The organism is Nonomuraea sp. NPDC049269 (genome assembly GCF_043197155.1).
In the GTDB taxonomy this organism is placed as follows: Bacteria; Actinomycetota; Actinomycetes; order Streptosporangiales; family Streptosporangiaceae; genus Nonomuraea.
The window spans coordinates 852,203-908,886 of sequence record NZ_JBICSO010000005.1 but is presented as its reverse complement, the minus strand read 5'-3'; the positions used below and the strand labels follow the sequence as shown (position 1 = coordinate 908,886).

52 protein-coding genes and 1 pseudogene (1 of these 53 cut by a window edge) are annotated in these 56,684 nt (G+C 69.9%); 13 read left to right on the top strand and 40 right to left on the bottom strand.

The features are described from left to right. Positions 1 to 5: 5 nt before the first annotated feature. Positions 6 to 623 (bottom strand): translation initiation factor IF-3, encoded by a 618-nt coding sequence (infC, locus tag ACGFNP_RS31655; protein ID WP_393325105.1) that lies wholly within the window; start codon positions 621 to 623, stop codon positions 6 to 8. A 330-nt stretch (positions 624 to 953) separates the two neighbouring features. On the opposite strand from infC, the gene ACGFNP_RS31650 reads away from it, so the two are divergent. After that, positions 954 to 1,235, top strand: a complete 282-nt coding sequence (locus ACGFNP_RS31650) for a type II toxin-antitoxin system Phd/YefM family antitoxin (RefSeq protein WP_358325910.1) — start codon at positions 954 to 956, stop codon at positions 1,233 to 1,235. Further along, entirely contained in the window at positions 1,232 to 1,651 is a 420-nt protein-coding gene (locus ACGFNP_RS31645; RefSeq protein ID WP_393325038.1) for a type II toxin-antitoxin system VapC family toxin, read from the top strand. The genes ACGFNP_RS31650 and ACGFNP_RS31645 overlap by 4 nt, the downstream gene beginning before the upstream one ends. Here ACGFNP_RS31645 and ACGFNP_RS31640 read toward each other — a convergent pair. The 10 genes from ACGFNP_RS31640 to ACGFNP_RS31595 form a co-directional block, all read right to left on the bottom strand. Continuing rightward, complete coding sequence (locus tag ACGFNP_RS31640; RefSeq protein ID WP_358325905.1) at positions 1,623 to 2,480, bottom strand: shikimate dehydrogenase; 858 nt, start codon at positions 2,478 to 2,480, stop codon at positions 1,623 to 1,625. The two genes, ACGFNP_RS31645 and ACGFNP_RS31640, sit on opposite strands and share 29 nt — an antisense overlap. A gap of 184 nt (positions 2,481 to 2,664) precedes the next feature. Beyond that, the gene (gene mltG, locus ACGFNP_RS31635) at positions 2,665 to 3,819 is read right to left on the bottom strand and encodes an endolytic transglycosylase MltG (protein WP_358325903.1); all 1,155 of its coding nucleotides are present in this window, start codon (positions 3,817 to 3,819) and stop codon (positions 2,665 to 2,667) included. 226 nt (positions 3,820 to 4,045) lie between these two features. Next, positions 4,046 to 5,830, bottom strand: coding sequence for an endolytic transglycosylase MltG (gene mltG, locus ACGFNP_RS31630; RefSeq protein WP_358325900.1), 1,785 nt, complete (start codon positions 5,828 to 5,830; stop codon positions 4,046 to 4,048). Between the two features lie 46 nt (positions 5,831 to 5,876). Then, positions 5,877 to 6,359, bottom strand: a complete 483-nt coding sequence (ruvX, locus tag ACGFNP_RS31625; RefSeq protein WP_358325898.1) for a Holliday junction resolvase RuvX — start codon at positions 6,357 to 6,359, stop codon at positions 5,877 to 5,879. 1 nt (position 6,360) lies between these two features. Continuing rightward, positions 6,361 to 9,033 (bottom strand): alanine--tRNA ligase, encoded by a 2,673-nt coding sequence (gene alaS / locus ACGFNP_RS31620; protein ID WP_393325034.1) that lies wholly within the window; start codon positions 9,031 to 9,033, stop codon positions 6,361 to 6,363. A gap of 17 nt (positions 9,034 to 9,050) precedes the next feature. Next, positions 9,051 to 9,281 carry a hypothetical protein gene (locus ACGFNP_RS31615; RefSeq protein ID WP_358325892.1) on the bottom strand — a complete coding sequence of 77 codons (231 nt, stop codon included), beginning with the start codon at positions 9,279 to 9,281 and terminating at the stop codon, positions 9,051 to 9,053. Next, a complete protein-coding gene (locus tag ACGFNP_RS31610; RefSeq protein WP_358325889.1) occupies positions 9,278 to 9,652 on the bottom strand; it encodes a DUF948 domain-containing protein in 375 nt (124 codons plus the stop codon). The genes ACGFNP_RS31615 and ACGFNP_RS31610 overlap by 4 nt, the downstream gene beginning before the upstream one ends. A gap of 86 nt (positions 9,653 to 9,738) precedes the next feature. Then, a complete protein-coding gene (locus tag ACGFNP_RS31605) occupies positions 9,739 to 9,897 on the bottom strand; it encodes a hypothetical protein (RefSeq protein ID WP_393325031.1) in 159 nt (52 codons plus the stop codon). 145 nt (positions 9,898 to 10,042) lie between these two features. Next, positions 10,043 to 11,284, bottom strand: coding sequence for a replication-associated recombination protein A (locus tag ACGFNP_RS31600; protein WP_393325103.1), 1,242 nt, complete (start codon positions 11,282 to 11,284; stop codon positions 10,043 to 10,045). 100 nt (positions 11,285 to 11,384) lie between these two features. Then, positions 11,385 to 11,864: a DUF2231 domain-containing protein gene (locus ACGFNP_RS31595; RefSeq protein ID WP_358325881.1), complete on the bottom strand. Its 480-nt coding sequence runs from the start codon at positions 11,862 to 11,864 to the stop codon at positions 11,385 to 11,387. A gap of 167 nt (positions 11,865 to 12,031) precedes the next feature. Here ACGFNP_RS31595 and ACGFNP_RS31590 point away from each other — a divergent pair, with 167 nt between their 5' ends. After that, positions 12,032 to 12,925: a peptidylprolyl isomerase gene (locus ACGFNP_RS31590; protein WP_393325028.1), complete on the top strand. Its 894-nt coding sequence runs from the start codon at positions 12,032 to 12,034 to the stop codon at positions 12,923 to 12,925. Positions 12,926 to 12,981: 56 nt separating this feature from the next. On the opposite strand, the gene aspS is transcribed toward ACGFNP_RS31590, so the two are convergent. The 3 genes from aspS to ACGFNP_RS31575 are packed head-to-tail and all read right to left on the bottom strand — an operon-like array spanning position 12,982 to position 16,665. Then, a complete protein-coding gene (aspS, locus tag ACGFNP_RS31585; RefSeq protein WP_358325875.1) occupies positions 12,982 to 14,718 on the bottom strand; it encodes an aspartate--tRNA ligase in 1,737 nt (578 codons plus the stop codon). Continuing rightward, on the bottom strand, positions 14,715 to 15,974 hold the full coding sequence (gene hisS, locus ACGFNP_RS31580; protein ID WP_358325872.1) for a histidine--tRNA ligase: 1,260 nt from the start codon (positions 15,972 to 15,974) through the stop codon (positions 14,715 to 14,717). Before hisS ends, aspS begins: the two co-directional genes overlap by 4 nt. A 10-nt stretch (positions 15,975 to 15,984) precedes the next feature. Next, positions 15,985 to 16,665: an MBL fold metallo-hydrolase gene (locus ACGFNP_RS31575; RefSeq protein WP_219538477.1), complete on the bottom strand. Its 681-nt coding sequence runs from the start codon at positions 16,663 to 16,665 to the stop codon at positions 15,985 to 15,987. Between the two features lie 139 nt (positions 16,666 to 16,804). On the opposite strand from ACGFNP_RS31575, the gene ACGFNP_RS31570 reads away from it, so the two are divergent. The 3 genes from ACGFNP_RS31570 to ACGFNP_RS31560 all read left to right on the top strand — a co-directional run bounded on the left by ACGFNP_RS31570 (position 16,805) and on the right by ACGFNP_RS31560 (position 20,178). Beyond that, on the top strand, positions 16,805 to 17,689 hold the full coding sequence (locus ACGFNP_RS31570) for a peptidylprolyl isomerase (protein ID WP_358325869.1): 885 nt from the start codon (positions 16,805 to 16,807) through the stop codon (positions 17,687 to 17,689). Positions 17,690 to 17,749: 60 nt separating this feature from the next. Then, positions 17,750 to 18,979, top strand: a complete 1,230-nt coding sequence (locus tag ACGFNP_RS31565) for a DUF349 domain-containing protein (RefSeq protein ID WP_393325024.1) — start codon at positions 17,750 to 17,752, stop codon at positions 18,977 to 18,979. A 95-nt stretch (positions 18,980 to 19,074) separates the two neighbouring features. Beyond that, entirely contained in the window at positions 19,075 to 20,178 is a 1,104-nt protein-coding gene (locus tag ACGFNP_RS31560; RefSeq protein ID WP_393325022.1) for a cupin domain-containing protein, read from the top strand. On the opposite strand, the gene ACGFNP_RS31555 is transcribed toward ACGFNP_RS31560, so the two are convergent. The 21 genes from ACGFNP_RS31555 to pgsA all read right to left on the bottom strand — a co-directional run bounded on the left by ACGFNP_RS31555 (position 20,159) and on the right by pgsA (position 42,955). Next, on the bottom strand, positions 20,159 to 22,351 hold the full coding sequence (locus ACGFNP_RS31555; protein WP_358325860.1) for a bifunctional (p)ppGpp synthetase/guanosine-3',5'-bis(diphosphate) 3'-pyrophosphohydrolase: 2,193 nt from the start codon (positions 22,349 to 22,351) through the stop codon (positions 20,159 to 20,161). The genes ACGFNP_RS31560 and ACGFNP_RS31555 overlap by 20 nt on opposite strands. Positions 22,352 to 22,526: 175 nt before the next feature. Beyond that, on the bottom strand, positions 22,527 to 23,045 hold the full coding sequence (locus ACGFNP_RS31550; RefSeq protein WP_393325020.1) for an adenine phosphoribosyltransferase: 519 nt from the start codon (positions 23,043 to 23,045) through the stop codon (positions 22,527 to 22,529). A 217-nt stretch (positions 23,046 to 23,262) separates the two neighbouring features. Continuing rightward, complete coding sequence (secF, locus tag ACGFNP_RS31545) at positions 23,263 to 24,255, bottom strand: protein translocase subunit SecF (protein ID WP_393325018.1); 993 nt, start codon at positions 24,253 to 24,255, stop codon at positions 23,263 to 23,265. A 1-nt stretch (position 24,256) separates the two neighbouring features. Continuing rightward, positions 24,257 to 26,062, bottom strand: coding sequence for a protein translocase subunit SecD (gene secD / locus ACGFNP_RS31540; RefSeq protein WP_393325016.1), 1,806 nt, complete (start codon positions 26,060 to 26,062; stop codon positions 24,257 to 24,259). 42 nt (positions 26,063 to 26,104) lie between these two features. Then, the gene (yajC, locus tag ACGFNP_RS31535; RefSeq protein ID WP_358325849.1) at positions 26,105 to 26,536 is read right to left on the bottom strand and encodes a preprotein translocase subunit YajC; all 432 of its coding nucleotides are present in this window, start codon (positions 26,534 to 26,536) and stop codon (positions 26,105 to 26,107) included. 218 nt (positions 26,537 to 26,754) lie between these two features. Beyond that, a complete protein-coding gene (gene ruvB, locus ACGFNP_RS31530; protein WP_358325846.1) occupies positions 26,755 to 27,786 on the bottom strand; it encodes a Holliday junction branch migration DNA helicase RuvB in 1,032 nt (343 codons plus the stop codon). Between the two features lie 37 nt (positions 27,787 to 27,823). Beyond that, positions 27,824 to 28,429, bottom strand: a complete 606-nt coding sequence (ruvA, locus tag ACGFNP_RS31525; RefSeq protein ID WP_214638633.1) for a Holliday junction branch migration protein RuvA — start codon at positions 28,427 to 28,429, stop codon at positions 27,824 to 27,826. Continuing rightward, complete coding sequence (gene ruvC, locus ACGFNP_RS31520; protein WP_358325842.1) at positions 28,426 to 28,989, bottom strand: crossover junction endodeoxyribonuclease RuvC; 564 nt, start codon at positions 28,987 to 28,989, stop codon at positions 28,426 to 28,428. Before ruvC ends, ruvA begins: the two co-directional genes overlap by 4 nt. 165 nt (positions 28,990 to 29,154) lie before the next feature. Beyond that, a complete protein-coding gene (eis, locus tag ACGFNP_RS31515; protein WP_393325012.1) occupies positions 29,155 to 30,312 on the bottom strand; it encodes an enhanced intracellular survival protein Eis in 1,158 nt (385 codons plus the stop codon). A gap of 11 nt (positions 30,313 to 30,323) precedes the next feature. Continuing rightward, a complete protein-coding gene (locus ACGFNP_RS31510) occupies positions 30,324 to 31,958 on the bottom strand; it encodes a hypothetical protein (protein ID WP_358325836.1) in 1,635 nt (544 codons plus the stop codon). Between the two features lie 41 nt (positions 31,959 to 31,999). Further along, complete coding sequence (locus tag ACGFNP_RS31505) at positions 32,000 to 32,752, bottom strand: YebC/PmpR family DNA-binding transcriptional regulator (protein WP_358325834.1); 753 nt, start codon at positions 32,750 to 32,752, stop codon at positions 32,000 to 32,002. Between the two features lie 3 nt (positions 32,753 to 32,755). Next, on the bottom strand, positions 32,756 to 33,334 hold the full coding sequence (gene pdxT / locus ACGFNP_RS31500; protein WP_358325831.1) for a pyridoxal 5'-phosphate synthase glutaminase subunit PdxT: 579 nt from the start codon (positions 33,332 to 33,334) through the stop codon (positions 32,756 to 32,758). Positions 33,335 to 33,411: 77 nt separating this feature from the next. Then, positions 33,412 to 34,578 (bottom strand): MFS transporter, encoded by a 1,167-nt coding sequence (locus ACGFNP_RS31495; RefSeq protein WP_393325009.1) that lies wholly within the window; start codon positions 34,576 to 34,578, stop codon positions 33,412 to 33,414. 43 nt (positions 34,579 to 34,621) lie between these two features. After that, positions 34,622 to 35,044, bottom strand: coding sequence for a MarR family winged helix-turn-helix transcriptional regulator (locus ACGFNP_RS31490; protein ID WP_393325007.1), 423 nt, complete (start codon positions 35,042 to 35,044; stop codon positions 34,622 to 34,624). A 99-nt stretch (positions 35,045 to 35,143) separates the two neighbouring features. Next, positions 35,144 to 36,826 (bottom strand): alkaline phosphatase D family protein, encoded by a 1,683-nt coding sequence (locus tag ACGFNP_RS31485; RefSeq protein ID WP_358325822.1) that lies wholly within the window; start codon positions 36,824 to 36,826, stop codon positions 35,144 to 35,146. 832 nt (positions 36,827 to 37,658) lie between these two features. Continuing rightward, positions 37,659 to 38,579 carry a pyridoxal 5'-phosphate synthase lyase subunit PdxS gene (pdxS, locus tag ACGFNP_RS31480; protein ID WP_358325819.1) on the bottom strand — a complete coding sequence of 307 codons (921 nt, stop codon included), beginning with the start codon at positions 38,577 to 38,579 and terminating at the stop codon, positions 37,659 to 37,661. Positions 38,580 to 38,687: 108 nt separating this feature from the next. Then, positions 38,688 to 39,695 carry a DUF3048 domain-containing protein gene (locus ACGFNP_RS31475; RefSeq protein ID WP_358325816.1) on the bottom strand — a complete coding sequence of 336 codons (1,008 nt, stop codon included), beginning with the start codon at positions 39,693 to 39,695 and terminating at the stop codon, positions 38,688 to 38,690. Positions 39,696 to 39,772: 77 nt separating this feature from the next. Further along, on the bottom strand, positions 39,773 to 40,303 hold the full coding sequence (locus tag ACGFNP_RS31470) for a hypothetical protein (protein WP_393325101.1): 531 nt from the start codon (positions 40,301 to 40,303) through the stop codon (positions 39,773 to 39,775). Between the two features lie 8 nt (positions 40,304 to 40,311). Beyond that, complete coding sequence (locus tag ACGFNP_RS31465; RefSeq protein WP_358325810.1) at positions 40,312 to 41,442, bottom strand: glycosyltransferase family 4 protein; 1,131 nt, start codon at positions 41,440 to 41,442, stop codon at positions 40,312 to 40,314. Next, complete coding sequence (locus tag ACGFNP_RS31460) at positions 41,439 to 42,347, bottom strand: phosphatidylinositol mannoside acyltransferase (protein WP_358325807.1); 909 nt, start codon at positions 42,345 to 42,347, stop codon at positions 41,439 to 41,441. Before ACGFNP_RS31460 ends, ACGFNP_RS31465 begins: the two co-directional genes overlap by 4 nt. After that, entirely contained in the window at positions 42,344 to 42,955 is a 612-nt protein-coding gene (gene pgsA, locus ACGFNP_RS31455; protein ID WP_393325004.1) for a phosphatidylinositol phosphate synthase, read from the bottom strand. The genes ACGFNP_RS31460 and pgsA overlap by 4 nt, the downstream gene beginning before the upstream one ends. Positions 42,956 to 43,121: 166 nt before the next feature. Here pgsA and ACGFNP_RS31450 point away from each other — a divergent pair, with 166 nt between their 5' ends. The 3 genes from ACGFNP_RS31450 to ACGFNP_RS31440 all read left to right on the top strand — a co-directional run bounded on the left by ACGFNP_RS31450 (position 43,122) and on the right by ACGFNP_RS31440 (position 49,116). Further along, positions 43,122 to 45,260, top strand: a complete 2,139-nt coding sequence (locus ACGFNP_RS31450) for an elongation factor G-like protein EF-G2 (protein ID WP_358325801.1) — start codon at positions 43,122 to 43,124, stop codon at positions 45,258 to 45,260. A gap of 128 nt (positions 45,261 to 45,388) precedes the next feature. Further along, on the top strand, positions 45,389 to 46,975 hold the full coding sequence (locus ACGFNP_RS31445; RefSeq protein WP_358325798.1) for a family 10 glycosylhydrolase: 1,587 nt from the start codon (positions 45,389 to 45,391) through the stop codon (positions 46,973 to 46,975). A 95-nt stretch (positions 46,976 to 47,070) separates the two neighbouring features. After that, positions 47,071 to 49,116: a hypothetical protein gene (locus ACGFNP_RS31440; RefSeq protein WP_393325002.1), complete on the top strand. Its 2,046-nt coding sequence runs from the start codon at positions 47,071 to 47,073 to the stop codon at positions 49,114 to 49,116. Here the strand turns inward: ACGFNP_RS31440 and ACGFNP_RS31435 are convergent. Continuing rightward, on the bottom strand, positions 49,072 to 49,602 hold the full coding sequence (locus ACGFNP_RS31435; RefSeq protein WP_358325792.1) for an HIT domain-containing protein: 531 nt from the start codon (positions 49,600 to 49,602) through the stop codon (positions 49,072 to 49,074). The two genes, ACGFNP_RS31440 and ACGFNP_RS31435, sit on opposite strands and share 45 nt — an antisense overlap. Positions 49,603 to 49,814: 212 nt before the next feature. Between ACGFNP_RS31435 and ACGFNP_RS31430 the strand changes: the two are divergent. Continuing rightward, positions 49,815 to 50,033: pseudogene (locus ACGFNP_RS31430) on the top strand (helix-turn-helix domain-containing protein); the annotation flags it as partial. 83 nt (positions 50,034 to 50,116) lie between these two features. Here ACGFNP_RS31430 and ACGFNP_RS31425 read toward each other — a convergent pair. After that, on the bottom strand, positions 50,117 to 50,548 hold the full coding sequence (locus ACGFNP_RS31425) for a MarR family winged helix-turn-helix transcriptional regulator (protein WP_393324999.1): 432 nt from the start codon (positions 50,546 to 50,548) through the stop codon (positions 50,117 to 50,119). Between the two features lie 79 nt (positions 50,549 to 50,627). On the opposite strand from ACGFNP_RS31425, the gene ACGFNP_RS31420 reads away from it, so the two are divergent. Together ACGFNP_RS31420 and ACGFNP_RS31415 are read left to right on the top strand one after the other, a co-directional pair. After that, a complete protein-coding gene (locus ACGFNP_RS31420; RefSeq protein WP_393324997.1) occupies positions 50,628 to 51,425 on the top strand; it encodes an SDR family NAD(P)-dependent oxidoreductase in 798 nt (265 codons plus the stop codon). Between the two features lie 1,056 nt (positions 51,426 to 52,481). After that, positions 52,482 to 52,871, top strand: a complete 390-nt coding sequence (locus tag ACGFNP_RS31415) for an Asp23/Gls24 family envelope stress response protein (RefSeq protein ID WP_358325783.1) — start codon at positions 52,482 to 52,484, stop codon at positions 52,869 to 52,871. A gap of 202 nt (positions 52,872 to 53,073) precedes the next feature. On the opposite strand, the gene ACGFNP_RS31410 is transcribed toward ACGFNP_RS31415, so the two are convergent. After that, on the bottom strand, positions 53,074 to 53,970 hold the full coding sequence (locus ACGFNP_RS31410; RefSeq protein WP_393324995.1) for an LLM class flavin-dependent oxidoreductase: 897 nt from the start codon (positions 53,968 to 53,970) through the stop codon (positions 53,074 to 53,076). 369 nt (positions 53,971 to 54,339) lie between these two features. Here ACGFNP_RS31410 and ACGFNP_RS31405 point away from each other — a divergent pair, with 369 nt between their 5' ends. Continuing rightward, positions 54,340 to 54,543, top strand: a complete 204-nt coding sequence (locus ACGFNP_RS31405; protein ID WP_138664761.1) for a TM2 domain-containing protein — start codon at positions 54,340 to 54,342, stop codon at positions 54,541 to 54,543. 54 nt (positions 54,544 to 54,597) lie between these two features. On the opposite strand, the gene thrS is transcribed toward ACGFNP_RS31405, so the two are convergent. Both thrS and ACGFNP_RS31395 read right to left on the bottom strand, forming a co-directional pair. Next, positions 54,598 to 56,568, bottom strand: coding sequence for a threonine--tRNA ligase (thrS, locus tag ACGFNP_RS31400; RefSeq protein ID WP_393324992.1), 1,971 nt, complete (start codon positions 56,566 to 56,568; stop codon positions 54,598 to 54,600). 41 nt (positions 56,569 to 56,609) lie between these two features. Next, positions 56,610 to 56,684, bottom strand: partial view of a glycoside hydrolase family 25 protein gene (locus ACGFNP_RS31395; RefSeq protein WP_358325776.1) — the 3' portion only. The gene runs 531 nt beyond the window's last position; 75 of the gene's 606 nt are visible here — the last part of the coding sequence; its start codon lies off the right edge, out of view; it ends in the stop codon at positions 56,610 to 56,612.

The following is a 56,684-nucleotide window of genomic DNA, read 5'->3' as shown; positions in this document are numbered from 1 at the left end:
GCGGGTCACGCTTCCTGTACGGAGGCTTCCTGCTCGGAAGACTCCTCCGCGGAAGGCTCCTCGCCACCACGCTGGGCCTTGGCTGCGGCCTTCTCCGCCTTCGCCTCGGCCTTCTTCTTGTGCGGACCGATCACCATGATCATGTTACGGCCGTCCTGCTTGGCGTGGGACTCGACGAATCCCAGCTCCTGGACGTCGTCCGCGAGCCGCTGCAGCAGCCGGAAACCGAGTTCCGGCCGGGACTGCTCGCGACCACGGAACATGATCGTGACTTTGACCTTGTCCCCTGCCTTGAGGAACCGCACCACGTGACCCTTCTTGGTCTCGTAGTCGTGCGGGTCGATCTTCGGCCGGAGCTTGATCTCCTTGATGATCGTGTGCGCCTGATTCTTGCGCGCCTCGCGCGCCTTCATCGCGGACTCGTACTTGAATTTGCCGTAGTCCATGAGCTTGCACACGGGCGGTCGAGCCGTGGCCGCGACCTCGACCAGGTCGAGGTCGGCCTCCTGAGCGAGCTTGAGGGCATCGTGAATGGAGACGATGCCTACCTGCTCGCCGTTCGGGCCCACGAGGCGCACCTCGGGAACTCGGATACGCTCGTTGATGCGGGGCTCAGTGCTGATGGGGCCTCCTAGGTTTGCGATCCCGTACGTGCTCGGTGCCGAGGAACTCCGCGCAAACGCGAAAAGCCCCGCACGTCGCGCATGCGGGGCCACTGAGCTCATTGGCATCGTGGCCGTAAGCTCCCCGGAGTAAGTCCGGCGTGATCCTGGACCCGGCCACCTCTCGGTGACACAGGTGGGAGGGAGACCTCCGCTTGCGCGTCCAGCAAGGCATGCCGGACCGATCAGAGAGCTACGTTACCACAACCACGAGAGTTCCTCGAATCATCCCCACCGACCAGAACCTCTGCACTAAAGTTCTGTCCAGAAAACTAGCCAGAACGAGGGCATATGGCCGTAGAGCAGCTCGAAGAGACCAGATGGCAGCTGCAGGAGGCCAAACAGCGCTTCAGCGAGGTCGTCCGCCGGGCCCATGACGAGGGACCGCAGATCGTCACCAGGCACGGGCAGGATGTGGCGGTGATCCTGGGCATGGAGGAATACCGCCGGCTCAAGGGCGAGCAGCCCGACTTCAAGGAATTCCTGCTCTCAGGTCCCGACCTGAGCGCGCTCGATCTCACCCGCGACAAGAGCAGCGCGATGCGGGACATCGACTTCGAGGGCATCGAGTGAGCTACGTTCTCGACACCAACGTCGTGTCGGAAATGACCAAGCGGGTCAGAGACGACAGCGTGCAGAGGTGGCTCGACACCGTCAGCGGGCCCAGCCTCTATGTGAGTGTCATGGTGTTCGGCGAGATCCGCGAAGGTGTCGAGTTGCTGCGCCGCCGCGACCCACTCCGGGCAGGTGGCTACGAGCCCTGGCTGGATCGTCTCCAGCACCAGTTCAGGACTCGGGTGCTGCCCGTCACCGCCGCCGCGGCCGAGGAATGGGGGCGGATGCGCGCCGTGCGGCCGCTCCCGATCGTCGATGGCCTCGTCGCCGCCACCGCCCGCGCGCATGACTGGACCCTCGTCACCCGCAATGTGCAGGACTTCGTGGGCCTCGACGTCCAGTTGATCAACCCGTTCGACTGGCCGCCCGTCTGAGGATCTCCGCCTCACCGGCCGCGCGCATGGCCTCCACCGGCACATCCGTCCGGCCCGTCATCAGCTCCACCTGCCGCACCGCCTGGTGCAGCAGCATCGCGAACCCCCCGACCACGGTGCCGCCAGCGGCCTGGACGGCCGCCGCCGCGCTGGTCGGCCAGGGCGAGTAGACCACGTCGAAGAGCGCGGGAACCCGCGCCAGCCGCGCCGCGAAGGCGTCGGCCGCGCCGCCCGGCAGTGTGGACACCACCAGATCCACCCGCGTCGAGACGTCGAGCTTGTCGAACGTCTCCACCGCCAGCGCCATCCCGAGCCGCTCGGCCACCCCTGCCGTCTCCCCCGCCCTGGCGGGGTCACGGACCAGCAGGGTCGCGGAGTACAGCCCCAGGCCGCGCAGCGCCGCCAGCGCCGAAGCAGCGGTGGCGCCGCCGCCCAGCACGGTCGCCGACCTCGGCGCCGGCACCCCGGCCTCGGCCAGCGCCCGTTCGATCCCGTAGACGTCGGTGTTGTCCCCATGGCTCGCGCCGTCGCGGAACACCACGGTATTGGCGCCGCCCACCTCCACGGCCAGGTCGGAGACGCTGTCGAGCAGCGGCAGCACGGCCCGTTTTAGCGGCATGGTCAGCGACAATCCCGCCCAGGCCCCCTCGTCCCCCGGCACCTCACCGCGGCGCGGCCTGAGCGTCGGCAGCAGGCCGGGCAGCCGGGCCTCGTCGCACTCCAGGGCCTCGTAACTCCACCTGTCGAGCCCCATCGCCCGATAGGCCGCCCGATGCAGGAAGGGCGACAGCGAATGCCCGATCGGCGCCCCCAGCACCCCTGCCCGCACGTGCTTCTCCTTACTACTCAAAGCCCTACTGCCTTCTTTTGTACGGCATGCCCGGCAGGCCCCAGTCGCCGTACAGGGCTCAGGGCCTCCAGGGAGACGGCCGCTGAGCCCGCACAGGGCTGGGCATCGTTACGAGACGGTGAGACCGGTGGCGTGGCCGGCTTCCGCCGCTCAGCCCGAGGCGTCAGCCGCCGTTCTGACGGTATTCGTTGAGCAATTCCTGGAACTGCGCGTCCGTGACGGCGAACTTGGTGATCTTGCTCTTCGGGTCGGTGGCGACGAAGTAGAGCCAGTCGCCCTTCGTCGGGTTGAGAGCCGCCTCGATCGCGTGGTCGCCCGGGTTGGAGATGGGGCCGGGCGGGAGGCCCAGGTATTTGTAGGTGTTGTACTTGGAGGTACTCTCCAGCTGCGCGTGCGTCGCGGCCGTGCCGCGCTTGCCCAGCCCGTAGAACACCGTGCTGTCCATCTTCAGCGGCATCTCCGGCTCGTGGGCGAGCCGGTTGTAGATGACGCGGGCGATCTTCGGCATGTCCTCGTAGCGGCCGGCCTCGGCCTGGACGATGCTGGCGATCGTGATGATCTCGGCGGGGGTGCGCCGCAGGGCCTTGGCGCCACCCACGAGGTCGGCCTTGTCCGCCGTCTGGTTGAAGCGGTCGACCATCTGCGACAGCATCTCGGCCGGCGTGGTCTTCGGCTGGAACTCGTACGTGGCGGGGAAGGCGTAGCCCTCGAGCTTGCCCTTGGCATACGGGGGCAGCTCCATGTCGCCGGTGTCCTTGGCGGCGGCGACGAACTCCTTCAGCGGCTTGCCGGTCTTCTGGGCGAGCCGGCCGAGGACGTCGATGAGGCGCAGCCCCTCCTCCAACGTGATCTTGACGATCAGCTTGTTGGCCGAGTCGAGCATCGTCACCGCGTTGGCGGCTGACATGCCCTTGCGCAGGGTGTACTGGCCCGGCTGGAGCGCGCCGCTCTTGTTGGCGTTGGCGATCGCGTTGGTGAACGCCCTGGCGCTGGCGACGACCCCCTGCCGCTCCAGCTCCACCGCCACGTCGGAGGCGCTCTGGCCGTCCTTGATCTCGACGGTCACTTCACCCTTGCCCGCACCGGTGAAGTCGTCGGGCACCAGAGCGCCACTGATCCACTGATAACCGAAATAGCCGCCGCCGCCGAGGATGCCGGCCAGGACGATGAAGGCGAGCAGCGGCGCGATGAAACCGCCCCGGTTTCGGCGCCTGCGGCGCCTGCGGCTGCCGCTCTTGCCGTTACCTCGGGCGCGGCGCCGGGAGGAGCCTTCGTCGTCCTCGGCGCCGAGCAGGAAATCCATGTCGAGATCGTTCATAGGTGCGCAGGCCAATCTCCCGGTACGTCCGGCCCGGCGTCAAGCGGAGCTGCCGAACCGTTGGGGGTCACCGAGCGGGGGGACCGCCGGGCGTGCACCCACGACCGGCGGATATCACTCTGGGTAGCCATGCTAGAGGACGGGAAGAGCGCGCGGCCCCCTGCTCGGGGGTTCCGCACGGGGATTTCGAAGATCCCCGGCGGGACGAGGCGGGTCCCGGCAAGCATCATTTCGTCCTGAGGTTACGGTTCAGCTCTTCCCGGTATCTCACGAACTCGCTCTCTTTGTTGGTGAATTTGGTGATTCTATGCGCCGGATCCGTGGTCACAAACCAGTGCCAATCACCCTTCGCCGGATGGAGGGTCGCTATCAGCGCCTTCTCCCCGGGATTGGCGATGGGGCCCGGCGGCAGTCCGGTGTGGGCGTAGGTGTTGTACGGTGATCGGACCTTGGTGTCGCTCTCGGTGACTTTCGCGGTCCGCTTGCCCTGGGCGTACAGGACGGTGCTGTCGATCTGGAGCGGCGTGCCGCGCTGGAGCCGGTTGTAGATCACTCTGGAGATCTTGGGATAGTCCTCGTCCCTGCCGCCCTCGGCCTGCACCATGCTGGCCACCGTGACGGCCTCCAGCGGGGTCAGATGCACCCGCGCCGCCTTCTCCACCAGCTTCACCTTCCGCGCCGCCGCGCGGAACCGCTCCACCATCGCGGCCAGCAGGTCGACGGCCTTGTCGCCGGGCTCGACCTCGTACGTGGCGGGAAACAGGAACCCTTCGAGGCCCCGGGCGTACTTGGGCAGCCCGACGAGAGCCGTGTCGACCGCCTGCAGCTCCTTGAGTGCCAGCCCGGACTGGGCGGCCACCCGTACGAGGGTCTCGCCCGCCCGCATGCCCTCGGGCACGGTGACGCGCCTGATCACCTTTGAGGCGGGCGCGAGCAGCAGATCGAGCGCGGCGCCGGCGGCCATGCCCTTGCGCAGCCGGTAGTGCCCCGGATGCAGGCGTCCTGCCACGGCGCGCTCCTTGGTCACGTTCACGAACGATCGCGCGCTGGCCACCACCCCCGCGTCGGCCAGCACGGCGCCGATGTCCCCCGCGTTGGCGCCCGGCGGGATCCTTACGGTCACGCTCCCGCTGCCCGTGCCCTTGAAGTCGTCGGGGGCCAGGTACGGCTTGAGCACCCCGTACGCCCCGGCACCGATCGCGGCGATCGACGCCGTCACCACGAGGCCCAGCAGCGCCGCCTTACGCAGGGCAGCCCGCCTCCCTCGCCGCCCGGCCCCACGCCCGCTCCCGCCTGTGGCCTCACTCCTCGACGCACCACCGCCCTTGGCCCCGACGCTGGGCGCGTCCCTGGCCTCGTCCGCGGGTACGGCAAGGCGTTGCCGGCCGAGCTGGGCCGGATCTGCGCCGAACGCGTCCTCGGCCGAACTCTCGCCCTTCGCCTCGCCGTCAGTCCCGACCTCGGCCGCGCTCCCGCCCTTGGCCACGTCACCGTCACCGGCCCCGGCCGCGCTACCGTCCGTTGCGGACGCGTAACCGCCTGCCGCAGCAGATGTGAGGTCACCGCCGCCGAGTGAGTCGCCCGGATCCGTACCGGAGACGCCGCCATCGGACGCGCCACCACCGGATGTGCCGCTGTCAGGACGCATGCCCCCGCCGGACGTGCCGCCGTCAGCAAGCGCGCCACCATCGGGCGCACCGCCGTCGGACGGAACACCACGAGGAAGCGCGTCGCCGTCGGATGTACCGCCGTCAGGACGCATGCCCCCGCCCGACGTGCCGCCGTCAGCAAGCGCGCCATCACCGCCGTCAGAAAGCATGCCCCCGTCGGTCGGGCCGAGGTCGTCCGCGTGGCACTCCCGGCCGTCCGTTGCCGGGTCAGCCGTCAAGTGCTCCGGAGATCCCACGTCGTCCGGCACCGCGACGCCGTCCGGCGCCACGGCCGGCACCACAGCGGCGTCCGGGTCCCGGTCGAACGGGATCAGGTCGTCGTCGTCCGGTGGGTTGCTCATGCGGCCACCCCCGGCCGATCCCCGCCGTCCCCGATGGGCAGCCCGGTCATGAGGCGGGTCCGTCGGCCGCCGTGGAGGGCGGATCGACGGGCCTGCCGGGTGGTCTGTCCGTGGCTCTCTCGACGTCGAGCGCGTCCTGCAGCAGCACGACCGCCGCCGCCTGGTCGACGACCGCGCGCTGCTTCTTGGCCCGCACGCCGCTGGCCCGGAGCCCCTGCTGCGCCGCGACCGTGGTCAGCCGCTCGTCGAAGAGGCGGACGGGGGTGGGCGCCAGGCGAACGGCCAGCGAAATGGCGAACTCCCGGGCCAGCGCGGCGGCCGGCCCTTCGCGGCCCGACAGCGAGGTGGGCAGCCCGACCACGACCTCGATCGCCGAGTGTTCGTCGGCGATCGCGGCGATGCGATCGAGGTCGCCCTGGCCGCGCCGGACGGTCTCCACCGGGGTGGCCAGCAGGCCCGAAGGGTCGCTGCGGGCCACGCCGATGCGTACGGACCCGACGTCCACGCCGATCCGTGAACCGAACCGCATATCAGCCGAGCTGCTCCGCGATGGCCTGCTCGACCAGTCGCAGCGCGTCGCCGATCGCCTCCGGTCGTGTGCCGCCGCCTTGCGCGACATCGTCCTTGCCGCCACCGCCACCCCCAAGTGCCTTGGCGGCGACGCCGACCAGTCGTCCGGCCTTGAGCCCGCGCTCGCGTCCCGCCTCGTTGACCGCGGCAACCACCACGGGCCGGTCGGAGGGGACACCCGCGATCACGATGACCGCCGGTCGGTCAGCTGGGAACCTGCCACGCACATCAAGTGCGAGCTTACGCAGATCGTCCGCGCCAGTGCCGTCAGGCGCGCGGTGCGTCACCACGGAGACTCCGTGCAGGTCACCGGCTTGGGCCGCCAGCTCGCCCGCCACCTGGAGCACCTGTGCGGACCGGAGCCGCTCCAGCTCCTTCTCGGCGGTGCGCAGGCGGGTGACGATGCCCTCGACTCGCTCGGGCAGCTCCTCGCGGCGTGCCTTGAGCTGCTCGGTGAGCTGCGCGACCAGGACGCTCTCGCGGGCCAGGAAGCGGAACGCGTCGATGCCGACGAGTGCCTCGACACGGCGCACACCGGCGCCGACCGACTGCTCGCCGAGCACCTTGACCAGGCCGAGCTGGCCGGAGCTGTGGACGTGGGTGCCGCCGCAGAGCTCGCGCGAGTAGTCGCCGATCTCCACGACGCGGACCTCGTCGCCGTACTTCTCGCCGAACATCGCCAGCGCGCCCATCGCCCGGGCCTCCGCCTGGGAGGTGTAGAAGGCGTTGACCTTGAGGTCGTTGATGAGCACCGCGTTGACCTCGTCCTCGACATCGCGCAGCACGCTCGGCGGCACCGCGCCCGCCGCGGTGAAGTCGAAGCGGAAGCGGCCGGGCGAGTTTTCGGAGCCGGCCTGTGCCGCCGTCTCGCCCAGGGCGTTCTTGAAGCCGCGGTGGACGAGGTGGGTGGCGCTGTGGCTGCGCGAGATCGCGCGGCGCCGCTCGAGGTCGATCTCCGCCTGGGCGTCGTCGCCGACCTTGAGCTCACCCTTGCGGATCTTGCCGCGGTGGATGACGAGGCCCGCGAGCGGCGTCTGCACGTCGTGGATCTCGACCTCGGCGCCGCCGGTGCGGATCACGCCCTGGTCGGCCAGCTGGCCGCCGCCCTCGGCGTAGAAGGGCGTGCGGCCGAGCACGACCTCCACGTCGGTGCCCGCGCCCGCCGCGGGGACCGGGACCCCGTCGACCAGGATGCCGACGATGCTGGTGTCCGCCTCGGTCTGGTCGTAGCCGAGGAACTCGACCCGGCCCGCCTTCTCCAGCAGCTGCCCGAAGACGGAGATGTCGGCGTTGCCGGTCTTCTTCGCCGCCGCGTCGGCCTTGGCGCGGTCGCGCTGCTCCTTCATCAGGCGGCGGAAGCCCTCCTCGTCGACCTGGAGTCCGTGCTCGGACGCCATTTCGAGGGTGAGGTCGATCGGGAAGCCGTAGGTGTCGTGCAGCTGGAACGCCTGATCGCCGGAGAGCGTGGTGCCGGACTTGCGCTTGGTCTCCTCCACCGCGACGTCGAAGATGGCGGTGCCGGTGCGCAGCGTGCCGAGGAAGGACGCCTCCTCGGCGTCGATGACCCCGTGGATCTGCGGCGCGTCGGCCTTGAGCTGCGGATATTGCTCGCTCATCACGTCGATCGCGACGGCGGTCAGCTCGTGCATGTAGCGCTCGTCGCCGGAGCCGAGCAGGCGCAGGTTGCGGACCGAGCGGCGCAGGATGCGGCGCAGCACGTAGCCGCGGCCCTCGTTGCCGGGCATGACGCCGTCGGCGACGAGCATGGTGCCGGTGCGCACGTGGTCGGCGATCACCCGGAGGCTGACGTCGGAGCGGTGGTCGCGGCCGTAGCGGGTCTTGGTGAGCTCGGCCGCCTTGTCGAGGATCTTGTAGGTGGTGTCGATCTCGTAGATGTTGTCGACGCCCTGCAGGATCGCCGCCATGCGCTCCAGGCCCATGCCGGTGTCGATGTTCTTGGCGGGCAGGCCGCCGATGATGTCGAAGTCGACCTTGCTGCGGACCTCGCCCAGCTGGTCCTGCATGAAGACGAGGTTCCAGACTTCGAGGTAGCGGTTCTCGTCGGCGATGGGGCCGCCCTCGCGACCGTATTCGGGGCCGCGGTCGTAGTAGATCTCCGAGCACGGGCCGCCGGGGCCGGGCACGCCCATGTGCCAGTAGTTGTCTTCGAGGCCGCGGCGCTGGATGCGGTCGAGGGGCAGGCCGACCTTGTTGTGCCAGATGTCGAGCGCCTCGTCGTCGTCGAGGTAGACGGTCGCCCAGAGGCGGTCGGCCGGGAAGCCGAAGCCGCCCTCGGACTCCGGCTTGGTCAGCAGCTCCCAGGCGAACGGGATCACGTCGGCCTTGAAGTAGTCGCCGATGGAGAAGTTGCCGAGCATCTGGAAGAACGTCGCGTGCCGGGTGGTCTTGCCGACCTCGTCGATGTCGGGCGTGCGCACGCATTTCTGCGCGGTGGCCAGCCGGACCGCCGGAGGCTTGCGCTGCCCCAGGAAGTACGGCTTGAACGGCGCCATACCCGCGTTGACCAGGAGAAGCGTCGGGTCCTCAGCGATCAGGCTGGCCGAGGGCACTACCTTGTGCCCACGCTCCTCGAAGAAGCGCAGGAAGCGGCGGGCGATCTCTGCCGACTCCATGGGGGCCATCCTTTGCGTTAGTCGTTTTTGTCAGGGTTGTCGAGCCCGAACCGGGCCCGCAACTCCATTTCACGCTCCGCGGCCTCGCCGAACGCGTCAGATGTAAAGTCTCTCACCCGTCCGAGCATGCTCGCGGCGCCGCCGACCGTCCGGCGGGCCACGTGGTTGGGGTGGAGCGCCTGCAGCCTGCGCATCACCCAGAGGGTCAGCAGCGCGCCGAGCGACAGGTAGAACAACCGTCTGATCATCGCCGCCGCCCCGCCTTGCGCGGCCTGCGGACCTCGATGGCCCTGCGCACACCGTAGCCGATGGCCGAGACCTTGATCAGCGGTCCGGTGAACACGGTCTGGGTGACGGCGCTGAGCTTGGCGGCGTGGGAGCTCACCTGCTTGACGTCCTTGGTGATGGCCTCGACGGCCACGAGCTGCCTGTTGGTCTCGTTGACTGTCAGGCTCATGTCGTCGAGCAGCGGCGCCATGCGGGCGCTCAGGTCGGCCACCGCCCTGCCGGTCTCGGTGATCAGCCTGGTGAGCTTGACCAGCACCGTGACGAGCACGCAGACCAGGACGATCCAGCCGGTGGCGGCGATCAGCCCGGCGACCTCTCCAGCGGTAAGCATCCGCTCATCTCCCTCGTACGCTGGGCCGGAACGGCAAGAACCCTATCGCGTTCGAGGGCCCAGGCTACTGGGGACACCGAGCTCGATCAGGCCGCCACGTCGGTGGCGACCGTTTCCCCGCTCGACCGCACGGGCCCGCGAGCACCGCCGGGCTCGGGCACGACCACCGCTCCGGCATACCCGTGGCCGCCGCGCGGCGACGAATCCAGCTGCCACCACAACCGCCCGTAGGCCATAGGGATCACGACAAACCACGCCACCGGCCAAGAAGTCGTCGTATCGGCGGCCAACCCCGTGCGGGGTCAGAGGCCGTCCCCCTGGAGGCCCTCAGCCCCGGTCGGCGTCTGGCGCCGACCAGGCCGTGCCGTAACAAAGAAAAGTGGTTGATCTTCAAGACCCACGCAGAAAGTCACGTATCCGCGCCCACCGCTCGGCCAGGACCCCCTCGCCGCCGTGCTTGGTGGGCTCGTAGTAGCGCTTGCCGCGGACCTGCTCCGGCGCGTAATCCTGGCGGACCAGCCCGTGCTCGAAGTCGTGCGGGTACTTGTAGCCGTCGCCGTGGCCCAGCTTGGCGGCGCCCGGGTAGTGGGCGTCGCGCAGGTGGCCGGGCACCTGCCCGATCAAGCCGCGGCGCACGTCGCCGATCGCCGCCCCGATGGCCTTCACGACGGCGTTGGACTTGGGCGCCAGCGCGCAGTGGATGACCGCGTGGGCCAGGTTGATCTGGCCCTCCGGCAGGCCGATCAGCTGCACCGCCTGGGCCGCGGCAACCGCGGTCTGCAGGCAGGTCGGGTCGGCCATGCCGACGTCCTCCGAGGCGAAGATGACGATGCGGCGGGCGATGAAGCGCGGGTCCTCGCCGGCCTCGATCATCCGGGCCAGGTAGTGGAGCGCGGCGTCGGCGTCGGAGCCGCGCATCGACTTGATGAACGCGCTGATGACGTCGTAGTGCTGGTCGCCCTGCCGGTCGTAGCGGACGGCCGCCTTGTCGACGGCCTTCTCCACGACCTCGACCGTGATGTCGTCGGCCAGCAGCGCGGCGGCTTCGAGGTAGGTCAGGGAGCGGCGGGCGTCGCCGCCCGCCAGCCGTACGAGATGCTCCAGGGCCTCGGGGGCGAGGGTGGCGCGGCCGCCGAGACCGCGCTCGTCGGACACCGCGCGCTCCAGGACCACGCGGACGTCGTCGTCGCTCAGGGACTCGAGCGTGAGCAGCAGCGAGCGCGACAGCAGGGGTGAGATGACGGAGAAGAACGGGTTCTCGGTGGTCGCGCCGATGAAGGTGACCCAGCGGTTCTCGACGGCGGGCAGCAGGGCGTCCTGCTGGGCCTTGTTGAAGCGGTGGACCTCGTCGACGAAGAGCACGGTCTGCCGGCCGGTCATGCCCAGCTCGCGCTTGGCGGTGTCGATGGCGGCGCGTACGTCCTTGACCCCGGCCGAGACGGCGGAGACCTCGACGAATCGCCGCTTGGTGACGTTGGAGACGACGTAGGCCAGTGTGGTCTTGCCGGTGCCCGGCGGTCCCCACAGGAAGAGCGACATCGGCGCCTCGCTCTCGACCAGCCTGCGCAGCGGGGTGCCCGGGCCCAGCAGGTGGCGCTGGCCGATCACCTCGTCGAGCGTGCGCGGCCGCATCCGGACCGCGAGGGGTTGCGGCGTGGCGTCCGCAGCCGCCGAATCGAACAGACTCTCCACAACGTGAGATTACAGGGTGGACCGGGTACGGCGGTCCCCCCTACGCGCCCCAGACGGCTCTGGCGCCCGAGTCACCGGCGCGGAAGACGAAGTAACCGACCACCACGGCGAGCAGCACCGTCACGCCGGACAGCACGAGCGTGACCGGACGGCCGAACCGGTCGCCGAGCGAGCCACGACTCGGGCTGGTGGCATAGACGAGCAGCAGCGCGGCGACCCCGAGTCCGGCGGCCGACAGCAGCAACGGGTTGGCGAAGCTCTCATGGGCGGAGATCCGCTGGCTCAGGGTGCCGTCGACACTGGCGAAGCGGGCCTCCTTGAGGCTCTCACCGCTCTCCTTGGCCGCGAAGACGGCCGCGGGCGCCCCCACGGAGAGCAGGACCACCGCCCACGCCAGCATCGGCCGCCAGCGGCTCAGCACCGCGTACGCCACGGAGGCGCAGGACAGGAGGGGGGTCAGCACCACCGCGAAGTGGATGATCAGCGGATGGGCCGGCAGGCCGAAGATCTCGTTGAACATGTCAGCGCTCCTAGTTCTCATTTCAACTACGAATAGCGACACGATATGGTTCGCCGTCTATCCCGTCACTCTGAGTGGTTTCCTCCTCTTACGTCCGGCACATCGAAGGGCCGGTAGCATTCGCGGAGTTGTTTGGTCATGTACAGGCAAAAGTGGAGGGCATACCGGTGAGCGGCGAAGACCGCCAGAGCCAGCTGGCTCGGGAGCACAAGGAGCGCCAGGAACAGCGCGCGGCCGCGGACGCCGCCAAGGCGAGGCGCAACATCTTCATCGGGGCGGGCCTCGCGGTCGTCGTGGTGGCGGGCGGCATCTACGCCGCGACCACGCTGGTCGGCAAGGACGATCCGGCCCAGAAGGTCTCGGCCGAGAGCAGTCCGTCGGCCTCGACCAGCGCCGCTCCCTCGCCGACCCCGTCGCTGTCCTCGCTGCCGAAGAAGGCCGGCAAGGTGACCTGCACGTACAAGCGGGATACCTCTGACGTGCCGATGAAGTACGTGGGCCTGCCCGGCAGCAAGCCGGACATGAAGCTGAAGACGATGACCGTCTTCACCAACCACGGCAAGATCGTCATCGACGTCGACCCGGCCGCGACGCCGTGTTCGGTCAACTCGATGGCCTTCCTCGCCAAAAAGAACTTCTACAACAACACCAAGTGCCACCGCCTGGTGACGCCGGAGACGGCGGGGCTGTTCCTGCTGCAGTGCGGCGACCCCAAGGCCAAGGCCGACGGCAAGAACCCGACCGACGGCCAGGGCACGGCGGGCTACGTCTACGGGGACGAGGCCGTGGGCTCGATTCCGTACACCCGCGGCGTGGTGTTCCTCACCCAGCCGCAGGACGCGGCCGGCCAGAACAGCAGCCAGTTCGCCATCTCGCTGTCGGATGAGAACACGCAGATCGAGGCCCAGTACTCGGTGCTCGGCATGGTCCGCTCGGGCCTGGAGATCATCGAGAAGGTCGCCAAGGACGGCGTCCTCGTCAGCAAGGACGACATCACCGGCGACGGCGGCTCGACCGCCCCGAAGAACCCGATCATCATCGAGAAGGTCACGGTCGACTAGCCGTAAACGACAGGGCGCCCCGTCTCTCCAGGAGAGGCGGGGCGCCCTGCTCTGTGTCAGCCCTCGGTCTTGGGCTTGGCGTCGACGCCCGCCTCCTTGCGCTGCTCGCCCGTGATCGGCGTCGGCGCGCCGGTGAGCGGGTCGAACCCGGAGGCGGTCTTCGGGAAGGCGATCACGTCGCGGATCGACTCGCCGTCGGCCAGCAGCATGCAGATGCGGTCCCAGCCGTAGGCGATGCCTCCGTGCGGGGGCGGGCCGTACTTGAACGCCTCCAGCAGGAAGCCGAACTTGTTCTCGGCCTCCTCCTTGGAGATGCCGAGCACGTCGAAGACGCGCTGCTGCATCTCCGCCCGGTGGATACGGATGGAGCCGCCGCCGATCTCCATGCCGTTGCAGACCATGTCGTAGGCGTAGGCCAGGGCCTCGCCCGGGTGGTCCTGGAAGTTGTCGGCCCATTCGGGCTTGGGGCCGGTGAACGGGTGGTGCACGGCCGTCCAGCCGCCTTCGCCGTCCTCCTCGAACATGGGCGCGTCGACGACCCACAGGAACGACCAGAGCGACTCGTCGATGAGGCCGCAGCGGCGGCCGATCTCCAGCCGGGCCGCGCCGAGCAGGTCGCGTGCCGCGTTGCGCGCGCCGGCCGCGAAGAAGACCGCGTCGCCCGGCTGAGCGCCAACCTTCGCCGCAAGTCCGGAAATTTCCTCTTCTGAGAGGTTCTTTGCCACCGGGCCGCCGAGCGTGCCGTCCTCCTGGACGAGCACGTACGCCAGGCCCTTGGCGCCACGCGAGCGCGCCCACTCCTGCCAGCCGTCGAGCTCCTTGCGGGTCTGCGAGGCGCCGCCCGGCATGACGACCGCGCCCACGTAGTCGGCCTGGAACACGCGGAAGGAGGTGCCGGCGAAGTAGCCGGTCATCTCGACGAGCTCCTGGCCGAAGCGCAGGTCGGGCTTGTCGGAGCCGTAGCGGGACATCGCATCGGCGTAGGTCATGCGGGGCAGCGGCGTCGGGAGCTCGTAGCCGAGCGTCTCGCGCCACACGCGGCTGATGAGCTTCTCGCCGACCTCGATGACGTCTTCCTGGTCGACGAACGACATCTCGACGTCGATCTGGGTGAACTCCGGCTGCCGGTCGGCCCGCAGGTCCTCGTCGCGGTAGCACTTGGCGAGCTGGTAGTAGCGCTCCAGCCCGCCCACCTGGAGCAGCTGCTTGAACAGCTGCGGCGACTGCGGCAGGGCGTACCAGTTGCCCGGCTGGAGCCGGACCGGCACCAGGAAGTCGCGCGCGCCCTCGGGCGTGGACCTGGTCAGCGTCGGCGTCTCGACGTAGACGAAGCCGAGCTCGTGCATGACCTCGTTGGCCAGGTAGGTGGCCTTCGAGCGGACCCGCAGGGCGTTGGCCACCTGCGGGCGGCGGATGTCGAGATAGCGGTACTTGAGGCGGGCCTCCTCCGAGACGGCCGTGCCGCCCTCGATCGGGAAGGGCAGCGGCGCGGACTCGCTGAGCACCTCGACCCGCTCGGCGACCACCTCGATCGCGCCGGTGGGCAGCTCGGGGTTCTCGTTGCCCTCCGGCCTGACCCGGACCTGGCCCACGACCAGCACGCAGTATTCGGCGCGCAGGTCGTGCGCGTGGTCCTCCTCGCGGAAGACCACCTGCGCCGAGCCGGACGCGTCGCGCAGGTCGATGAAGACCACACCGCCGTGATCACGGCGCCGGGCCACCCATCCTGCGAGCGTCACCTGCTGCCCGGCGTGCTCCTCGCGGAGCGACCCGGCGGTATGCGTGCGCATCACTGCACTTTCCCCTTCAAGACATCGACGACCTGGGCCAACGGCACCTCGGTCTGCTCAGCGGTGGTCAGGTCTTTCAGTTGTACGGCCTGCGCGGCCAGGTCACGCTCGCCCAGGATCAGCGCGAACCGGGCACCCGAGCGGTCGGCGCCCTTCATCGCGCCCTTGAGCCCCTTGCCGCCGTAGGCCAGGTCGGCGCTGACGCCCGCCTGGCGCAGCTCGGTCACGAGCAGGAACATCCGGCGGCGGGCTTCGTCACCCAGCGGGACACCGTACACCTGGACGCGTCCCGGTGCGGTGTCGCCGATCAGTCCCTCGGCCTCCATGGCGAGGACCGTGCGGTCGACGCCGAGCGCCCAGCCGACGCTGGGCAGGGGCGGCCCGCCGAGCATCTCGCTGAGCCCGTCGTAGCGCCCGCCGCCGCCGACCGCGGACTGCGAGCCGAGCCCGTCGTGGACGAACTCGAACGTGGTGCGCGTGTAGTAGTCGAGCCCGCGCACCAGCCGCGGATCGTCCTCGTAGGCGACGCCCGCGGCGCTCAGCAGCGCCCGGACCTCCTCGTGGTAGGACTCGCACGCGGCGCACAGGTGGTCGATGACCAGGGGCGCGCCGGTCAGCTGCGACTGCACCTCGGGCCGCTTGTCGTCGAGCACCCGCAGCGGGTTGATCTCGATCCGGGCCCTGGTGTCGGCGTCGAGGTCGAGCCCGCGCAGGAACTCCTGCAGCTTCGCCCGGTAGGTGGGCCGGCAGGTCTTGTCGCCCAGCGAGTTGATCAGCAGCCGGACGCCCGTCAGGCCGAGCGAGGCGAAGCCCTGGGCGCCCAGCACGACGAGCTCGGCGTCGAGCGCGGGATCCTCGGAGCCGAGCGCCTCGGCGCCGACCTGCCAGAAGTGACGGTATCGGCCCTTCTGGGAGCGTTCGTAGCGGAACTGGCTGCCGGAGTACCACAATTTGACCGGAAGTTGGCCATTGTGCAGGCCGTGCTGCAGGACCGCGCGCACGACCGACGCGGTGCCCTCGGGCCGCAGCGTCAGAGAGCGGCCCGCTTTGTCGGGGAAGGTGTACATCTCTTTGGACACGATGTCAGTCGACTCGCCGACGCCCCTGGCGAACAGCTGCGTGTCCTCGAACACCGGCGTCTCGATGTAGCCGTAGCCGGCCAGGCGGGCCGGGCCGACGAGGGCTTCGCGTACGGCGAGGACCTGCTCGGAGCGGGGCGGCAGCCAGTCGAAGGTGCCCTTTGGCGCTTGGAAACTCATGAGATCCCTGTTAGATGCCTCGTGTGGGACCGGCGTGCGGCGCGGCTTCCTTCAGATATGGATTGGTGGCGCGCTCGCGGCCGATCGTGGTCTGTGGTCCGTGGCCCGGCAGGACGACCGTATCGTCAGGCAGCGGCAGGCACTTGTCGGCCAGGCTGCGCAGGATCGTCGGGTAGTCGCCGCCCGGCAGGTCGGAGCGGCCGATGGAGCCGGCGAACAGCAGGTCGCCCGAGAGCATCACCTCGTCGTCGGGCAACCGGAAGCTCACCGACCCCCTGGTATGGCCGGGTGTGTGGTCGACCACGATCTCCAGCCCGGCCAGCGGCAGCACGGCCCCGTCGGACAGCTCGCGTACGTCGTCGGGCTCGCTCAGCGTGATGCCGCCGAACATCGAGGAGCTCGTCGGCGACCAGCCCGCGGCCGGGTCGCTCAGCAGGTGCCGGTCGTCGGGGTGGATCCAGGCGGGCACGTCGCGCGCGCCGCAGACCGGGGCCACCGACCAGACGTGGTCGAGGTGACCGTGGGTGAGCAGCACCGCCACCGGCTTGAGCCGATGCTCTCTCAGCAGCTCGTCGACCCCGTCGACCGCGTCCTGACCTGGATCGACGATCACGCACTCCTCGCCCGCTGCGGGCGCGACGACGTAACAATTGGTCTGGAAGGCCCCTGCGGGGAAGCCTGCGATGAGCATCTGCCTCAGCTGATCTCGTCAAAAAAGCCAATGGGAATGTAACCGAAGGGTACCGGTGCGGGTCGCCGGGCTGCGAATCATTACCCGTTGGCCGATACGATTCGCCCACCTCAGTTGATTGACTATGGGAGGCAAAGCGGTGGCCACGGGGAAGGACCGGCAGAAACAGCTGGCACGCGAGCACCACGAGCGGCAGATGGCGCGCCGGCTCGAACGCGAGCAGCGGGCCAAGCGCATGGCGATCATCGGCTCCACGGTGGGCGTGATCGTCGTGGTGGGGGGCATCGTGGCCGCGGTCGCGTTGCTGGGCGGCGGCGACTCCAAGACCGACGCCGCCGCGACGGCGCAGCCCTCGGACACGGCGGTGCCCTCGGCCTCGGCCTCGGCGACGCCCGCCGCGGGCCCCAAGCCGTACAACGCCGCGACCGGCACGTGCGACTACGTCGCCGACAAGAGCGGCGGTGTGGTCAAGGACGTCGGGCTACCGCCGAAGAAGGTGAAGCTCAAGCCGGCGACCAAGACGATGACGCTCAACACGAACCTGGGCGACATCGTGGTGCAGCTCGACAACGCCAAGGCGCCCTGCACGGTCAACTCTCTGGCCTACCTGGCGGAGAAGAAGTTCTACGACGGCAGCAAGTGCCACCGGCTGGGCAGCGCGCAGTTCCCGATGCTGCAGTGCGGAGACCCGCAGGCCAAGGCCGACGGCAAGGGCGAGTCGGACGGCGCGGGCGGCCCCGGCTACGTCATGGGCGAGGAGAATCTCACGGGCGCCACCTACAAGCGCGGCGTGATGGCGATGGCCAAGACACAGGCGCCGGGCACCACCGGAAGCCAGTTCTTCCTGGTCTTCGGCGACCTGCAACTCACCCCGGATTACACGCCAGTGGGTACGATCACCAAGGGTCTCGACATCCTCGACAAGGTGAACAAAGCGGGCGTCATCGCGGGCGGACAGGATGGCACCGGGGCACCTAAGGAAACCGTCGTAATCAAAGACGTGACAATCTCTGGCAAGAGCTGACGTAATACAAACTAGGGACAGTAGTCCCGAAGGGTCTGATGGATAGTGCGGGAGGACACGGTGAGCACCGACCCGTGGGGCCGGGTAGACGACGACGGCACCGTCTACGTGCGTACGGCTGAGGGAGAGCGAGCCGTCGGTTCCTGGCAGGCCGGTGAACCGGACGAGGCACTGGCCTACTTCCATCGCAAGTACGACGAGCTGGCCGGCCAGATCACGCTGCTCGAGCAGCGGGTCAAGGGCACCGACCTGGCTCCGGCGCAGGCCGAGGCCAGCATCGTCAAACTCCGCGAGGCGGTCGCCGAGGCCCACGCCATCGGCGACCTCGCCGCGCTGACGGCCCGTCTCGACGGCCTGACGGAGGTGGTCGGGCAGCGGCGCGAGGAGGTCAAGGCCGCGCGCGAGCACGCGCGCGCCGAGGCCAAGACGGTCAAGGAGCGCATCGTCGCCGAGGCCGAGCGCATCGCCGACGAGACCACCCACTGGAAGTCGGGTGGCGAGCGGCTGCGCCAGCTGGTCGAGGAGTGGAAGGCTGCCGACCGCATCGACCGGGTCACCGAGGCGGCGCTGTGGAAGCGGCTGTCGGCCGCCCGCACCGCCTTCGCCAAACGGCGCAAGCAGTACTTCGCGGGGCTCGACGAGCAGCGCGAGGGCGTACGCGCCGAGAAGGAGCGCATCGTCGCCGAGGCCGAGGCGATCGCCGACTCGACCGACTGGGCCACGACGGCGGCCGTCTACCGCGACCTGATGCAGCGCTGGAAGAGCGCGGGCCGGGCGTCGCGGGAGGCCGAGGACGAGCTGTGGGCGCGGTTCAAGGGCGCCCAGGACCTGTTCTTCCAGGCCCGCTCGGCGGTGTTCGCCGAGCGCGACGCGTCCCTGGCGGCCAACGCCGAGATCAAGGAAGTGCTGCTGACGGAGGCCGAGAAGATCCTTCCGGTCACCGACGTACGCGCGGCCAGAGCGGCGCTGCGCCACATCCTGGAGCGCTGGGAGGCGGCCGGACCGGTGCCGCGCGAGCAGCGCGACCGGCTCGAAGGCGGCCTGCGCAAGGTGGACGACGCCGTGCGCAAGGCCGAGGACGCCGAGTGGAAGCGGTCCAACCCCGAGGCCAGGGCCCGCGCCCAGAGCACGGTCGACCAGCTGCGCACCTCGATCGAGCAGCTGGAGAAGCGCCTGACCAAGGCCCAGGCCGCCGGACGCGCCAAGGACGTGAAGGAGGCCGAGGAGGCCATCACGGCGCGCCGTTCGTGGCTGGAGGAGGCGGAGCGGACGCTGGCCGAGTTCAGCTGAGGTTCGCGCCAGTCCGCGGGCGAAGGGGGTCGCCTGCGTGCCCGGCTTCCAGGGTGCCGGGCCCATGAGGGCGCGGGAGCTTTAGGGTGGCAGGCATGGATCCCGTGCCCGCCGCGCGCGCCCTGGTCGCCGAGCTGTTCCCGGACGCTCTCTACGCCTTTCTGGGCGGCAGCGCGCTGACCGGCCGCCGTACGAGCCGGTCCGATCTCGACGTGGTCGTGGTGCTGGACGGCCTGGCCGTGCCCTACCGCGAGTCGCTGCGGTGGCGTGAGTGGCCGGTCGACCTGATGGCGCACAACGAGCTGAGCCTGATCGCCTACGCCGACCGCGATCTGGCCGGGCGCCGGCCCACCCTGCCGCGCGTGTGCGGGGAGGGGGTGGTGCTCACCGACCGGGCGGGACGGGCCGCCGAGGTCCAGGCGGCCATGCGCGAACGCCTCTCCGCCGGTCCCGGCCCCGCCGCGCCGGGGATGCTGGACCGGGCCCGCTACGTCCTGTCGGACCTGCTCGACGACCTGGCGGGCGCGACGGACCCGGGCGAGCAGGCGTTCGTCCGCTGGCAGATCGTCCAGGAGTCGGCCCGGCTGGCGCTGACGGCCGCGGGCCGCTGGCACGGCTCGGGCAAGTGGCTGCTGCGCGAGCTGCGCTCCTACGACGCGGCGCTCGCCGACGAGCTGCTCTCCGCCCACGACGATCCGGTACGCCTGGCCGCCACGGCCACGAGCGTGCTGGAGCGGGCCGGAGGGCGCCTGTGGGAGGGCTACCGGGCGGACGGGGACCCGTTCCACCAACGGCTGCGTCACCTCACCTCAGGCGATCTGACGTCCGAGACCGCCCAGAGCTCCGGCATGCACCGCCTGGCGGCCGTCAGCGGGCGTACGGCCGGGTCCGGCACGCTGTGGATGGGCCAGACCCACGTCGCCCCCTCCACGCGCTCGGCGGATCACCATCACGGGGCGTCGGAGACGGCCATCTACGTGGTCAGCGGCACGCCGTCGTTCGTGTTCCTGGACCCCGGCAGCGCGGGCGAGACCCGGCTGGACACCAAGCCGGGTGACTACATCTTCGTCCCGCCCTATGTGCCGCACCGCGAGGAGAACCCCGACCCCGATCAGGAGGCCGTGGTGGTCATCGCCCGCAGCACCCAGGACGCGATCGTGGTCAACCTGCCCGACCTGGCTACGTACTGGCGCCGCTGACCCGGTAGACGTCGAAGACGCCCTGAATGCTGCGGACGGCTTTGAGCACATGACCGAGATGCTTGGGATCGCCCATCTCGAAGGTGAACTTGCTGATCGCCACCCGGTCTCGTGAGGTGGTCACCGAGGCGCTGAGGATGTTGACGTGCTGGTCGGACAGGGTCCTGGTGACGTCGGACAGCAGGCGGGGCCGGTCGAGGGCCTCGACCTGGATGGCCACCAGGAAGACCGAGTCGTCGCCCGGCGACCAGCTCACCTCCACCAGGCGGTCGGGCTGCGTCTTGAGCTGCATGATGTTGGTGCAGTCGGCGCGGTGCACGGACACCCCGTGCCCCCGGGTGACGAAGCCGACGATCTCGTCGCCGGGCACCGGGGTGCAGCACTTCGACAGGCGTACCCAGACGTCGCTGTCGCCCGCGACGACCACGCCCGCGCCGCCACCGCCCCTGGGACGGCCGCGCAGACGCGTCGGGAGCGAGGTCTCGGCGATGTCCTCCTCGGCGCTGTCGACGCCGCCGATGGAGGCCACAAGCTTCTGCACGACCGTCTGGGCGGCGACGTGCCCCTCCCCCACGGCCGCGTAGAGGGCCGAGACGTCGGGATAACGTAGGTCACGGGCCAGCGCCAGCAGCGACTCGCCGGACATCAGGCGTTGCAGCGGCAGCCCCTGCTTGCGCATGGCCCGGCCGATGGCCTCCTTGCCCGCCTCGATCGCGGTCTCGCGGCGCTCCTTGGAGAACCACTGGCGGATCTTGTTGCGGGCGCGGCCGGACTTGACGAACTTGAGCCAGTCGCGCGACGGGCCGGCGTCGGGTGACTTCGAGGTGAAGATCTCGACCGTGTCGCCGTTGCCCAGCCGCGACTCCAGCGGCACCAGGCGGCCGTTGACGCGGGCGCCGATGCAGCGGTGGCCGACCTCGGTGTGGACCGCGTAGGCGAAGTCGACCGGGGTGGCCCCCTCCGGCAGCGCCACCACCTGGCCGCGCGGGGTGAAGACGTAGACCTCGGAGACCGACAGGTCGAAGCGGAGCGACTCCAGGAACTCGCCCGGGTCGGAGGTCTCCTTCTGCCAGTCGAGGAGCTGGCGCAGCCAGGCCATGTCGCTGCCCGGCTTGACCTTGCCGGCCGGGCCGGGGGCGCCGACCTCCTCTTTGTACTTCCAGTGGGCGGCCACGCCGTATTCGGCCCGGTGGTGCATGCCTTGCGTGCGGATCTGCAGCTCGACGGGCTTGCCCTCGGGGCCGATCACCGTGGTGTGCAGCGACTGGTACATGTTGAACTTGGGCATCGCGATGTAGTCCTTGAACCGGCCGGGGACCGGGTTCCAGCGCGCGTGGATCGTTCCGAGGGCCGCGTAGCAGTCGCGCACGCTGTCGACGAGGACTCTGATGCCCACCAGGTCGTAGATGTCGTCGAAGGCCACGTCCCTGGCGATCATCTTCTGGTAGACCGAGTAGTAGTGCTTGGGCCGGCCCTTGACCACCGCGCGGATCTTCGCCTCGCGCAGGTCGCCGGAGACCTTCTCGATGACCTCCTGCAGGAACAGGTCCCTGCGCGGGGCCCGCTCCGACACCATGCGCGCGATCTCGTCGTAGCGCTTGGGGTAGAGCATGGCGAAGGCCAGGTCCTCGAGCTCCCACTTGATGGTGTTCATGCCCAGGCGGTGGGCCAGCGGGGCGAAGATCTCCAGGGTCTCGCGGGACTTCTGGTGACGCTTGTGCTCGGGCAGGTAGCGCATCGTGCGCATGTTGTGCAGCCGGTCGGCCAGCTTGATGATCAGCACCCGGATGTCGCGCGACATCGCCACGACCATCTTGCGCACGGTCTCGGCCTGCGCGGCGTCGCCGAACTTGACCTTGTCGAGCTTGGTGACGCCGTCGACCAGGGACGCGATCGTGTCGCCGAAATCGCCGCGCAGCTCGTCGAGGCTGTAGGCGGTGTCCTCGACGGTGTCGTGCAGCAGGGCCGCGCACAGCGTCTCGTCATCGGTGCCGAGCTCGGCCAGGATCGTCGCGACGGCCAGCGGGTGGGTGATGTACGGGTCGCCGCTCTTCCGCTTCTGGTCGCGGTGGTGGTAGGCGGCCACGTCGTAGGCGTGCTCGATCAGGCGCAGGTCCGCCTTGGGATGGGTGGCACGGACCGTCCTGAACAGCGGCTCCAGCACCGGATTCATGGCCCCACCCCCAAACCTCCGTCGACGCGCAGCCGGAGCACCGGGCGCCGTCTCGGCATTCCCTGCGTCAGTTGCGTCGGGCACGACCACATCGCGGGGCACACAGACTCCTTACCTTCGAGTCCAGGCCCCCCAGTGTATCCAGGTGAGAAACCTGGCCTGTCTTGGGGCGGGCTCAGACGATCACAAGGGAGCGCAAATCCACTCCCGCAAGACGCTCGCGTCCTTTGAGAAAGGCCAGCTCCATCAGCACGGCGACGCCGACGACCTCGGCTCCGGCCCTGCGCACCAGCTCCACGGTCGCCTCCGCCGTGCCGCCGGTGGCGAGCACGTCGTCGACGATGAGCACCCTGTCACCTTCGGTGAAGGCGTCGCGGTGCACCTCGATGGTCGCGGAGCCGTACTCCAGATCGTAGGACTCTTCAAGAGTTTCGGAGGGCAGTTTGCCCTTCTTTCTGATGGGCACGAATCCGGCCCTCGCCCGGTAGGCCACCGGAGCGGCCAGAATGAAGCCCCGGGCCTCGATTCCGACGATCTTGTCCACATCGTACGCCCCGGCCAGCTCGTCGACCACAGCCGTGAACACCGCCGAGTCGGCCAGCAGCGGGGTGATGTCCTTGAACATGACTCCCGGCTGGGGATAGTCGGGCACATCCCTGATGCGGTCGCAGATCAACGAGCTCAGGTCGCTCATGACGGCACTCCTTCGGTTGACCGCCGGGCGGTCGCTGCTTCCCACGACTGACGGCCTCCATGATGGCCCATCCTGGGCACCACCGGCGCCGGGTGGGTATTGGGTGGCATTCACCCGGTTATGTCCGTCTCTGTGAGGGCCCTCAGGGCCTCCACAGAGCGACGCCCCCTCCCTGGGTGGGCGGGGGCGTCGTTCGTGCGTGTACGGGCCGTGTGGGCTAGCCCTTGGCCGTCGCAGCCTTCTTGCCGCCCTTGGCGGCCTTGGGGCCGGTGGAGGCGAGCCGCCGGGCGATGGCCTGGTATTTCGGCTCCCGCTCCTTCAGCGTCACCAGCAGCGGCGTGGCCACGCACAGCGAGGAGTAGGTGCCGACGATCATGCCGACGAACAGCGCCAGCGACAGGTCCTTCAGCGTGCCCGCGCCGAGCAGCGTGGTGCCGATGAACAGGATCGCCGCCACCGGCAGGATCGCGACCAGCGAGGTGTTCAGGGATCGGATCAGTGTGTGGTTGAGGGCGTTGTTGGCCGCCATCGAGTAGGTCTGCTTCGACGCGCTGCCCAGCTTGGCCGTGACTTCCTTGATCATGTCGAACACCACGACCGCGTCGTAGAGCGAGTAACCGAGGATGGTCAGGAAGCCGAGCAGCGTCGCGGGCGTGACCTCGAAGCCCGACCAGGCGTAGACGCCCGCCGTGATGACGAGGTCGTGGATGAGCGCGACGATCGCGGCCAGCGCCATCTTCGGCTCGAACGCCATCGACAGGTACAGGATGATCGCCAGCATGAAGACGCCCAGGCCCATCCACGCCTTCTGCGACACCTCGCCGCCCCAGGACGCGCCGATCGACTGGATGTCGACGTCCTTGACCGGGACGCCGTAGTCCTTCGAAATGGCGTTCTGGACCTTGGTCACCTCACCCTCGTCGAGGGTCTCGGTGGTGACCCGCCAGCGGTCGCCGGCCGTCTGCACGATCGGCTGGTGCACGCCCTCCTCGAGGAAGGTGTCGCGGACCTGCACCACAGAGCTGCTCTGCGGCGCCTTGAAGGAGAAGACCGACCCGCCGTTGAACTCCACGCCCAGGTTGAGCCCGTTGATGAGCAGCCCGGCGAGGGACACGATCAGCAGGAAGCCGGAAAGGCTGTACCAGAGCTTCCAGCGGCCGACGAAGTCAACGTCGATCTCGCCACGGTAGAGGCGACGCCCCAGTCCCATGTCAGGCCTCCTGCGGGGTGGTCGTACGGCCGGTGGTGTGGCCAGGATCTTCCCTCATGCGCTCGGCGTCGAGGCCGGACAGCGGGTGCCCCTTGGCGAAGAACTTGAGCTTGGCCAGCACCGCGATGAACGGCTTCGTGAACAGGAACACCACCACGATGTCGATCAGCGTGGTCAGGCCCATCGCGAACGCGAACCCGGCCACACCGCCCACGGCGAGCACGTACAGCACGACCGCGGCGATGAACATGACGGCGTCGGCGATCAGGATCGTGCGCCGCGCACGCACCCAGGCCACCTCGACGGCCGCGCGTAGCGTCCGCCGCCCTTCCTTCATCTCATCACGTATGCGTTCGAAGTACACGATGAAGGAGTCGGCGGTGATGCCGATCGAGACCACCAGGCCGATGATGTGCGGCAGCGACAGCCGGAACCCGGCGTTGTGGCCGAGCACGACCACTGTCGTGTAGGTGAGGATCGTGGCGACCACGAGGCTGAGGACGGCGACGATGCCGAGGCCGCGGTAGTACAGCAGGCAGTAGAGCACTACGAGGGCGAGGCCGAAGGCACCGGAGATCAAGCCGCCCATGAGCTGGTCCTGGCCGAGGGTCGAGGACACGGTATCGGTCGAGCCGCGGTTGAACTTCAGCGGCAGCGCGCCGTACTTGAGCTGGTCGGCCAGCTCGGTGGCGCTCTGCTGGGTGAAGCCGCCGGTGATCTCGGCGCGGCCGCCCGGGATCGGGCCGATGATGTTGGGCGCGGTGATCACGACGCCGTCGAGGACGACGGCGACCTGGTTGCGCGGCGCCTGCGAGTTGTAGGCGGTGGAGGTCAGCTTGCTCCACGCGGTCGCGCCCTGGCTCTTGAAGTCGAGCTGGACGAGCCACTGGGTGGTGCCCTGCTGGACGCCGGCGCTGGCCGTGTTGATGTCGGTGCCGACGACCTTGGCCACGTCGAGGACGTACTTGAGGCTGCCGTCGGACTCACAGGCGGCGAACTGCTTGGCCGGGTCGTCCTGGACGCCCTGGCCGCGGTTCTTCGGGTCGCTGCAGTCGAGCTTGTTGAACTGCGCGAGCACGTCCTTGTCGATGCCCTGGGTGTTGATCGCCGGCGCGCCGTCCTGAGTGGGCTGGCCGCTCGGCGTCGGGGTGGGCGCCGGAGTGGCCTTGCCGTCCTTGGTCTTCTCCGCCTTCGGCGTCTCCTTGGCCTTCGGCGTGGCAGCCGCCGACGGGGTGGCCGACGGTGCGACCAGCGCGGACGACAGAGCCTTGCCCGTAGGCGACGTGCTGGGCTTCGGGGCCCCCGCCGACTGGGACGTGGACGGCTTGGCCGACTGCGTGGGGGCGGACGTCGCCGTGCCGGAAGGGGTGGCGGACGGCGTGGTGCCCGGCTTGGGCGCCTCGGTGGCGAGCTCCTGCGGAGTCTGCGTGGCCGCTATGGCGAGCACCTGACGGAAGCGGAGCTCCGCCGTGGTGCCGACCAGCTTGATGACCTCGTCCCGTCCCGCGCCCGGAACGGAGATGATGATGTTGGCGCCTGACTTGGCGACCTCCGCGTCGGAGATGCCGGTGCCGTTGACCCGTTCGCGGATGATGTTCACCGCGCGGTCAAGGATCTCCTCGGGCGGAGCGGCACCGTTCTGGGTCACCGGTGTGAGGGTCACCGTCGTGCCACCGGCGAGGTCGAGCCCCAGCTTCGGCGTGAACGCCTTCTGCAGGAACATCGTCCCGCCCAGGGCGATGATGAGCGCCAGCAGCACCAGGAGCGTTCGCCCCGGTCGGCTGTGGCGGCTGGTCGGTCGGGCCACTGGTCGTCAGTCTTTCAGATAGGGGTTTGAGGCAGAGCCTGGTCAGGACTGCTTGGAGCTGGAGTCCTTGCCGCCGTCGCGCTCCACGGTCGGCTCGGTCTCTTCGCGGGGAGTGTCGTCCTTGTCGTCGACCTTGGCCTCGTGGGCGGCGGTGTCGTCAGCGGCGGCGTCCACCACGGGCTCGTCATCGAGGGGCTCGTCAGCCGGGGCGTCGCCGGGAGTGACGACGCGCCCGATGGCGGCCTTCACCCATCGGGTCTCGATCCCGGGAGCGACCTCAAGAACCACATCCTCATTCTCTACTGCGACCACGGTGGCGAACAGGCCAGTCGTCGTCATGACCCGAGCACCCGGCGCCAGTGAGTTCTGCATGGCGGTCGCCTCTTGCTGGCGCTTGCGCTGGGGGCGGATCAGCAAGAAGTAGAACACCACCACCAGAAGGATCAGCGGCAGGATGCTTCCGAGTTGTCCCATGTCCATAAGGAGCGACCTTCCATTGTCGTACAAGAAGTTGACACCGGCCTCGCGCCGGAAATTCCGTGCGTAACGTCGGGGCCGCGCCGCTCAGCCCGTCAGCCTACACAGCCAGCCAAGCCACGGAGTGTAGGCCGTTGTTGCGAAACGCGGCAACGAGGCAGCGTTTCGGCGCGCGGGGAAGTTCCCATATTGAAACGGTTGCAACCGTTCTGTGATCAGTCGAAAAGCGTCGCTCCGAAGGCGTCGGGCGGCGGTGTCATCCCGAGGTGGTGCCAGGCGGCGGCGGTGGCGACCCGGCCGCGCGGGGTCCTGGCCAGCAGTCCTTGGCGTACGAGGAAGGGTTCGGCCACCACTTCGACGGTCTCCGGCTCCTCGCCGACGGCCACGGCGAGCGTGGACAGGCCGACGGGGCCGCCGCCGAACTTGCGCAGCAGCACCCCGAGCACCGCGCGGTCGAGCCGGTCGAGCCCTTCGGCGTCGACTTCGTACAGATTGAGGGCCGCGGAGGCGATGTCACGGTCGATGACGCCGTCCGCGCGGACGTCGGCGAAGTCGCGGACCCGGCGGAGCAGGCGGTTGGCGATGCGGGGCGTGCCGCGCGAGCGCCGGGCGATCTCGTGCGCGCCTTCGACCGGCAGCCGCACGTTGAGCAGCCTGGCCGAGCGGTAGAGGACCCGCTCCAGCTCCTCGACCTCGTAGAAGTCCATGTGCGCGGTGAAGCCGAACCGGTCGCGCAGCGGCGCGGGCAGCAGCCCGGCCCTGGTGGTGGCGCCGACCAGGGTGAACGGCGCGATCTCGAGCGGGATCGCGGTGGCTCCCGGGCCCTTGCCGACGATGATGTCGACGCGGAAGTCCTCCATCGCGAGATAGAGCATCTCCTCGGCGGGGCGGGCCATCCGGTGGATCTCGTCGATGAACAGCACCTCGCCCTCGGCCAGCGTCGACAGGATGGCCGCGAGGTCGCCGGCCCGCTCCAGGGCCGGCCCTGACGTGATGCGGAGCGGAGCGCTCAACTCGGCTGCGATGATCATAGCCAGTGTCGTCTTGCCCAGACCCGGCGAACCGTTCATCAGCACGTGATCCGGCGGCCGATTGCGCCGCATGGCGCTCTCCAGCACCAGCGACAGCTGCTCCCGCACCCGCGCCTGGCCGATGAACTCGCTCAGCCGCTTGGGCCGCAGCGCCGCCTCGATCTGCACCTCGTCGCCCTCGGCGTCGGGTGACACGAGATCACGCTCGAGGCTCACGCCTCCACCTCCCACCGCGGGGACCGGGCCGGCCCGCTCATCGCGCGCTGCTCAGCGATCGCAGGGCGGACTTGAGCAGGACGGCGATCTGCGGGTCGTCACCGGCCTCCGGCTCGATGATGGCGATGGCCTCGTCGGCGTCCTTGCTGGAGTAGCCCAGCCCCACCAGCCCCGAGTGGACCTGGTCGCGCCAGGCCGCCACTCGCCGGCCGCCGTTGAGTGCCGCGTCGACCGCCTCGTCGGGGGTGCCGAGCCGGTCCTTGAGCTCCAGGACGATGCGCTGGGCGCCCTTCTGGCCGATGCCCGGCACCTGGGTGAGCGCCTTGAGGTCGGCGGAGGCGACGGCCACGCGCAGCGCGTTGGGCGAGTGGACGGCGAGCATGGCCAGCGCCAGCTTGGGGCCGACGCCGCTGGCCGTCTGGAGCAGCTCGAAGACCGTGCGCTCGTCGGCGGTGGCGAAGCCGAAGAGGGTGAGCGACTCCTCGCGCACCACCAGCGACGTGGCCAGCCGCGCCTCCTCGCCCACCCTGAGCGTGGCCAGAGTGGCGGGTGTGCAGTGGGTGAGGATGCCGACCCCGCCGACCTCGATCACCGCACCGTAGGGGGCGATCGCCGTCACCTGCCCGGCCACCGACGCGATCACAGCGCCACGTCCTTCCTTGTCGTACGGGCCTGCGCGGCGCGGCCCTGAGCCTTGGCCTTGGCCATGGCCTCGGCCAGGCGATGCTGGGCCCCGCCGCGCCACACATGGCAGATGGCCAGGGCGAGCGCGTCGGCGGCGTCGGCGGGCTTGGGCATCTCGCTGAGCCGCAGCAGGCGGGTCACCATGGCGCCGATCTGCTTCTTGTCGGCGGTGCCGCTGCCGGTGATGGCGGCCTTGACCTCGGACGGGGTGTGCAGCGCGACGGGCAGGCCGCGCCTGGCCGCGCACAGGACCGCGATGCCCGCCGCCTGGGCGGTGCCCATGACCGTGCGGACGTTGTGCTGGCTGAACACCCGCTCGACCGCCACCGCGTCGGGGCGCACGTCGTCGAGCCACTGCTCGATGCCGGCCTCGATGCCGACCAGCCGGGCGCCCAGCTCCTCGTCGGCGCCGGTGCGCACCACTCCGACGGCCACCAGGGACAGCGGCGCGCCCGGCCGCCCCTCGACCGCGCCCAGGCCGCACCGGGTCAGCCCCGGATCGACGCCCATCACCCGCACCGGCCTGCCTCCCCGCGCCGCCGAACATCTGTTCGGCACGAGACTCTACCCCGGCTGACGTGCCCGCGCATCGGGAAACGCCCTGCCGGACCGGCGAACGAGGGCGGACCGGCGGACGAAGCGGGCCGGCGAACGTGGGCGCGCCGACGAACGGGGGCGGGTCTGTCAGAAGTAGTCCAGCATGTACGGCTTGGCGGCGAAGGCGGTGTCGAGCAGCTCGTCGTACCGCTCGTGCCCGGACATGAGGCCACTGCGGCGCAGCGTGGCCGCCGGGATCCCGGCGTACAGCGCGGAGAAGCCGTTGATCGACAGCACCGGCCCGGACTCCGCCGAGTCCCCGAGCGGGGTGGCGTGCCCGGCGCCGCCGGAGAACTCCAGCCGCCAGCGCCCCGTGTTGCCCGGCCGCAGCCGGTCGGCCACCTCGACGACCGCGTCGCCGGCGACGACGGCCGGATATCCCCTGCGCTCCACGGCTGCCGCCACGTCGAGCACGCGAGACATCCACCGCACCAGCTCGGCCTGCTCCGTCGACCGCTCGCGCAGCAGCCACAGCACCGGGTCGTCGGGCGCGACACTGGCGGTGACGTACTCGGCCATCGACGAGGCGGAACCCACCAGCGACCACAAGGCTCTGGAGGTCTCCTCGGATCCGGCGACGAGGTTGTCGACCTCGATGTCCTGGCCGTCCCAGCGGTAGACGACGTAGCCGTCCGGCGCCAGGTAGAGGAAGTCGTCCTCCGCCTCGAGCAGGCGGACCCAGGTGCGCTCGTCCCACGAGACGGGCCCGGAGGCGCGCGCGGCGCCGTGTACCCGCCGCAGCACGGAGACCAGCTCCGCCGCGTCGCCGGGGCCCATCCTGCGCAGCTTGACCTCGCCGGACGGCGGGATCGTGCGCAGGGACTCGGCCCGGAGCTTGACGCGGTGCCGCGCTCCCGCGTGCTCGTAGCCGGCCGAGCGGTACAGGGGCGTGGTCGCCGGGTAGAGCGCGGACACGGCGTCGCCGAGGGCGACGGCCCGTTCCACGGTGGCCCGCATGAGCCGGCCGCCGACGCCCTTGCCGCGGTCCTCCGGATTGACGGTGACGGCCGCGACTCCGGCCATGGGCTGCGGCTTGCCGTGCCACCACTGGGTGAACGGGCGCAGCCGCGCGGCCGCGACGAGCCTGAGGCCGTCGAAGACGCCCACGTAGCGGCCCTCGGTCAGCGCGGGCAGCGCCGCCTTGCGCCAGCGCTCCCGTTCGGCGGCCGGGATCGGACCGAAGGCGCGTATACGCAGGTCGAGAACGGTGTCGAGGTCGTCGGAGGTCACATCACGGATATCCACGAACCCACAATTTACGCAGGCAGCGCGTCCTCCCGCGAACCGCCCACGGTGATGGCGAGCCGGTCGAGGTAGAGCAGCTGCGCGGCCACGACGCCGACCAGGGCGACGGCGACCACGGCCAGCGGCGTGGCCAGGCCGACGTCGGGCCCCGCCGAGGTGTAGCCGGTCGTCTGGGTGAGCAGCGTGACCGGCGCGGTGGCCAAGCCGGGCTCCTGGGCGACCAGCAGGGGCCAGGTGAGGTCATGGCCGTTCACCAGCGTGACGGCCAGGGCGAGGATGCCGGCCATCGGCAGTGAGGGCAGGACCACGCCGCTCAGGAAGTCCTTGTCGGTGCGCGCGGCCAGCCCCTTGCACAGCAGCGTCAGGATCAGCAGGGCGGGCACGCTGACCAGGATCGGCTGGATGAGGGCGACGAAGGAGTCGATCAGTCCCATGCTGCGGATGGTGCGCCAGTCGGCGACGCTCAGCGGGCCGATCCCGACGAACAGCCAGGGGGCGAAGGCGAGCAGCAGCCACTCGCTCCGGCGGCCCAGGGGTCGCAGGCCGCCGATGCCGAGCGCGGCCAGGTAGGCGACGCCCACCGACACCAGCGCGCCGATGAGGGCGGGCGCCCAGGTGTTGACGACGGTACGCAGCCCGGACGGGGCCGCGGATCCCGCCTGGACGGGGGCGAACAGCGCCGACAACCACGGCCAGGTCAGGACGAGCCCGACGGCCGCGAAGACGACCAGCGCCACCACGCCGACGATCACCTTCGCACCGGCGCCGGGCCGGGCCGCATCGGGGTTCCGCGCATCCTCGCGGGGCACGACCGTGATGCGCATGCCGCTCGCCGCCGCCACGCAGACCGCGGCGATCCCCAAGATGCCCAGGATCACCCCGATCACGGTCGCCACCGTGGCGCCCTGCCCGACCTTGACCGCCATGAACGTGTAGGTGTACTGGACGAGGCTCAGCGTCTGCGTGGACCCGTTGGGCCCGCCGTGCGTCATCGTCAGCCCGATCGAGAACGCCTGCAGCCCGGCGGCGACCATCGCCAGCGCGACGAGTGCCCCCACGGCGAGCATGGCCGCGGAGACGGTGCCGCCGCGCAGCGCGGGCAGGAACGCCATCGTCGCCAGCGCGCAGACCACGCCGAAGGTGGCGGCGGCGGTGATGAGCTGGAGCGTCAACGGTGCCGTGGCGGGGTCGCGCAGCCCTTCGGCCAGCGCGGCCAGGCCGGACGCGTCGGACCTCAGCCCGCTCATCCAGGAGATCGCCACGGCCACCGGGGAGAACGTCACCAGGGCGAGGGACAGCACGATCCGCCCGGCCCGCCTGGCCAGACCGCCCGACCGGTCGAGCGCCAGCGCTAGCAGCGGCCCCACCACCACGGCCACCAGCAGCGGCATGACCGCCAAGGAGAGCGTGAAGACCAGTGCCTTCCAGAACGCCCCCTCGCCCAGCACCTGGCCGAAGTTGGCGAACCCCACGTAGCTGGTCGGGCCGGTGATCCCGACCGACTGGAGGCTGAGCAGGATCGTCTGGACGGTGGGCAGGACCAAGGAGATCAGCGTGCCCAGCAGCGCCGGCAGAAGAAGCAGCCAGCCCAGGGCCGGAGACGCGAAGTCGGCAGAGGTCTCGGTAGGGGTACGGGGGGAGGTCACGACGCCCGACCTTACAGCGGACTCCGTTCAGGCGTGCACGCTCACGCCTCCAGCTTCTCCATGATCTCGTCGGAGACGTCGAAGTTGGCGAAGACGTTCTGCACGTCGTCGCTGTCCTCGAGCGCGTCGATGAGGCGGAAGACCTTCTTGGCGCCGTCCTCGTCGAGCGGCACGCTCAGCGTGGGCAGGAAGCTCGACTCGGCGGAGTCGTAGTCGATGCCCGCCTCCTGGAGCGCCTTGCGCACCGGCACCAGGTCGCCGGCCTCGGACACGACCTCGAAGGAGTCGCCCAGGTCGTTGACCTCCTCGGCGCCCGCCTCCAGCACCGCCGCCAGCACGTCGTCCTCGTCGACCCCGTCCTTGGGCACGAGCACGACGCCCTTGCGGTTGAACATGTAGGACACCGAGTTGGGGTCGGCCAGCGAGCCGCCGTTACGGGTGAGCGCGACGCGCACCTCGGAGGCCGCGCGGTTGCGGTTGTCGGTGAGGCACTCGATGAGCACCGCGACGCCGCCGGGCGCGTAGCCCTCGTACATGATGGTCTGCCAGTCGGCGCCGCCCGCCTCCAGGCCGCCTCCGCGCTTGCGGGCCCGTTCGATGTTGTCGTTGGGCACGGAGTTCTTCTTGGCCTTGAAGATGGCGTCGAAGAGCGTCGGGTTGGCGTCCGGATCGGGGCCGCCGGTCCTGGCCGCCACCTCGATGTTCTTGATGAGCTTCGCGAACAGCTTGCCGCGCTTGGCGTCGAGCGCGGCCTTCTTGTGCTTCGTCGTCGCCCATTTGGAGTGGCCGGACATTACCTAGAGCTCCCTCAGCATGTCTACGAAGTAACGGTGCACGCGCGTGTCACCCGTCAGCTCAGGGTGAAACGAGGTTGCGAGCAGCGGCCCTTGGCGGACCGCGACGATCCTATCCCCAGGCTCGGCGATGCCCAGCACTTCGACGTCCGTGCCGACCGATTCGACCCATGGGGCGCGGATGAAGATGGCGTGCACCGGCTCGCCGGCGAAGTCGAGATCGGCCTCGAAGGAGTCGACCTGGCGGCCGAACGCGTTGCGCCTGACGACCATGTCGATGCCGCCGATGGTCTGCTGACCGTCGACGCCGTCCTCGATCCGGTCGGCCAGCATGATCATGCCGGCGCAGGAGCCGTACGCGGGCATGCCCTCCTTGATCCGCATCCGCAGCGGGTCGAGCAGGTCGAAGGTGTCGGCGAGCTTCCACATCGTGGTCGACTCACCACCGGGGATCACCAGGCCGTCGACCGCGTCCAGCTCGGCGGGCCGGCGTACGGCGATGGCCGACGCGCCGGCCTCCTGGAGCATGCGCACATGCTCGCGCACACTTCCCTGGAGAGCGAGTACACCGATCGTGGGCACGGTGAATCCTTCCGTCCGGATGCGGGTTTCGGACAATTCAACACCAGGACGGCCTCGGATCTTCCTACGGGGCGCGATCAGCCGACCGCCGCGGCCTCCTGGACGGCGATGCCGTCCACGCGGGCCAGGGCGCTGAGGTGGTGGCGCCGGGCGTACAGGATGCCCATGCCGACCAGGCAGCAGAGGGCGCCGACCGCGTACGGCACCGGGGCGCCGAGCTCCTCGCCCAGCTTGGTGGCGATGAACGGGGCCAGCGCGCCGCCCATCCAGCGGACGAAGTTGTATCCGGCGGAGGCGACGGGCCTGGGCGCGTCGGAGACCTCCATGGCCGACTCGGTGAAGACGGTGTTGTTCAGGCCGATCGGGATGCCGGACAGGATCGTGCAGACGATGATCCCGGCGTGTCCCGACACGGCGATGCCGACCTGGAGGACGGCCAGCAGGCCCAGCGCGAGTTGCAGGACGTTCACCGAGCCGATCCGGCGCTGCAGCGGCGGCGCGGCGAACACCGAGGCGAGCGCCACGCACACGCCCCAGCCGAAGAACACCGCGCCGATGCCGTAGGCGGTCATGTGCAGGATGAACGGGGTGAAGGCGAGGATCGTGAAGAAGGCGAAGTTGTAGAACAGCGCGGTGAAGGCCGTGGTGGACAGGCCGCCGTGGGCCAGGGCCCGGATGGGCGCGCTGAGCTTGGTCCTGACGGCGGGCTTGGGCGTCGTCTTCAGCAGCGTGGCGATCAGCACGAAGCCGATGGCCATCAGGGTGGCGGTGCCGAAGAAGGGGGCTCGCCAGTTCCAGTCGCCGAGCAGCGCTCCGGCCAGCGGTCCGGCGGAGATGCCCAGGCCGAGCGCGGCCTCGTACAGGATGATGGCCGCGGCACCGCCGCCGCTGGCCGCGCCGACGATGACGGCGAGCGCGGTGGCCACGAACAGCGCGTTGCCCAGGCCCCAGCCCGCGCGGAAGCCGACGAGCTCGGCGACGCTGGTGGAGGTGCCCGAGAGCGCGGCGAACACGATCACCAGGGTGAGCCCGGCCAGCAGCGTGCGCTTGCCGCCGATGCGGCTGGAGACCCAGCCGGTCAGCAGCATGGCGACGGCGGTCACCAGGAAGTAGCTGGTGAACAGCAGCGACACCTGGCTGGGCGTGGCCTTCAGACCTTGGGCGATGGACGGCAGGATGGGGTCGACGAGGCCGATGCCCATGAACGCGACCACCGCGGCGAAGGCGGTGGCCCAGACGGACATCGGCTGACGAAGGATTCCGCCACCGGACGACATAGTGCTCCTTTCACGTGCGGCCCAGCTTCGCCAGTGCCGGCAAAGCGACCGCCAGGGCGGCTCGCTCCTCATCGGTGAGCGCCGCCAGTTCGCGGCTGAGGTGGGCGATCCTGGCCTGGCGCACGGCCAGCAGCCGGACGCGGCCCTCGTCCGTGAGCTCGACCGTCCTGACGCGGGCGTCGGCGGGGTCGGAGCCCCTGGCCACCAGCCCGGCGTCCTCCAGACGGTTGATCTGCACGGTCATGGTGGGCAGTTGCACGGCGTGCTCCTCGGCCAGCTCCGTCATCCGGCGCGGGCCGGGCTCCAGGGAGCCGAGGACGGCGTACTGCTGGCTGGTGACCGGCTGGCCCGCCACCGTGCGCCTGAGCAGCAGGACCAGGTGGCGGAGCACCGCGGAGACCTGTTCGGCCAGCTCGGCGGGATCGTCGCTCATGATACTTAGCCTAACTAACTTAGCCTGGCTAATATTCCGAATGCGAAAAAGGCGGCGCCCCTACGGACGCCGCCTTTGCGGGCGTTATCTTTGCGGGGGTTACGGGCGTTCGGTCTCCAGGCGGACGGTCTCGTCCACCGTGACGCGCCGTGCGAGCACGGACGGGTCGAGCGGGCGCAGGTACGTCTGCTGCACGCCGGGCACGCCGTCCTCGACCACGAACGTCGCCCTGGTGTACGCCTCCGCGCCGGGCTCGCGCAGGTGCGGCACCACCTTGAAGTCCGCGGTGATCGCGTCACGCTCGATCTTCGTCAGCACGTAGCCGCGCTGGTTGTTGTAGAACTTCAGGTGCGGGTTGATGGCCAGGAACGGGTGCGTGGCCGGGTCGGAGTCGGCGCCGTCGCCGCCGGTGGAGATCGAGCTGGCCACCAGCTCGGAGCCCACCGTCGGGCCGGTCGGGTCGTCGTAGTTCAGCTTGAGGTCGCTGGCCCAGTGCGCGTGCACGTCGCCGGTCAGCACGACCGGGTTGCGTACCTTGGCGTCGACCCAGCCCTGCGTGATCCGCTGGCGCGAGGCGACGTAGCCGTCCCAGGCGTCCATGCTGGTGACCTTCGCCGGGCCGGCGTTGTTGTCACGCTGGGCGAAGAACACCTGCTGGCCGATGATGTCCCACTGGGCGCGCGACTTGTGGAAGCCGTCGACCAGCCATTCCTCCTGAGCGGCCCCGGTGATCGACCTGCTGGGGTCGACGGCGGCCGGGCAGTCCTTGTAGCCGTCGCCGCAACCCTGGTCGTCGCGGTACTGCCGGGTGTCGAGCATGTGGAAGCTGGCCATCCTGCCCCAGCGCACCCGCCGATAGAGCTGCATGTCGATGCCGCGCGGGATGGAGGTGCGGCGCAGCGGCATGTTCTCGTAGTAGGCCCGGAAGGCCGCCTCCCGGCGCTGCAGGAAGGTCGGCTGGTCCTCGGCGTGCTCCGGGATCTCGTCCGCCCAGTTGTTGTCCACCTCGTGGTCGTCGAAGACGACCAGCCAGGGGGCGGCGGCGTGGGCGGCCTGCAGGTCGGCGTCGGCCTTGTACTGGGCGTGGCGCTGGCGGTAGTTGGCCAGCGTGACGGTCTCGGGGCCCTCGTGGTTACGTACGTTGCCGCCGGGGATGTTGTAGGTGTTCTTGGTGTATTCGTACTGGTAGTCGCCCAGGTGAAGGATCAGGTCCGGGTGCTCCTCGGCCAGCCTGCGGTACGAGGTGAAGTAGCCGTGCTCGTACTGGGCGCAGGAGACGAACGCCATCGACAGGGCGCCGCCGTACGACAGGGGGTGCGGGGCGGTCTTGGCCCGGCCGACGGGCGAGATGTACGGGCCGACGCGGAAGCGGTACCAGTACTCACGGTCGGAGCCGAGATGGTCGGCCTCGACGTGGATGGTGTGACCCCATTCGGGAGCGGCCACGGCGACGCCGCTACGGACCACCCGGCGGCACCTCTCGTCGGAGTAGATCTGCCACAGCACGGGGAACGGCCGCTGCGGCATACCGCCGAAACCGTCCTCGGCCAGCGGCTGCTGGGCCAGGCGGGTCCAGAGCACGAAGCCCTCGTGGTCCGGGTCGCCGCTGGCGACGCCGAGCGTGAACGGGTCGGTCGTCAGGCCGCGCGAGGCCAGGCTCTGAGCGGTCTCGGCGGCGGGGTCCTTGACGGGATCGGCGTTCGCGGTGGTGGCCGGGATGGCCGCGGCGGCGCCCGCGGTTAACCCGGCGACGAGGAAGTGGCGGCGGTTGAGCTTGGACAAGGGGGGGCTCCCGGGGAGGTCGGCGAGGGGACGTCTCGTAACCTGACGGAGGATCATGACGCCCCGGTGAACACCACCTAACACGAAAAAGACGACATCCTTCACGGATATCGCCCCATACGGAAATTTCCGCCGCCCCGGCGACGCGCCCGGCTTCCTAGATCATCTCACCCCACACCCCTACGGCCTGCGACGACGCGCCGGAGCAGGCGCGCGTCGCCGCAGAGGACGCGCCCAGCGTGACCGCGCCGGGCCGCCCAAAGACAGGGCAGGCGACGCGCAAGAGAAACGGGCGCGCCACGGACCTGCGCGCCACCGGCGGACGCCGCCCGCCTGCGGCACGCAAAGGCACGGGGACGCATCGCACGCGATGGCTCCACGCGAGGCACGGATATCGCCCCTTGCGACGCATGAACCCCACAGAGCGCGTCGCCCGCGACCGCGGCAAAGGCCGTGCGCGACACGCACGGCATGGGCGCGCCTGTCCGCCTGCGCGCAACAGGCAGGCGGACGCCGCCCACCTGCGGTACGCAAAAGGTGCAGGGACACATCGCGCGACGGCAGGCAAAGGCGCCGCGCGACACGCAGAGCATGGGCGCGCCTGCGCGCAAGCGGCGCCATCTGCGCGCCTGAGATGGGCGGAGGCCGTACACCTACGGCACGCAAGAGCACCGGGACGCATCGCACGGCGCCGCAGGCGCGGGTGCCCGCCTGCGGCACGAGACCCGAAGGTCGCGCCAGACGGTGCACCCCCTTCAGAGGGGCCTGCCGTCAGACGCGCCCCCCGTCAGAGGGGCGCGCCGTCGCTCAGGCCAAGAGCCAGGAGGCCCTGTTACCAGCCGCGCTCGGCGAGGCGGTGCGGCTGCGGGATATCGTCGACGTTGATGCCGACCATCGCCTCGCCCAGCCCGCGCGAGACCTTGGCGATGACGTCGGGGTCGTCGTAGAACGTCGTGGCCTTGACGATGGCCGCCGCGCGCTTGGCCGGGTCGCCCGACTTGAAGATGCCGGAGCCGACGAACACGCCCTCGGCGCCGAGCTGCATCATCATCGCCGCGTCGGCCGGGGTGGCGATGCCGCCCGCGGTGAACAGCACGACGGGCAGCTTGCCGCTGCGGGCCACCTCGGCGACCAGCTCGTACGGCGCCTGCAGCTCCTTGGCGGCGACGTACAGCTCGTCCTCGGGCAGCGAGGTGAGCCGCTTGAGCTCGCCGCGGATCGTCCGCATGTGGGTGACCGCGTTGGACACGTCGCCGGTGCCGGCCTCGCCCTTGGAGCGGATCATGGCCGCGCCCTCGGTGATGCGGCGCAGGGCCTCGCCCAGGTTCGTCGCACCGCACACGAAGGGCACGGTGAACTGCCACTTGTCGATGTGGTTGGCGTAGTCGGCCGGGGTCAGGACCTCGGACTCGTCGACGTAGTCGACGCCCAGGGCCTGCAGCACGCGGGCCTCGGTGAAGTGGCCGATGCGGGCCTTGGCCATGACCGGGATCGACACCGCGGCGATGATGCCGTCGATCATGTCGGGGTCGCTCATCCGGGAAACGCCGCCCTGCGCGCGGATGTCGGCGGGCACGCGCTCCAGGGCCATCACGGCGACGGCGCCGGCGTCTTCGGCGATCTTCGCCTGCTCGGGGGTGACGACGTCCATGATGACGCCGCCCTTGAGCATCTCGGCCATGCCGCGCTTGACGCGCGCAGTTCCGGTGACGGGGGTGTTTTCGGGCGTGCTGGACACGACGGTCTTCCTCACAAAGGCGAACGGTAAGTTATCAAGCCCATGGTAGGTCCTGAAGACCTCTCTCCTGACACACCACGATGTCAGGATTTATCAAGGCTCTTGTACATCTAGGTGGGCTTTTCACGGGATAACGGGCTTGCGGCTGGCGAGCGCGACCCAGACCTGGCCGGGCGCGAAGTTCATCGGCTCGCCACTCTCCGTGGTGAACGTCGTACCGCTCTCCTCGGATTTCCGCTCCCACTTCGCCTTGTACGCCTTGCCGTCGCGCAGCACCACCGCCGTGCCCTTGCCGACGCTGTGCACCAGGGGCGTGTAGCTCTGGTTCTTGTCGTGGAACTGGGAGCGCTCGGTCTTGGTGTACTGGACGACGATCGTGGGCGCGCCGAGCTGGCCGCCCTCCGCCGCCATGTCCTTCTTGCCGTCCTGCCAGATCAGCCACTTCTTGTCCGCCTCGGACCAGCCGAAGGTGAAGCGCGCGGCGGGCCACTTGACGGTGTACGACTTCTTGTCCACGCCGCCGTCGGCCGGGGCGTCGCCGAAGGTGAAGCCGATGTCCTTGGCCTTGTCGGCGCCCGGCGCCCGCGACAGCAGCTTCTTGGTGGTGGCGAACAGGTTGTACGGGGCGAAGCGGCCCGGCTGGCGGAAGAAGGCGCCCGGGTTGCGGGTGTCGCCGACGTCGTACAGCGAGGCCTTGGCCATGAACGGCAGCATCAGCGACTGCACGCCCGAGTAGGCGAACGCGGGCTTGCCGAACTGCGGCACGATGTGCAGGTCGGAGATGCGGGCGCTGCGCACGGGCCCCACCTTGGCCGGCAGCTTCGAGGAGAAGACGGCCATCAGTCGGGTCAGACCGGCCTCGACCTGCTCGACGTAGACGATGTCCGCGCTCTTGAGCCCGAGCTGGGGCTTGCCGGCCGCGGTGTTCTCGATCTTCACGGCGAGCACCGGCTTGGCGCCACCCTCCATCGGCAGTCCGGTGAAGGGATGGGTCTTGCCCGCCTCCTCCGTAGGCTCCTCGGTCGGGGAAGCCGTGGCCGCCTGCGGCGCCTTGCCCGCGGCGGGCTCGTCCGACGAGCAGGCCGCGACCGGCAGCAGGACAGCCGCCCCGGCCAGCGTCACGGTAATCATCCGAGGTAGCCGCACCTGTGTACTCCTCCGCATGGGCCCAGAAACGGAAGAAGCCTACCGGCGCTCTCCAAATCAGGTCATTCAGTTGCCATAGTCGCGGGCGGATTGTCATCAATCTCGAAGAATTGCGGGTATTCGGTGTGCCCGGCCAGGCGAAGGACTCTGGCGAGCCAGCGGCGCTGGGCCGTACGCGTGACTCCCACGGCGCTGTTGTAGAAGCGGCGCGAGTAGACGACCTTGGCCACGGCCGCGCCGAGCTCTTCGAGCAGGGCCTGGCCGCCGGGCGACTCCGACAGCTTCTCGGTGAAGCGCTCCTGGTCGACGACGGCGCGCAGCGCGCCCGACAGGTCGCTCTCGGCGTGCTCGCGATCTTCGGGCCCGGCCATCCTGGCCTCGTGCGCCGCCGCGGCCAGCACCAGCGAGGTCGCCGGATCGAGCAGCCGGGAGCCGGCCAGCTCCAGCACGACGGCCCTGCGCCGCATGAGCGCGGCGTCGAGCGCCTCGCGGGCCAGCTCCAGCCGGATGTGCATCCGGTCGAGCCGGCCCGCCCGCCACGAGATGTAGACGGCCGTGAGCACCACGACGAGGCCCGCGATCAGCACGATCATGGTCGGGGTCACAGGTCTTCCTCCACGCCGCCCGCACCGCTGGACGTCACCGTCTCGTAGACCCGGACCACGTCACGGGCGACCGTCGACCAGTCGTACTTGCCGACCGCGACCAGCGCCTCCTCGGCCAGCTTGGCGCGGCGCTCCGGGGCGTCGAGCAGCGCGGCCGCCTCGCGGGCCAGCGAGGCGGGGTCGCCGTTGGTGAACAGCGCGCCCGCCTGGCCCTCGCCCAGCACCCTGCGGAAGGCGGGGATGTCGCTGGCCAGCACGGTCGCCCCGGAGGCCATCGCCTCGGCCAGCACGATGCCGAAGCTCTCACCCCGGGTGTTGGGCGCGCAGAACACGTCGACCGAGTGGTAGGCGCGGATCTTGTCGGCCTCGCTCACCTGGCCGAGCACGGTGACCCGGTCGTGCAGCGCCTTGGGCACCCGGTCGTAGACGTCCTTGGCGTCGCCCGGCCCGGCGATGAGCAGCTTGAGCCCCGGACGTTCGGCCGCCAGCGGCTTGAAGGCGTCCAGCAGGATCGGCAGGCCCTTGCGCTCCTCGTCCATCCGGCCGAGGAAGCCGAGCGTGGCGCCGTCGGGCCCCCACCCGTCGAGCGGCTCCGCGCGCGCGTAGCGGCTGACGGTGACGCCGTTGGGGATCAGCACGGTGTCGCCGCCGAACTGCTCGACCAGGCTCTTGCGGGCCGCGTCGGAGACCGCGATGCGGCCGCTGAGCTTCTCCAGCGCGCTGCGCAGCAGCGGCTCGGCCACCGCGATGGCCCGCGAGCGCGTCCAGGAGGCGTGGAAGGTGGCCACGATCGGCCCCTTGGCCGCCCAGCAGGCCAGCACGCCCAGGCTCGGCACCAGCGGCTCGTGGATGTGCAGCACGTCGAAGCCGCCGTCACGCACCCAGCGCCGCACACGGGCCGCCGAGATGAAGCCGAACGACATCCTGGCCACCGACCCGTTGTACGGCACCGGGATGGCCCGGCCCGCACCCGTCACATACGGCGGGAGCTCCTCGTCGTCGGCGGCCGGCGCGATGACCGAGACGTCGTGCTCCTGCGCGATCAGTGCCTGGGCCAGGTCGTCGATGTGCTGTTTGACCCCGCCGGGCATGTCCCAGGAATAGGGGCAGACGATGCCGACCTTCATCTGGCCAGGTCCTCCAGCCAGAGCCGCTGCAGCATGTGCCAGTCCTCCGGGTGCTCGGAGATGCCCTTCTCGAAGACGTCCGTCAGGCGCTGCGCCACGATGGCGACCTTCTCCTGCCTGGTGCCCTCCTCGGGCACGGGGATCTCCTCGTGGATGTCGATCCCCCAGTCGTCACCGTGGAAGTAGACGGTGGCGGGCAGCAGCGCCGCCCCGGTCTGCACGGCCAGCAGCGGCGGCCCCGCGGGCACCTTGGTGGCCGAGCCGAAGAAGCGCACCTCGATGCCGCTCTTGGTCAGGTCGCGCTCGGCCGGCAGGCAGACGACGCCGCCCCGCCGTACGCGCGTGGCGAGGGTGCCGAAGTTGTGGCCGTCACCGCCCGTGAGCGGCAGCACCTCCATGCCCAGCCCCTCGCGGAAGGCGACGTAGCGGCGGAACAGCGACTCGGGCTTGAGCCGCTCCGCGACGGTGGCGAACGGATGGCCCACGCCCACCAGCCACGCGCCTGCCTGGTCCCAGTTGCCCATGTGCGGCAGCGCCAGCACCACCCCGCGCCCGGCGGCCACCGTGTCGTGGATGTGCTCGGCGCCGGTCACGTGCGTGCGGCGGACGATGTCCTCGCGGCGCATCGACGGCAGCCGGAACACCTCGTGGAAGTAGCGGAAGTAGGAGCGCATACCCGCCCTGCTCAGCTCGCGTATCTCGCGGCTGCCGGGATCGAGCCCGGTCACCCGGGCCAGGTTGGACTCCAGGCGACGTACGGACCGGCCGCGCCTGCGCCACACCCGGTCGGCCAGGAGGTTGAAGGCCCCCGCGGTCGCGCGCTGGGGCAGCAGCGGGACCAGTTTCCAGCCGGCCGCGAACCCCGCGGCGACGACGCGATCGGTGACGGACGTCTTCTGGCTCATCGCTCCCCAGCCTGCCTCGTCTGCCCATGAACGTGGACCACTCGCTGCACCACCGTGATCGCGCCGGCGATCGCCAGCAGCCACATCCCGGCGGGGAGAATGTACGGCACGCCGAGCCCGGCGAAGAAGGTGGCCACCAGTGCGACGACCAGGCGCTCCGGCCGCTCGGCCAGCCCCACGTCACAGGTGAGCCCGAGCCCCTCCGCCCTGGCCTTGGCGTAGGACACCAGGGCCCCGGCGACCAGGCCGGCCAGCGTCACCGCGGCCATCAGCGTGTCGTGCTTCGAGATGAAGTAAAGAATCAGCCCGCAGAAGATGGCGGCGTCGGCCACCCGGTCGAGTGTCGAGTCGAGAAACGCGCCCCAGGTGCTGCCCCCCTTGCCGCCGAGCCGGGCCACCAGGCCGTCGAGCAGGTCGAACAGCACGAACACCGTGATCAGCAGGGCACCCCACGACAACTGGCCCAGAGGCAGGAAGAGCAGGGCGCAGACGACGGTGCCGATCGTGCCGATCGCCGTGACGACGTTCGGGCCGATCCCGCGGGCGGCCAGTGCCCTGCCCAGCGGGGTGAGTATCCGGGTCATGGCCGGGCGCAGGAGTTTCAGCATCGCCGTCTGATCGTAGGCCATTAACGAGCCGACGACTTTCTTTGCCCCATCCCCCTTGTGATATTCGCCACAGGGGTATTTGGTGAACACACCGCGTCCATGCGGTTTCTGTCCCCTCGCTCGGGCGCGGCGTTGGCAACCTCAACCGACGACGCGGGAGGCGAATGTGGCAGAGAAGAACCCTGGCCAAGCCATGGGAGCCGCGGGCAGGGCACCAGCGGCCGACAGGGCGGATGCGATACGCAATGTCGTGCTGGTCGGCCACTCAGGAGCGGGTAAGACAACCCTCGTCGAGCAGCTGCTGGCCGCGACCGGCACGATCCAGCGGGCCGGCCGTGTGGAGGACGGCAACACGGTCAGCGACTTCGACGAGGTGGAGGTGCGGCAGCAGCGCTCGGTGAACCTGTCGCTCGCGCCGCTGGTGCACAACAGCATCAAAATCAATCTTCTGGACACCCCCGGTTACGCCGACTTCGTGGGCGACCTGCGCGCCGGGCTGCGCGCGGCCGACGCCGCCCTCTTCGTCGTGTCGGCCTCGGAGGGCATCGACGGGCTCACCCAGATGCTGTGGGAGGAGTGCAGCCAGGTCGGCATGCCCAGGGCCGTCGTGATCACCAAGATCGACCACCAGCGGGCCGACTTCGACGAGGTCCTCGCCACCTGCCAGGACATCTTCGGCGACGGCGTGGCCCCCCTCTACCTGCCGGTGATCACCAACGGGCACGTGAACGGCCTGATCGGGCTGCTGTCGCAGAAGTTCTACAACTACGCCACGGGCACGCGCACCGAGAAGGAACCGGGCACCGAGTACCAGTCGCAGATCGAGGAGCACCGCGGTGTCCTGATCGAGGGCATCATCCAGGAGAGCGAAGACGAGTCGCTCATGGAGCGCTACCTGGAAGGCGAGCCGATCGACACCAAGGTCCTCATCGAGGACCTCGAGAAGGCCGTCGCGCGGGGCAGCTTCTTCCCCGTGCTCTGCAGCGGCATCGGCGTGGGCGCCCAAGAGGTGCTCGAACTCATGACGCAGGGCTTCCCCTCCCCGCTCGAACACCCGATGCCGGAGATCACCTCCCTGGACGGCAAACCCGTCAAGGGCATCACCTGCGACCCCGACGGCCCGCTGGTCGCCGAGGTCGTCAAGACCACCAGCGACCCGTACGTGGGCCGCATCAGCCTGGTGCGCATCTTCTCCGGCTCCCTGCGTCCCGACATGACCGTGCACGTGTCCGGGCACGGACTGGCCGAGCGCGGGCACGAGGACCACGACGTGGACGAGCGCATCGGGACGCTCACCTGCCCGCTGGGCAAGCAGCAGCGCGGCGCCGCCAAGGGCGTGGCGGGCGACATCATCGCGGTGGCCAAGCTCTCCCGGGCCGAGACGGGCGACACGCTGTCGGAGGTGGACAGACCCCTGCTCATGACAGCATGGGAGACGCCCGAGCCGCTGCTCCCCGTCGCCATCCAGGCCAAGTCCAAGGCCGACGAGGACAAGCTGTCGCAGGCGCTGGGCCGCCTGGTGGCCGAGGATCCGACGCTCCGGCTGGAGAACAACGCCGAGACCCGGCAGCTCGTTCTCTGGTGCATGGGCGAGGCCCACACCGACGTGCTGCTCGACCGGCTGTCCAAGCGGCACGGCGTCGAGGTCGAGCGCGTCGACCTGCGGGTGCCGCTGCGCGAGACGTTCGGCGGCAGGTGCCAGGCGATGGGCCGCAACGTCAAGCAGACGGGCGGTCACGGCCAGTTCGCGATCTGCCATCTGGAAGTGGAGCCCCTGCCCTCCGGCGGGGGTTTCGAGTTCGTGGACAAGATCGTCGGCGGCGTGGTGCCCAGGCAGTTCATCCCGTCGGTCGAGAAGGGCGTGCGGGCCCAGATGGAGCGGGGCGTGGTCGCCGGCTACCCGATGGTGGACGTGCGCGTCACGCTGTACGACGGCAAGGCGCACTCGGTCGACTCCTCCGACATGGCCTTCCAGATCGCCGGGCAGCTGGCGCTCAAGGAGGCCGCGTCGAAAGTGTCGACGCTGCTGCTGGAGCCGGTCGACGAGCTGTCGGTGCTGGTGGCCGACGACTACGTGGGCTCGGTGATGTCTGATCTGTCGTCGCGGCGCGGCCGGGTGCTCGGCACCGAGCCGGTGGGCACGGGACGTACCCTGGTCAAGGCGGAGGTGCCCGAGCTGGAGATCACCCGCTACGCGATCGACCTGCGGTCCATGTCGCACGGCACCGGCACCTTCCAGCGCTCGTTCCTGCGCTACGAGCCGCTGCCGACGCACGTGGCCGACAAGGTCGCCACCGGCGACTGACGGCCGGTCCGGGCCGGGAGGAGCGCCGCCCCTCCCGGCCCAGCCGTCACTTTCAGCACACGAACATCACGAAACGATTTCTTTTTTTTGACCTAAGCACGTCAGAGGCAATGCCAAACTGAAGCATCATGCGAACCGGACGCCCTCTTATAGCCGCTGCCGCCCTCGCCACCGTCACAGCCGGCGCCGCCTACCTCTTCGGCCCGGGACCCAAGGAGACGCCCGCGGCGACCGCCTCGGCCTCGACCGGCTCGTCCGGCACGGAGACGGCGAGCTCCGCGCGGGCGAAGACCGCCTGCACCGCCGACGCCCGCTACCCCAAGCGCCAGCTGCGCGGCGTCTGGATCGCCACGGTCAAGAACATCGACTGGCCCTCGCGCACCGGCCTTCCCGTGGCCAAGCAGCAGGCCGAGTACGTCAAGCTGCTCGACGCCGCCGTCAAGCGCCGCTTCAACGCGGTCTTCGTACAGGTGCGGCCGGCCTCCGACGCGCTCTACAGGTCCTCGATCGAGCCGTGGACGCAGTATCTGACCGGCACACCCGGCAAGGACCCGGGCTGGGACCCGCTGCCGTTCCTCATCGACGAGGCCCACAAGCGCGGCCTGGAGTTCCACGCCTGGTTCAACCCCTATCGCGCCGCCTATGACGCCGACACGGCCAAACTGCCCGCCGGCCACCCGGCCCGCCAGCACCCCGGCTGGACCGTCAAGTACGACGGCCGTCTCTACTACAACCCCGGCCTGCCGCAGGTCCGCGAGCACGTCACCAAGGTCGTCACCGACGTGGTGCGGCGTTACGACATCGACGGGGTGCACTTCGACGACTACTTCTACCCGTATCCGGGCGAGGGCGGCGTTTTCCACGACGCGGCCGCCTTTACAAAGTACGGCGACGGCGCGAAGCTGGCCGACTGGCGGCGCGGCAACGTCGACAAGCTGATCGCCCAGGTCGACGCGGCCGTGCACGCGACCAAGAAGTACGTCAAGTTCGGGGTGAGCCCGTTCGGCATCTGGCGCAACAAGTCGGACGATCCGACGGGCTCCAGCACCTCTGGCATGTCGGCCTATGACTCGATTTATGCGGATGCGCGGCATTGGATCAAGTCGGGCACGGTCGACTACATCATGCCGCAGCTCTACTGGTCGCGCGGCTTCCGGCTGGCCGACTACCGGGCCCTGGTGCCCTGGTGGAACAACGAGGTCAAGGGCACCGGCGTCGACCTCTACATCGGCCAGGCCCTCTACCGGGTGGGCACCACGGACGACAAGGCCTGGACCAAGCCGGGCGAGCTGGCCGCCCATCTGACGTACAACCGCGACTACAAGCAGGTCGACGGCGATGTCTTCTTCAGCGCCGCCCAACTGCTCAGCAACCCGCTGAGCGCCATCGACCGCCTGGCCGACGACCACTACGGCCGCCCGGCGCTGCTGCCGCTCATCAAGGACCGCGGCGGCGTCGCCCCGGCCAAGCCCGCCGGGGCCAAGGCGGCCGGCGCCGTCATCTCGTGGAAGGCGAGTCAGGGCGCCCGCTCGTACGCGGTCTACCAGGTCCCGAAGTCGGGCCAGGACTGCCAGGCCACCGACGCCCGCAATCTCGTGGCCGTCGTCACATCACCCACTTTCACCACGAAGACCCCAGGCACCTATCTGGTGACTTCCCTCGACCGCCTCCAGAACGAGAGCGAGCCCGCCAAGGTGACGGTCGCCCCGGTCTGAGAGGCTGGTGCCGAACGGTCTCGACACCCACGGCGAGGTGAGACGATGCTGCGGACGGTAGCCGTAGATCGTAGGGGGACATTCCCGTGAGGCGCGTGCTGGTCGTGTTGGCGACTCTCCTGCTGGTAGGGGGGTTCGCCCAAGCGGGGCAGGCCGAGGACGGCGGCGGGCGCGTGGCGCTCATCGGCGTGCCGGGGCTCCACTGGAACGACATCACTCCGAACGACACGCCCAACCTGTGGCGGCTCGCCGGTGCCAGCGCGATCGGATCACTGTCCGTACGCACGGTCGGCGGCCTGACCTGCCCCTATGACGGGTGGCTCACCGTGTCGGCGGGCACCAGGTCGGCCGCCGGCTACAGCTGCGGCGCGCCCCCGACGCCGGAGGCGCGCGGCGACGGCGCCGTCATCCCCGACTACCGCTACCTCATCGACGTGGCGGGCCAGCGCAACGCGGGCACCCTCGGCGAGGTCCTGAAGGCCGCGGGCAAGTGCTCGGTCGCGGTCGGCCCCGGCGCCGCGCTGGCGCTGGCCGACCGCAACGGCGCCGTGTCCCGCTACCTCGCCTCTCCCGATCAGGTCCCGGCCGCCGACCTGGCGCGGTGCCCGATGGTGGCGGTGGAGGTCGACGACCTGATCCGCCCCTACCTGGCCACCGGCACGCTGCCGCGCGTGCCCGACCAGCTCGGTGCGCGCGAGCGCCGCGACGCGCTGCGCCAGGCCGACGCGAAGACGGGCGCGCTGCTGGCGGCCCTGCCCGCCGACGCGACCATCATCCTGGCCGGCCTGTCGGACCACGGCTCCGTGCCGCACCTGCGGGTCGCGATGCTGCGCCAGCCGGGCGCCCAGGGCCACCTGCTGGGGGCCGCCTCCACGCACCGCGACGACATCTCGATCCTGCCCGACCTGACCGCCACCGCGCTGACCACGGCGGGCGTTCCGGTGCCCGACACGGTCGTGGGCGTGCCGCTCCAGGTGGGCGCGCAGGGCGCGACGATCGACCGGCTGCGCCGCGCCGACGCCACCGCCCAGACGATCCGCTCGGTCAAGGGCATCTACTTCACCGTCATTGCCGTGCTGCAGGTCCTGTTCTACCTGATCGCGTTCCTGCTGCTGCGCCGCCGCAAGGGCCTGCCGTGGGTACGCCTGGCGGCGGTCGCCCTGGCATCACTGCCCGTCTCCAGCTACCTGGTCAACCTGCTGCCCTGGTCCACCCTGCTCGGCCTGATCGGCGGCGTACTCGGCTGGGTGGCGGCCATCACCCTCCTGGCCTGCGCGGGGCCGTGGCGGCGGGCGCCGCTCGGCCCGCTCGCGGTCGTGGCGGGCATCACCGCGCTCACCCTCGCCGGCGACCTGCTGACCGGCACGACCCTGCAGCTCAACAGCATCATGGGCTACAGCGCCGAGGTGGGCGCCCGCTACTACGGCCTGGGCAACATCCCGTTCGCGCTGCTGGCCACCGGCACGCTGCTGGCCACCACGACCATCGCCCACCGTTTCCCGGGCAAGGTGGGCGTGGCGGCGGTGGCGGTGCTGGGGGCGTTCGCGATGGTGCTCGGCGGCTCGGGCATGGGCAGCGACTTCGGCGGCGTCATCGCGTTCGTGCCGGGCATCGCGGTGACCGCGCTGATCCTGGCGGGCAAGCGGGTGTCGATCGTCAAGCTGGGGGCGTTCTGCGTGGCGGGGGCGGTGATCGTGATGACGTTCGCGGTCGTCAACTACCTGCAGCCGCCCGACAAGCAGACCCACCTGGGCCGGTTCGTCGGCCAGGTGCTCACCGGCGAGGCGTTCGACGTCATCCTGCGCAAGCTCAACGCCATGCTCCACACACTGCTCAGCCCCAACCTGATGCCGATCGTGATCGCCGCCGTCGCGTTCCTCGTCTACGCGATCCTGCGCCCCGAACAGGCCTCCGCCGGAGTGGTGCCCGCCGCCTTCACCCACTCCCCCGCGCTGCGGGCCGGCCTGATCGGCACCCTCGTCAGCGGCGTGATCGGCATGCTGGTCAACGACTCGGGCGCGGCCGTGCTCTCGATGGCCCTGGCCCTGGCGATCCCGCTGCTGCTGTCGGCGGGCATCGCCGCGCTGCCGGGGCCGTCAGTCCCACGCGTCGGCGAGCAACTCGCGGGTGTCACGAAGTAGCTGCGGCAACACCTTGGTCTGCGCGACGACCGGCATGAAGTTGGTGTCGCCGCCCCACCTCGGCACCACGTGCTGGTGCAGGTGCGCGGCGATGCCCGCGCCCGCGACCTGGCCGAGGTTCATGCCCACGTTGAACCCCTGGGCGCCGCTCGCCTTGCGCAGCGCGCGCACCGCCCGCTGCGTGAACTCCGCGAGCTCCAGCAACTCCGCGCCATCGAGACAGTCGTAGTCTGGTACGTGCCGATAGGGCACGATCATGAGGTGGCCGGAGTTGTAGGGGTAGAGGTTGAGCACCGCGTACACGACCTCGCCCCTGGCCACGACCAGCCCATCCTCGTCGCTCATCTTGGGAATGGCGTCAAACGGACACCCGTCCTCGGCGCCCGTCCCGGTCGGCTTGCCCTCACCCTTGATGTAGGCCATGCGATGCGGAGTCCACAGACGCTGGAAGTTATCGGGTGCCCCGGCCCCTGCCTGATCGTGCATATCTAGCAGCATAGGGCCCCAGGTCCGGGGACAAACGGCCCAGGCTTCCGGCACAATCGTCAACTTGACCCGGCCCTGAAGGACCGGGCTTGGAGGTAGGGCACCACTGGCTGTGGTGTGGCCTCTTCCGTCCAGACCACCTAGTGGGATGACCACGAACGTTCACCGGGTCGAGTGAGGTGGCGATCCTGGGATGCGCGGTGTCGAGTTGATCGGTCACATCGATCCGGGTACGCCGGGCGATGATCATCATGGCGTCGGCGTCCGGGATGCCCGCTCCGACGATCGCACGGCTGGTCGCGGCGCATGAAGACACCGTGCGGGATGTGATCCATGCCTTCAACGAGATCGGGCTGACCTGCTTGGACCCTCGGTGGGCGGGAGGCCGTCCAGCATCGTTGGGGTCGACCCCGCCACAAAGCCGCGTGATCAAACCCGGTCAACGTTCGTGGTCATCCCACTAGGTTGCCCGCCGAACCCCCTTGGCGTCACGTTTTTCCCTGAGGGAACGCGTTCAGGGCCTCAGGCTGTCTGCCGAGTTCTGGATCTTGGTGAGCAGTTCGGCCAGCCGCCGACGCTCGGCGGAGCTGAGGCGGAGCACCGGCGAGGTGGCCGTGATCCGGTCCATGAGCTTGTGCCAGACCTCGACGCCGCGTTCGGTGAGGGCCAGCACCCGAACCCGGCCGTCGGAGGGGTGTGGGCGTCGTTCGACCAGGCCCGCCTTCTCCAGCTTGGCACTCATGAGCGTGACGTTCGACGGGTCGCACAGGAGGCGGCGGGCGAGTTCGCGCATGGGCACGGGTGGCAGGGCCGGGTTCAGCGCCCACAGCATGCCGGCCTGGGAGCCGCTCAGCTCGAACTCCGCCAGCGTCGCGGTCGCCTCCGCCCTGGCCGTGTCGGCGACGTCGAAGAGTTGAGTGAGTAGTTCGGGAAGGGCCGGTTCCATGGCTCCATGGTAGGCGGTGTTCCTTGAGAAAGTCGTTGAGCACCTCAAGCATATGCTTGAATATCTCAATGAGTTTCTCATGGAAGGAAAACTGATCATGCATGACCTGTCCCACCTCACCGGCCGGACGGCCCTGGTCACCGGCGCCTCCACCGGCATCGGCGCGGCGTTCGCCCGGGAGCTGGCGCGACGCGGCGCCGACCTCGTCCTCGTGGCGCGCTCAGACGCCACGTTGAAGGTCATGGCCGAGTCCCTGACGGCCTCGTACGGCGTGCGGGTCACGGCCGTGCCGCTCGACCTGTCCGATCCGCACGCCTCCGCCCGGCTCTACGAACAAGCCGGCGGCCAGGACATCGACTTCCTGGTGAACAACGCGGGGGTCTCGCACCGGGGCGACGCCGCCGAGGCCGACCCCGGGCGGCTCGCGGCGCTGGTGGACCTCAACGTCCAGGCCGTCATGGGCACCACACTGCGCTTCCTGCCGGGGATGCGGGCCCGGGGCCGCGGCGTGATCGTCAACGTGGCCAGCACCTCGGCCTTCATGCCCATCCCCTATTTGGCCGCCTACGCCGCCAGCAAGGCGTTCGTCCGCTCCTTCACGCAGGCGGTCAGCGCCGAGAACGCGGGCACCGGCGTACGCATCCTGGCCCTCTGCCCCGGCCTGACCGACACGCCCATGACCGCGGGGCCGAATATTGCCGGCGCCGGCAAGAAGCGCGCTCCCGAGCAGGTCGTCGCCACCGCGTTCCGAACGCTGGCCACCCGCAAGTCGTCCGTCGTGGACGGCGGCCGCAACGCGCTGCTCGCCCGGGTCTTCTCTCAGCGCCTCCCAGAGTCGTTCGTTCTGTCCGTTGGCCGCCGCCTGGCCCGTCCCTGAACAGCGTCCCGGAGGAAACTCGAGGCATCCATCGCCGGCACAACCGCTGGGCGAGTTCGACGGCGAGCCTGATCACGTGCACCTGCTGGTGCACTACCCGCCGCCACCCCCGAAAGTCGCCGTCACCGCACCGCTCGGCCCTTGACGGGCCTCCCGCGCTATCGTTTCCTCCCGAGCGTGAACGCCCGCTGTTCCACGACAGATCGCGCTGAACACCGCTCAGAGGAGGCCGCGATGACCGACGCGTTAGCCGACGACACCCCCAAACCGGGCACCACAGAATCCAGCAGCACGGGATACGGCGCCACAGAAGCCAACTCCACGGGATACGGCGACACCGGATCCAGCGCCACGGCATACAGCGACACCGGGACCGACACCGCAGAACGAGGCCCCGACACGTACGGCGTCGGCCCGGTCCGCGCCGCCGGCTCGGGCGGCTTCGGCCGCTCCGGCCGCGGGGTTCGCGGTGTCAGCGCCGACTCCAGCGGCGCCAGCGTCCGCGGAATCGGCGCCGGAGTCCCCGACATCGGCGCCGGCACCGCAGAGCCCAGCCCCAGCGGACCTGGCCTCTCTGCAACTGGCGCCGCTAGAACTGACCTCTCCGGATCTGGCACCACCGATTCTGGTCTCGCTGGCCATGTAGCTGCTGTATCTGGCTCCGCCGGATCTGAGGCCGCCAGATCCGGCCCCGCCTTCGGACCTGACCTCACCGGGCCTGGGCCCACTGGACTCGGCCTTTCCGACCCTGGACCCCATGCATCTGCAGCCGCCAGCTCTGGACCCACTGGATCTGGCCTCTCTGACCCTGGGCCCAATGCATCTGCGGCCGCTGGCTCTGGGGCTCTTGGCTCTGAGGCCGCTGGCTCCGGGCCTACTGGACTCGGGCCCGCTGGGCTTGGCGGCGCCGCCGCGCCCGGCACCGCCGCGTCCACCGCCGTCGGATCCGGCGCCTCGCCGTACACCGGTGCCGCCCCCTACTCCGGTACCGCTCCGTACGGAGAGGCGGTCGCGCCGGCGTTCGCTGGAGAGCAGCCGTCTGCTGCCGCAGCCGTGGTGAAGGGCCGGATCAAGGTCGCGGACGAGGTGGTGGAGAAGGTGACCTTCCTCGCGGTGATGGAGGTGCCGGGCGTGGCGGACCTGGGCGGCGACCTCGCCCGAGCCTTCGAGTCGGTCCGCGACCGCATCGGCATCGGCTCCCGGCGCGGCACCCAGGGCATCAACGCCCAGATCCAGGACCGCCAGGTGGCGGTGAGCCTGACGATCGTGGTCGAGTACGGCCACGTGGTGATGGAGGTCGCCACCGCCGTCAAGACCAACGTGGCCCGCAGTGTCAGCCGCATGCTCGGCCTGCGGGTAACCGAGGTGAACGTCACGGTCGACGACGTCCGCCTCCCGGGCGAACCCCAACCCACCGCAGACCCCCCGGAACCAGACCCCTTCTGAACGGAGAGGAAACCCACGCAAGCCCCCGGGCCCCGGACGCGACGCCAGAGCACCGACCCGAAGCCGGGGGTCCGAACACCGGTCGGGCCGGGGCGGCGGGCCAACGGGCAGGGCGGGGTCGGGGTGGTGGCCCAACGGGCCGACCGCCTTCGGCGTCAGAGGTCTGGTCCCGGGTGTGGCGGCAGGGTGTCGCTGGGATGTGTCAGGACAGGGTGTCGGCCAGGCGGTGGATCTGGTCCGGGTCGGAAGCCCAGCAGTAGAGCATCAGCTCGTCGGCGCCGATGCCGGTGAACGCCGTGACGGCGTCCCGGATCCGGGCGGGTGTGGTGAGCAGGCCGTCCAGCATGTGCTCGGCACGGCCGGTGAACGCGTAATAGCCGCCCATCTCCTTCCGGGCCTCCGCGACCACCGCGTCCGGGCCGAGGGCGACGTTGACCTGGGCGACCAGCCGGGGACGGCCCTCGCGGCCAGCGAGCGCCCAGCGCTGTTCCACGTCGCGGAAGGCCGTGTCCATCCACCCGGGCCCCAGGCCCGCGCCGAGGAAGCCGTCACCCCATCGGGCGACACGCTCGAAGACGGCCGGGACGAAGCCGCCGAACAGCACCTCGGGGCCGCCTGGACGGGCGGGCGCGGGACCGATCGGACCGACTCCGACTCCGACTCCAGCTCCGCCGCAGCCGTCGCCATCGCTGGCGCTGGCGCCGTACGGCTCGCCGGACCAGGCGCGGCGCAGGAGGGCGAGCTGCTCGTCCAGGCGGCGCCCCCGCCGGTGGACGTCGGCGCCGGCCGCCAGGTAGTCGTCCTCGCGCCCGGCCGTGCCGATGCCGAGCGTGAACCGGCCACCGGACAGGCGGTCGAGCGTGGCGGCCTGCTTGGCCAGGACAGCGGTGTTGTGGAGGGGCGCGATCAGTACCTCGGTCTGGAGGCGGACGCGCGAGGTGGCGCCGGCCAGGACGGCGAGGGTGACCAGCGGCTCGGGGTTGTCGTAGACGAGCCGGTCGAGCAGGCCGAGCGCGCTGAAGGGGCCGGCGTCGGCGCGGCGGGCCCAGGTCAGCAGCTGCGCGGGGTCGTTGATGGGAAGGCCGAGACCTACGTTCATCGGGAGAACACTCCTTCGAAAGGGCATGCGAACAGTCGCACCGCCCCTCCGGGTCCTCACACGCGATGTGCGGGCCTGCTTCCGCTCTGCGGCATCTCTCTGGGAAGCGTGATCTTCAGAGTACGGTCAGCGTACCGCATGCCCGAGCCCACCAACCTTTTCATCCCGCCATAGCGGATATTTACCGAGATGAGAGGATATTTCCGCATATGGAGCGCGTCGGCTGACAAAGCGCCGAAGCACTGGTGGCCCGGGGCTCCTGTTGCTAGCGTTCGTGCACCGCGGTGATCACTCCCGCGGATGAACACCGACCGGGCTCACCATGCCCTCAGCGCCCGGCCCAACTCCCCAATCGAAAGGGACTCTTTCATGGCCAAGTCATGGATCGTCGCTGTCCTGCTCTGCTTCTTCCTGGGCGCGCTCGGCGTCCACCGCTTCTACGTCGGCAAGATCGGCACCGGCATCCTCCAGCTCATCACCCTCGGCGGTCTGGGTGTCTGGGTGCTGATCGACTTCATCATGATCCTCATCGGGAAGTTCACCGACAAGCAGGGCCAGCCCCTGGCCAAGTAATGACGCACGAAGGGGTACGGCGGACGCCCGCCGTACCCCTTCGACAACCGAACGTCAGACCTGGACGCGGCGCTCCACGGCGTTGATGATCTCAGCGATCGCCTCGTCCACCGGGATGCCGTTCTTCTGCTCGCCGCTGCGATAGCGGAAGGACACCGCGCCGTTGGCGAGGTCGTCGTCGCCCGCGAGCAGCATGTAGGGGACCTTCGACTTCTGCGCGTTGCGGATCTTCTTCTGCATGCGGTCGTCGGCCGCGTCGACCTCGACCCGGATCCCGCGCTCACGCAGCTTCTTGGCGACATCCTGCAGATAGGCCACATGGGCATCGGCGATCGGGATGCCGACCACCTGCACCGGAGCCAGCCAGGCGGGGAAAGCGCCCGCGTAGTGCTCGGTCAGCACGCCGAGGAAGCGCTCGACGGAGCCGAACAGCGCGCGGTGGATCATGACGGGGGTCTGCCGGCTGCCGTCGGCCGCCTGGTATTCGAGACCGAAGCGCTTGGGCTGGTTGAGGTCGAGCTGGATCGTGGACAACTGCCAGGTGCGGCCGATGGCGTCCTTGGCCTGAACGGAGATCTTCGGCCCGTAGAAGGCCGCGCCGCCCGGGTCGTCCACCAGCTCCAGCCCGGACTCGGTGGCGACCTGGCGCAGCGCCTGCGTCGCCTCCTCCCACTCGGCGGGGTCGCCGATGAACTTGTCGGAGTCGTCGCGGGTGGACAGCTCCAGGTAGAAGTCGAGCAGACCGAAATCACGCAGCACGCTGAGCACGAACCTCAGCAGCGACTTGATCTCGTCGGCCATCTGCTCTCTGGTGGTGTAGATGTGCGCGTCGTCCTGCGTCATGCCGCGCACCCGGGTCAGCCCGTGGACCACGCCCGACTTCTCGTAGCGGTAGACCGAGCCGAACTCGCACAGCCGCAGCGGCAACTCCCGGTAGGACCGCCCGCGCGCCCTGAAGATCAGGTTGTGCATCGGGCAGTTCATCGGCTTGACGCGGTATTCGATGCCCTCCAGCTCGAAGGCCGGGAACATGTCGTCGGCATACCAGGGCAGGTGGCCCGAGGTCTCGAACAGCGACGACTTGGTGATGTGCGGGGTGTTGACGAACTCGTAGCCCGCCTCGGCCTGCCGCCTGCGCATGTAGTCTTCCATCTCCTTGCGGATGATCCCGCCCTTGGGATGGAAGATCGGCAGGCCGCTGCCCAGCTCCGGCGGGAAACTGAACAGGTCGAGCTCCACGCCCAGCTTGCGATGGTCGCGCTTTTCGGCCTCTTCAAGGAGCTTGAGGTATGCGTCCTGCTTGTCCCGCGACTCCCACGCGGTGCCGTAGATGCGCTGCAGCTGCGGGTTCTTCTCGCTGCCGCGCCAGTAGGCGCCGCCGGAGCGCATCAGCTTGAACGCCGGGATGGACCTGGTGGTGGGCACGTGCGGGCCGCGGCACAGGTCCTTCCAGCACAGCTCGCCGGTCTTCGGGTCGAGGTTGTCGTAGATGGTCAGCTGCCCGGCGCCGACCTCGACGCCGGCGTGCTCGTCGGAGTCGGCGCCGCCCTTGAGCCCGATGAGCTCGAGTTTGTACGGCTCGGCGGCCAGCTCCTCGCGGGCCTCGTCGTCGGAGACGGCCCGGCGGGAGAACAGCTGGCCCTGCTTGACGATCTCGCGCATGCGCTTCTCGACGCGCTTGAGATCGTCGGGGTGGAAGGCCTGCTCGACGTCGAAGTCGTAGTAGAAGCCGTTCTCGACGGGCGGCCCGATGCCGAGCCTGGCCCCGGGGAACAGCTCCTGCACCGCCTGCGCCATGACGTGGGCGGTGGAGTGGCGGACGATGGCCCGGCCCTCGTCGCTCGCGACCTCGATCGGCTCGACGACGTCGCCCTCGGCGACCTGGTGGGCCAGGTCGCGGGCCTCTCCGTTGACCCTGGCGGCGATGACGGTGCGGCCGTCGGCCTCCAGCGCGTCACCGGCCGTCGTGCCGGCCGCGACCACACGCTCGGCTCCGGCGAGGGTGATGCGTAGCTCGGCTGACACGGTGACTCCCTTGGATAGCACTGTCGTGGTGAACACCGATGCTATCGCGGGTGAAACCCCAGCCTTGTCAGGTCTTCCCGGCTTCCGTGGAAGACGTTGCGGTCGAGCGGACTGTT

Excerpts from the sequence above, each read along its gene's own strand:
- ACGFNP_RS31650 (WP_358325910.1), top strand. The coding sequence starts at position 954 with ATGGCCGTAGAGCAGCTCGAAGAGACCAGATGGCAGCTGCAGGAGGCC.
- mltG (WP_358325903.1), bottom strand. The coding sequence starts at position 3,819 with ATGAACGATCTCGACATGGATTTCCTGCTCGGCGCCGAGGACGACGAA.
- mltG (WP_358325900.1), bottom strand. The coding sequence starts at position 5,830 with ATGAGCAACCCACCGGACGACGACGACCTGATCCCGTTCGACCGGGAC.
- ruvX (WP_358325898.1), bottom strand. The coding sequence starts at position 6,359 with ATGCGGTTCGGTTCACGGATCGGCGTGGACGTCGGGTCCGTACGCATC.
- alaS (WP_393325034.1), bottom strand. The coding sequence starts at position 9,033 with ATGGAGTCGGCAGAGATCGCCCGCCGCTTCCTGCGCTTCTTCGAGGAG.
- ACGFNP_RS31615 (WP_358325892.1), bottom strand. The coding sequence starts at position 9,281 with ATGATCAGACGGTTGTTCTACCTGTCGCTCGGCGCGCTGCTGACCCTC.
- ACGFNP_RS31610 (WP_358325889.1), bottom strand. The coding sequence starts at position 9,652 with ATGCTTACCGCTGGAGAGGTCGCCGGGCTGATCGCCGCCACCGGCTGG.
- ACGFNP_RS31600 (WP_393325103.1), bottom strand. The coding sequence starts at position 11,284 with ATGCGGCCGCGCACGCTCGACGAGGTGATCGGCCAGCGCCACCTGCTG.
- ACGFNP_RS31595 (WP_358325881.1), bottom strand. The coding sequence starts at position 11,864 with ATGTTCAACGAGATCTTCGGCCTGCCGGCCCATCCGCTGATCATCCAC.
- hisS (WP_358325872.1), bottom strand. The coding sequence starts at position 15,974 with ATGAGTTTCCAAGCGCCAAAGGGCACCTTCGACTGGCTGCCGCCCCGC.
- ACGFNP_RS31575 (WP_219538477.1), bottom strand. The coding sequence starts at position 16,665 with ATGCTCATCGCAGGCTTCCCCGCAGGGGCCTTCCAGACCAATTGTTAC.
- ACGFNP_RS31560 (WP_393325022.1), top strand. The coding sequence starts at position 19,075 with ATGGATCCCGTGCCCGCCGCGCGCGCCCTGGTCGCCGAGCTGTTCCCG.
- ACGFNP_RS31555 (WP_358325860.1), bottom strand. The coding sequence starts at position 22,351 with ATGAATCCGGTGCTGGAGCCGCTGTTCAGGACGGTCCGTGCCACCCAT.
- ACGFNP_RS31550 (WP_393325020.1), bottom strand. The coding sequence starts at position 23,045 with ATGAGCGACCTGAGCTCGTTGATCTGCGACCGCATCAGGGATGTGCCC.
- secF (WP_393325018.1), bottom strand. The coding sequence starts at position 24,255 with ATGGGACTGGGGCGTCGCCTCTACCGTGGCGAGATCGACGTTGACTTC.
- yajC (WP_358325849.1), bottom strand. The coding sequence starts at position 26,536 with ATGGGACAACTCGGAAGCATCCTGCCGCTGATCCTTCTGGTGGTGGTG.
- ACGFNP_RS31505 (WP_358325834.1), bottom strand. The coding sequence starts at position 32,752 with ATGTCCGGCCACTCCAAATGGGCGACGACGAAGCACAAGAAGGCCGCG.
- ACGFNP_RS31495 (WP_393325009.1), bottom strand. The coding sequence starts at position 34,578 with ATGTCCGTCTGGGCCACCGCCTTCGCCGCGGTGGTCGCGTTCATGGGC.
- ACGFNP_RS31490 (WP_393325007.1), bottom strand. The coding sequence starts at position 35,044 with ATGAGCGACGATCCCGCCGAGCTGGCCGAACAGGTCTCCGCGGTGCTC.
- ACGFNP_RS31475 (WP_358325816.1), bottom strand. The coding sequence starts at position 39,695 with ATGATTACCGTGACGCTGGCCGGGGCGGCTGTCCTGCTGCCGGTCGCG.
- ACGFNP_RS31470 (WP_393325101.1), bottom strand. The coding sequence starts at position 40,303 with ATGATCGTGCTGATCGCGGGCCTCGTCGTGGTGCTCACGGCCGTCTAC.
- ACGFNP_RS31465 (WP_358325810.1), bottom strand. The coding sequence starts at position 41,442 with ATGAAGGTCGGCATCGTCTGCCCCTATTCCTGGGACATGCCCGGCGGG.
- ACGFNP_RS31460 (WP_358325807.1), bottom strand. The coding sequence starts at position 42,347 with ATGAGCCAGAAGACGTCCGTCACCGATCGCGTCGTCGCCGCGGGGTTC.
- pgsA (WP_393325004.1), bottom strand. The coding sequence starts at position 42,955 with ATGCTGAAACTCCTGCGCCCGGCCATGACCCGGATACTCACCCCGCTG.
- ACGFNP_RS31445 (WP_358325798.1), top strand. The coding sequence starts at position 45,389 with ATGCGAACCGGACGCCCTCTTATAGCCGCTGCCGCCCTCGCCACCGTC.
- ACGFNP_RS31435 (WP_358325792.1), bottom strand. The coding sequence starts at position 49,602 with ATGCACGATCAGGCAGGGGCCGGGGCACCCGATAACTTCCAGCGTCTG.
- ACGFNP_RS31425 (WP_393324999.1), bottom strand. The coding sequence starts at position 50,548 with ATGGAACCGGCCCTTCCCGAACTACTCACTCAACTCTTCGACGTCGCC.
- ACGFNP_RS31420 (WP_393324997.1), top strand. The coding sequence starts at position 50,628 with ATGGAAGGAAAACTGATCATGCATGACCTGTCCCACCTCACCGGCCGG.
- ACGFNP_RS31410 (WP_393324995.1), bottom strand. The coding sequence starts at position 53,970 with ATGAACGTAGGTCTCGGCCTTCCCATCAACGACCCCGCGCAGCTGCTG.
- ACGFNP_RS31405 (WP_138664761.1), top strand. The coding sequence starts at position 54,340 with ATGGCCAAGTCATGGATCGTCGCTGTCCTGCTCTGCTTCTTCCTGGGC.